Annotated in this window: 32 protein-coding genes and 5 pseudogenes; 28 read left to right on the forward strand and 9 right to left on the reverse strand. The window is 51.4% G+C overall.

Features of this window, described 5'->3' with window-relative positions; genetic code table 11:
* Positions 1-408 (forward strand): IS66 family transposase (locus B1A75_RS11965; RefSeq protein WP_139761730.1); only part of this gene is annotated, 408 nt, incomplete at its 5' end.
* Between the two features lie 683 nt (positions 409-1,091).
* On the opposite strand, the gene B1A75_RS11975 is transcribed toward B1A75_RS11965, so the two are convergent.
* From B1A75_RS11975 to B1A75_RS11990, 4 genes are all read right to left on the reverse strand, one after another.
* Positions 1,092-1,700 (reverse strand): DUF4411 family protein, encoded by a 609-nt coding sequence (locus B1A75_RS11975; protein ID WP_079936255.1) that lies wholly within the window; start codon positions 1,698-1,700, stop codon positions 1,092-1,094.
* Between the two features lie 13 nt (positions 1,701-1,713).
* On the reverse strand, positions 1,714-2,172 hold the full coding sequence (locus tag B1A75_RS11980; RefSeq protein ID WP_079936256.1) for a MerR family transcriptional regulator: 459 nt from the start codon (positions 2,170-2,172) through the stop codon (positions 1,714-1,716).
* Positions 2,173-2,315: 143 nt separating this feature from the next.
* Complete coding sequence (locus tag B1A75_RS11985) at positions 2,316-3,239, reverse strand: RpnC/YadD family protein (RefSeq protein WP_079936257.1); 924 nt, start codon at positions 3,237-3,239, stop codon at positions 2,316-2,318.
* Between the two features lie 171 nt (positions 3,240-3,410).
* The gene (locus B1A75_RS11990; RefSeq protein ID WP_013524776.1) at positions 3,411-3,908 is read right to left on the reverse strand and encodes a L,D-transpeptidase family protein; all 498 of its coding nucleotides are present in this window, start codon (positions 3,906-3,908) and stop codon (positions 3,411-3,413) included.
* A 241-nt stretch (positions 3,909-4,149) separates the two neighbouring features.
* On the opposite strand from B1A75_RS11990, the gene B1A75_RS11995 reads away from it, so the two are divergent.
* Entirely contained in the window at positions 4,150-4,350 is a 201-nt protein-coding gene (locus tag B1A75_RS11995) for a hypothetical protein (protein ID WP_011232749.1), read from the forward strand.
* Between the two features lie 43 nt (positions 4,351-4,393).
* Here the strand turns inward: B1A75_RS11995 and B1A75_RS12000 are convergent, their stop codons facing one another.
* Entirely contained in the window at positions 4,394-4,867 is a 474-nt protein-coding gene (locus B1A75_RS12000) for a hypothetical protein (protein ID WP_013524774.1), read from the reverse strand.
* A gap of 295 nt (positions 4,868-5,162) precedes the next feature.
* Between B1A75_RS12000 and B1A75_RS12005 the strand changes: the two genes are divergently transcribed.
* Positions 5,163-6,098: a DMT family transporter gene (locus B1A75_RS12005; RefSeq protein ID WP_079936258.1), complete on the forward strand. Its 936-nt coding sequence runs from the start codon at positions 5,163-5,165 to the stop codon at positions 6,096-6,098.
* A gap of 198 nt (positions 6,099-6,296) precedes the next feature.
* Positions 6,297-7,190, forward strand: coding sequence for an Rpn family recombination-promoting nuclease/putative transposase (locus B1A75_RS12010; RefSeq protein WP_079936259.1), 894 nt, complete (start codon positions 6,297-6,299; stop codon positions 7,188-7,190).
* A 39-nt stretch (positions 7,191-7,229) separates the two neighbouring features.
* Here the strand turns inward: B1A75_RS12010 and B1A75_RS12015 are convergent, their stop codons facing one another.
* Positions 7,230-8,243 carry a substrate-binding domain-containing protein gene (locus B1A75_RS12015; RefSeq protein ID WP_079936260.1) on the reverse strand — a complete coding sequence of 338 codons (1,014 nt, stop codon included), beginning with the start codon at positions 8,241-8,243 and terminating at the stop codon, positions 7,230-7,232.
* 493 nt (positions 8,244-8,736) lie between these two features.
* Between B1A75_RS12015 and B1A75_RS12020 the strand changes: the two genes are divergently transcribed.
* From B1A75_RS12020 to B1A75_RS12070, 11 genes and pseudogenes are all read left to right on the forward strand, one after another.
* Entirely contained in the window at positions 8,737-10,062 is a 1,326-nt protein-coding gene (locus B1A75_RS12020; protein ID WP_079936261.1) for an extracellular solute-binding protein, read from the forward strand.
* Position 10,063: 1 nt separating this feature from the next.
* Entirely contained in the window at positions 10,064-10,942 is an 879-nt protein-coding gene (locus B1A75_RS12025) for a carbohydrate ABC transporter permease (protein ID WP_079936262.1), read from the forward strand.
* Positions 10,929-11,759, forward strand: coding sequence for a carbohydrate ABC transporter permease (locus tag B1A75_RS12030; protein WP_074043849.1), 831 nt, complete (start codon positions 10,929-10,931; stop codon positions 11,757-11,759). Before B1A75_RS12025 ends, B1A75_RS12030 begins: the two co-directional genes overlap by 14 nt.
* A 41-nt stretch (positions 11,760-11,800) precedes the next feature.
* Positions 11,801-12,748 carry an MTP-1 family protein gene (locus B1A75_RS12035; RefSeq protein ID WP_074043848.1) on the forward strand — a complete coding sequence of 316 codons (948 nt, stop codon included), beginning with the start codon at positions 11,801-11,803 and terminating at the stop codon, positions 12,746-12,748.
* A 2-nt stretch (positions 12,749-12,750) separates the two neighbouring features.
* Positions 12,751-13,809, forward strand: a complete 1,059-nt coding sequence (locus B1A75_RS12040) for a BtaManbiosPhlase (RefSeq protein ID WP_074043847.1) — start codon at positions 12,751-12,753, stop codon at positions 13,807-13,809.
* A gap of 281 nt (positions 13,810-14,090) precedes the next feature.
* Positions 14,091-14,978, forward strand: a complete 888-nt coding sequence (gene galU / locus B1A75_RS12045) for a UTP--glucose-1-phosphate uridylyltransferase GalU (protein WP_074043845.1) — start codon at positions 14,091-14,093, stop codon at positions 14,976-14,978.
* A gap of 85 nt (positions 14,979-15,063) precedes the next feature.
* Positions 15,064-16,377, forward strand: a complete 1,314-nt coding sequence (locus tag B1A75_RS12050; RefSeq protein WP_013524765.1) for an AAA family ATPase — start codon at positions 15,064-15,066, stop codon at positions 16,375-16,377.
* Positions 16,378-16,379: 2 nt separating this feature from the next.
* Positions 16,380-16,811, forward strand: a complete 432-nt coding sequence (locus B1A75_RS12055; protein ID WP_074043844.1) for a hypothetical protein — start codon at positions 16,380-16,382, stop codon at positions 16,809-16,811.
* 21 nt (positions 16,812-16,832) lie between these two features.
* Positions 16,833-17,138: pseudogene (locus B1A75_RS12060) on the forward strand (DUF488 domain-containing protein); the annotation flags it as partial.
* 75 nt (positions 17,139-17,213) lie between these two features.
* On the forward strand, positions 17,214-17,699 hold the full coding sequence (locus B1A75_RS12065; RefSeq protein WP_074043842.1) for a macro domain-containing protein: 486 nt from the start codon (positions 17,214-17,216) through the stop codon (positions 17,697-17,699).
* Between the two features lie 279 nt (positions 17,700-17,978).
* Positions 17,979-18,950, forward strand: coding sequence for an MTP-1 family protein (locus tag B1A75_RS12070; protein ID WP_079936274.1), 972 nt, complete (start codon positions 17,979-17,981; stop codon positions 18,948-18,950).
* A 613-nt stretch (positions 18,951-19,563) separates the two neighbouring features.
* Here B1A75_RS12070 and B1A75_RS12080 read toward each other — a convergent pair.
* Together B1A75_RS12080 and B1A75_RS12085 are read right to left on the reverse strand one after the other, a co-directional pair.
* The gene (locus tag B1A75_RS12080; protein WP_033012648.1) at positions 19,564-22,323 is read right to left on the reverse strand and encodes a DEAD/DEAH box helicase; all 2,760 of its coding nucleotides are present in this window, start codon (positions 22,321-22,323) and stop codon (positions 19,564-19,566) included.
* Positions 22,320-23,963 carry an SWIM zinc finger family protein gene (locus B1A75_RS12085; protein WP_176202413.1) on the reverse strand — a complete coding sequence of 548 codons (1,644 nt, stop codon included), beginning with the start codon at positions 23,961-23,963 and terminating at the stop codon, positions 22,320-22,322. Before B1A75_RS12085 ends, B1A75_RS12080 begins: the two co-directional genes overlap by 4 nt.
* Positions 23,964-24,179: 216 nt before the next feature.
* On the opposite strand from B1A75_RS12085, the gene B1A75_RS12090 reads away from it, so the two are divergent.
* The 4 genes and pseudogenes from B1A75_RS12090 (at position 24,180) to B1A75_RS20305 (ending at position 28,603) form a co-directional block, all read left to right on the forward strand.
* Positions 24,180-25,496: an SEC-C domain-containing protein gene (locus tag B1A75_RS12090; RefSeq protein WP_079936265.1), complete on the forward strand. Its 1,317-nt coding sequence runs from the start codon at positions 24,180-24,182 to the stop codon at positions 25,494-25,496.
* Between the two features lie 362 nt (positions 25,497-25,858).
* Positions 25,859-28,054, forward strand: a complete 2,196-nt coding sequence (locus tag B1A75_RS12095; RefSeq protein WP_079936266.1) for a YecA family protein — start codon at positions 25,859-25,861, stop codon at positions 28,052-28,054.
* A gap of 278 nt (positions 28,055-28,332) precedes the next feature.
* A pseudogene (locus tag B1A75_RS20300) lies at positions 28,333-28,404 on the forward strand (SEC-C metal-binding domain-containing protein); the annotation flags it as partial.
* Positions 28,405-28,432: 28 nt separating this feature from the next.
* A complete protein-coding gene (locus B1A75_RS20305; protein WP_254866631.1) occupies positions 28,433-28,603 on the forward strand; it encodes a hypothetical protein in 171 nt (56 codons plus the stop codon).
* An 86-nt stretch (positions 28,604-28,689) separates the two neighbouring features.
* Here B1A75_RS20305 and B1A75_RS12105 read toward each other — a convergent pair whose 3' ends face one another.
* Positions 28,690-29,406 carry a plasmid pRiA4b ORF-3 family protein gene (locus B1A75_RS12105; RefSeq protein WP_079936268.1) on the reverse strand — a complete coding sequence of 239 codons (717 nt, stop codon included), beginning with the start codon at positions 29,404-29,406 and terminating at the stop codon, positions 28,690-28,692.
* Between the two features lie 113 nt (positions 29,407-29,519).
* Between B1A75_RS12105 and B1A75_RS12110 the strand changes: the two genes are divergently transcribed.
* From B1A75_RS12110 to B1A75_RS12155, 9 genes and pseudogenes are all read left to right on the forward strand, one after another.
* Complete coding sequence (locus B1A75_RS12110; RefSeq protein WP_079936269.1) at positions 29,520-31,640, forward strand: SEC-C metal-binding domain-containing protein; 2,121 nt, start codon at positions 29,520-29,522, stop codon at positions 31,638-31,640.
* A 361-nt stretch (positions 31,641-32,001) separates the two neighbouring features.
* A complete protein-coding gene (locus tag B1A75_RS12115) occupies positions 32,002-33,342 on the forward strand; it encodes an N-acetylmuramoyl-L-alanine amidase family protein (RefSeq protein WP_079936270.1) in 1,341 nt (446 codons plus the stop codon).
* A 237-nt stretch (positions 33,343-33,579) separates the two neighbouring features.
* Positions 33,580-34,923, forward strand: coding sequence for a UDP-glucose dehydrogenase family protein (locus tag B1A75_RS12120; protein ID WP_079936271.1), 1,344 nt, complete (start codon positions 33,580-33,582; stop codon positions 34,921-34,923).
* Positions 34,924-35,295: 372 nt separating this feature from the next.
* Positions 35,296-36,409, forward strand: a pseudogene (tnpB, locus tag B1A75_RS12125) (IS200/IS605 family element RNA-guided endonuclease TnpB).
* A gap of 538 nt (positions 36,410-36,947) precedes the next feature.
* Positions 36,948-37,055: a YjcZ family sporulation protein gene (locus B1A75_RS12130; protein WP_079936272.1), complete on the forward strand. Its 108-nt coding sequence runs from the start codon at positions 36,948-36,950 to the stop codon at positions 37,053-37,055.
* Positions 37,056-37,312: 257 nt separating this feature from the next.
* Positions 37,313-37,465, forward strand: coding sequence for a hypothetical protein (locus B1A75_RS12135; RefSeq protein WP_254866630.1), 153 nt, complete (start codon positions 37,313-37,315; stop codon positions 37,463-37,465).
* A gap of 455 nt (positions 37,466-37,920) precedes the next feature.
* A pseudogene (locus tag B1A75_RS12140) lies at positions 37,921-39,289 on the forward strand (ISLre2 family transposase).
* Between the two features lie 414 nt (positions 39,290-39,703).
* Positions 39,704-41,425, forward strand: coding sequence for a methyl-accepting chemotaxis protein (locus B1A75_RS12145; RefSeq protein ID WP_079936273.1), 1,722 nt, complete (start codon positions 39,704-39,706; stop codon positions 41,423-41,425).
* Between the two features lie 377 nt (positions 41,426-41,802).
* Positions 41,803-42,753, forward strand: a pseudogene (locus B1A75_RS12155) (IS1634 family transposase); the annotation flags it as partial.
* Positions 42,754-42,766: the final 13 nt, after the last annotated feature.

A 42,766-nucleotide genomic window follows, 5' to 3' on the forward strand; every position in this document is an offset into this window, starting at 1 on the left:
GGCTGCGCCTTTCCGGTCGAGAAAGGCCGGTATTTKGAAGCGGTGTACGCCGAGCTTCTTTCGAATGGACGCCGKGAACTCGATGAACGTTGCCGACAAGGCAGCCATCTAGGTGTCCGCAAAGCGGAAAATTTCATCCGGCGCCTAGAAAAGCGCAAGCAAGAAGCGCTTCTCTTCCTGCGMAAGAAAGAAGTGCCGTTTGACAATAACCAAGCCGAACGCGATTTACGGATGGTGAAAGTCAAACAAAAAATCTCTGGAACGTTTCGTCAGGAAGACGATGCCGAGGCTTTCTGTGTCATCCGCAGCGTCGTTTCCACCCTGCAAAAACACGGAAAGCCGGTGTGGGAATCGTTGCAAAGACTTCTAAGCGGAGAGCCTCTTCAAACGATTCTCCATTCCTCCTAGGGCATTTTCGATACTGGGAATGCCCTATTGGTGCTGGATTCTGAAAATCTCGCTAGTACTGGGCTGAATAGATACTATCAAAATGCGGTGCGAAAATATTATTTATTTGTGAACGGAAAGGAGTTTCCAAGATTAAGGCGATATTAACAAGATACAAGTCACAGTTTGCGAGGCTCTTACATAAAGTGACGGAGGGGAGAAGGACACTGTTTGAGTAAAGTGGTTTCACCCGTGGACGGAGAAAGTGGAACGTCATGAGGGTGGAAAGCGCCGTTCGTATTTGTTGTTAACGGGTGAAGCTCGCCAGCAATTGGCAAGTGGCCAGTAGCGGGATGACGTGTGGGATGCGTGTTCGCTTTTACGGCAAATGAAAGGGGCTGTTTCGCTCTTGTTTGCTTTGGGCGCTGAGATCAGTTACGGGGGAAAAGAGCCGCACGGTGGCGGTTCTTTGGCGCTATGGGGACGGCGGCTGATCGTTGTCCATTTCCTTCGCGAGGTCGGCGACTTCGGCGACGGTCAGCCCGGTTCGCTTTGTTGTTTTCGGCATCAGGAACATCATTCTGGGAGGAAGTGATAACAAGGAATGCTTGTTTCGTTTTGATCGGCTCTGCGGTTTGCCATTGGCGACCGGCAAAATAGAGAAATGACTTTGTTGTGCTTTTAGGAAGACGATGCGGTCTAAATCATCTGTTGATTAAGTCATTCAATTCTTGGAGTATGCCCGTGAATATTGGGTCATGATGAACGGTGTCATATATGCTCGGGGAAATGGTGATATAATCATTTGATAAAAGATTAAGCAGTCTATGTTCGTGTCGAGGAAACAGAAGAGGATAAAGCGCAAAATCTTTTATATTGGCTGTGACGAGAATGCAGTCGTATTGCCAAGCGGTTAGCAGGATACGGGCATCAGACACGCTGCCGTATTCCATGTCTCTCATGGCATTGATTTTCCTCTGGTATTCAGAGCGAATATAAGCCGCCATTTTTCTTACTTGGTGTTCCATATCGGGAGTTGTCCAATCGGGAATAGTTATCGTTATATTTTCCAACAATTCCGAGACCCGTTGCCTTTCCTTTTCGCCAAGTGTGTAGGATTGCAATTCAAGCTCTCGGATGACTTCTTTAGGGATATAGAGCACAGCCTCTTCATGGCGAACTTCCTGCAAAACATCTTTCCAAAAACGCTTGGCGGCTTTTTTGTGGTTCATGTGGGCAGATGGGCTTGACTTGTATCGGAATACGTTTGTATCCAGCAAATATGCTTTTGTTTCCGTGCCGTTTCCGCTCATGAAGAACTTTCTCCTATTCTCCAAACTCTTTTTCCATTTTTTCCGCGATACGAATCGACTGGCTTTTCAGCTGTTCTCTCATTTGGAGAAATGAAGGCCAGTTTGGGTGGTGAAAAAACTGTGCGGCCGGGATGATCCATTTTCCACTGTCTCCAAGCCGTTGGTAAGCCTCGATTTTTCCTTCTGCGCAATAACGGCGCACCATTTGCGGCGTGACATCAAGCAGAAGAGCCACATCGCGGACATAGAGATCATCTGGAATTGTTTGTTCCGCCATTTCGGTAAGAATATGCCGTACGCTCTGTTTTTCCTGGTCGCTTAGGTTGGAATAGATTTCTTTTTTTCGCTTCTCAAGTTCAAGCGACTGTTGGACCAATTCTACATAACGTCGAACGTTGTCGCTTAGCACAGTTTCGTGAAGAGGTGGGGGGGCTGTCTTTCGGGTTTCTGTTTTGCGGGACAAAGTGCTCATTTTTCTTTCCCTCCTTGATGTTTATATCCATTATACTATTTTGGCTGGAGAAACAAAAGAAAAAAAGGAAACAAAAGAAATTGAGATCTTGCCAAGCAGCAAAGGGAAGATGAAAAGAGCCGCACGGTTGCGGCTCTTTGGCGCTATTGGATCGGCGGCTGATGGTTGTCCATTTCCTTCGCGAGATCGGCGACTTCGGCGACGGTCAGGCCGGTTCGTTTGGCGATCTCGTGAATGGGAAGAACATCAAGCAAATTTTTGGCGATTTCGATGGCCTTCCGTTTTTCCGTTTGCTTGATCGCCTGTTCTTTTTCCTGCATCACTTTCTTCAACATTTCTTCTCTTTCTTGTTCAAGTTCTTCGACTAACAGGCGAAACACTTTGTTCATTTTGATCCACTCCTTTACTTTTTCGGCGTATGACCGGTCGATGAATTTGTCTGTGGCGGTCAGAACGCCGGCGATGATGTGCAGCTGTTTCGGTTCGTCGCCGATCGTTTTGGCCAGTTCGATCGTTTTTTCGATCATCGTTTGTCGGTCAAAGCGGGTGTGCATGAGCGGCACGAGGATGAGTTTCATCGTTTCTTCCGGAGTAAGCGGTTCGCCGTTGTGGACTTTTTCTTCAATGGCATGGAAAATCGCATCGCCGTTGAATTCGCCAAGCAGCACCGCTTTGGATGAAAGAAACACATCGCCGGCGTCAAGTTGTTCGCGGGCGCTCGTGACATCGCTTGTGTAGATCACAACGATGCGAATCGGGCGTATTCGTTTTTCCTGTTGATAGTATGTGTGAAGGATGCGGCAGGCATAATCAAGATACTTTAAATGGTTGTCGAGAAATCGTTCATTGCTTTCGTACTCCAGAAGCAAAATGGAATCGTCTTCGAGAAGAAACACAGTGTCGGCGCGCCGTTCATCCGCCCGTACAGACGGAAATTCGGTTGGAAGCAGTGCTTTGATCCGCGGGAGTCCGTGAAGTCCGTACACATCGAAGGCTTGGTTTTGGTACAATGCGCTCAGCGACTTGAACAAAATGTCTTTGGCGTGATGCGAGATCCCGCCTGGCATCGTCTCAACTCCATTCGCTTTTTACCTCAATTATACTACTTGCCCGACCGATTGTCAGCTGCCATCGTGAGCGGAAACACGGTGTTCGTTCGGTGGGAGTGAATGACATCTTCTTGAAAGATCAAACGGGTTGCGACCCGGAACAGATGGATGAATGACGCTGTTTTGCCCTCACGGCCGGATGAACACTTCTGTTCCGTTCGGAACGATGGAGGCGAGTTCGAGCACGTCTTTGTTATGCATGCGGATGCAGCCTTTGGATACGTATTTGCCGATCGAGGACGGGTCGTTTGTGCCGTGGATGCCGTAATGGAGTTTGGATAAACTGAGCCACATCGCGCCGAACGGCCCGCCTGGGTTCGGCTGGCGGTTGACGATGACAAAGTCGCCGACGGGTGTGGCGGTGACCATTTTGCCGACGCCGATCGGATACGTGCGGATCGTTCGTCCCCGGTGTTTTAACGTCAGCTGGCGGCGGCTGATCGAGATGTGGATCGTGTAGGGAATCGATCCTTTCGGCGGAAGGTGGGGGATGACGATCTCCTGCCCGGGAAAGATGACGGACGCGGCGGTCAAACCATTGGCGCGAAGGAGCGCCTCAACAGATGTGCGGTAGTCGCGGGCGATGGAGGCGATCGTTTCCCCACGTTTGACGATATGTTTGTACATGGCATTTCGCTCCTTTTTTCGCTGGATGGAGAAAACAGCTCCGATTGATGATACATTAGTGTATGAGAAGATTCGAATAAGGTTGCTCAAATAGGAAGAGAGTCTCATGCGCATGGCATGTGAATACGGTGCGGCCGCCAGTCGCATGAACGCGCTGTGCGTTAGTCTATACTTGACAGGGAGCGTTGCCTAACGGGTGTTTCTTGTCAAAACGTGTAGGGGAAAAAGGAGGATGGCGCGAATGAGAACGTTTGTCCTAAAACCGGAAGGACAGAAGGTTGATTATGAGCTGTATGCCGAGCTCTCCCCTGTCCCGCTTGAGATCATTGACGGCGATCTCTTTTTTACGAAAGAGGAGCGGGAAAACTTGCTTAAGCTGTTGATATACAATGTCGGCATTAATCGGACGCTTGAGATCATCGAGGAATGGAAGGAGCGGTGAAAGCGGCGCCCGTTCGATATCGGGGCCGCATCGATGTTGGGGGTTACGGGCGGTAAGGGAACAAAATGTTCTTTTCCCCTTTTTCTTTGGCGACGAAGACGTCTTGATGGATTTCGAACACGCCAAAAGCGCTATGGAACGTCTGAATGACGCGGACGCGATACACGTCGTGAAGCGGTTTGTCCTCATCAGACATCGACCATGACGACAGTTTTTCCACCTCATCGATGCGGTAGTCGAACGTCTCGACGCCGAAGTCTTGCATAAAGACGTGGGCGCGGCGCTGGATGTAGACGTCTTTTGGGAATTTCTTTTTCATAAGCGGGTGAAACAGCTCCCAAGAGCTGCCAAAATCCCCTGCCTGCTCGTAGCGGTAAAACGTGTCCACGATTTCCTTTGCCTCGTTCCGTTCGTTCGAAAGAAACAGAGACAAGATCGCCACCAACACGGCGACGGCAGTGAGAACCGCCACCCCAGTCCTGGCTCGGATCGTCTTTTGGCGGTAGCGTGGGAACATGGGGTCTCCTCTCCTCTCTGTTATACCATATGCACGATGGGCGGCGGATATGGGCAGGGAGGGGGAGGAAGCGCCGTGGCATGTGTCACAGGATAGACATACGGCCGCATTTTTTAGTCAAAAAATTCATCAGAGTGTAGTAAAATGGATGGCAGAAGTTGTTGGAAATGATGCACTAGTGTGAGCAACGGCGGCTTGTCCTATTTGGAATAGGATGGAGAGACGGAGCGTTTAGGGCTCCGTTTTTCCTTTGGCGTTCCGCTGAAAATCGAACAGGCAGGAGAGGTAGAGTGCGATGAGGAAATCATTCATTTATGCGCTGCTGATCGCCATCATGGTTGCTTGGGGCTTGAACGTGACGGCGTTGAAAATTCTTGTGGAGCATTTTTCGCCCGTCGCGTTGACGGCGTTGCGCATTCTAACGGCCGGGTTGGTCGTGCTTTTGTTTTTATGGGGGATCGGCAAGCTTCAAAAAGTCAGTTGGAATGAGGCGAAACAGATTGGCTTGGCCGCATTGTTCAGCGTGGTGGCCCATCACTTCTTTTTAGCTTTGGGGCTCGCGAGGACGACGGCGGTGAACGCGGGCCTTGTTTTAGGGATGGTGCCGCTTGTGACGGCGCTGTTGGCGATCGTGTTTTTGGGCCAGCGGCCGACGTTGTTTCGTTTGCTTGGCATCGCGCTCGGGTTTTTTGGCGTCGTGTTTGTCGTCGTGAACGGCGACGGCGGCCTCGGCCATCTGTCGGTCGGCGATGTGTACGTGTTTTTGGCAGTGTTGGCGCAAGGGATCAGCTTCATTATGATCAAAAAGGCGACGGTCGAGGCGCGGGTGATGACAGGGTGGATGCTCGTCTTCGGGTCGCTTTGGCTGTTTGTCTTAAGCCTCGTGCTCGAGCCGAGCGGCCTATCGAGTTTGAAAGAGGGCACGTTGCCGCTTTGGCTCATTTTCCTTGCTTCGGCTGTCGTGGCGACGGCGCTTGGCCATATGTTTTACAACCAGGCTGTGCAATATCTCGGTCCCGCAGAGTCAGCGGTGTTCATCAACCTCAATCCACTCTTTTCGTTGCTTGGGGCGCACTGGTTGCTTGGTGAGCCGATTTCATGGATGCAGCTGGCTGGTTTTCTCTTCATCGTCGCGGGCGTGATGCTGGGTAGCGGGGGGATGGATGACGTGATCGCCCGTTTCCGCCGGGCGAAGGCGGTGGAGGGCGGAAGGAAGGCGGGGATGTGGTAGCACGTTCCCCCGCTTTGACGCCATGCGTGCAAGGAGGAAACGTTGGTACTACCAGGAGCGGATAGGGTCTCACAATGCAGGTGGTGTCTTGGCTGTCTCTTCTCGAAAAGGGACGGCCATTTTTTTGTACCATGGGCAGGATTTTGCCTGATGATGTTGAAAAAGAGAATACGAAACCTATTCGTGTGAGGTGAATGTATGGCGATCGATCACGACCGGTTGTTCAAGGAGCTGTTGCAGACGTTTTTTGAGGAGTTTGTGCTTCTCTTTTTCCCGGATATGCACGAGCATATCGATTTCAACCATTTGTCGTTTTTGTCCGAAGAGCTGTTTACGGACGTAACGGCTGGGGAGAAGTATCGGGTAGACTTGCTGGTGGAAACGAAGTTCAAAGGGGAAGATGGGGTGATTATTGTTCACGTGGAAAATCAGTCATATATCCAATCGTCTTTTCCAGAACGGATGTTTCTGTACTTTAGCCGTCTGTTTGAAAAATACCGCGCTCCGATCATTCCGATTGCCGTCTTCAGCTATGATGCCATCCGAGACGAACCCTCCTCGTTCACGCTCTCCTTTCCGTTTGGTGATGTGCTTGACTTTCGCTTTTTCCATGTGGAGTTGCGCAAGCAAAACTGGCGCCAATTTGTCCGCACCGACAACCCGGTGGCGGCTGCGTTGCTTAGCAAAATGGGTTATACTGAAAATGAACGAGTGGAACTGAAAAAGCAATTTTTGCGCATGTTGGTGCGTCTCGAGCTAGACGAGGCAAGACAGCGTTTGTTGATGGGCTTTTTTGAAACGTATGTGAAGCTGTCCGATGAAGAAGAACAACAGCTCCGAAGCGAGGTGGAACAAATGGAGACGAAAGAAAAAGAACGCGTGCTGGAATTGATCATTTCGTACGAGCAAAAGGGAAAAATTCAAGGCCGAAAGGAAGGACGGGAGGAAGGGCGCAAAGAGGGAGCGGAACAAGAAAAACGGCACATTGCGAAACGGATGTTGATGAAAGGGTTTGATGCGCAGACGATTCACGAACTGACCGGATTGCCTGTGACGGAGATTGAGGAAATGAAACAAGGCGGCTCCAAGTGAATGGAAATCAAACAGGCGGGGCAAAAGGCCAGCCCCGCCCTAGCGCTTCTGTTTCGCTGCTGTTGATTCCCGTTTGATCAGTTTCGTAGACAATAGCACTTCCTGAAATGGTTCGTTCGGGTTGTCCCACCGCCATAGCAACAATTCCACCGCTCGTTTGCCGTAGCGCTTCAGGTCGATGTCGACGGTCGTGATTTTCGGCGTCGCGATTTGCGACAGCTGCCCGTTGTCAAAGCTGCAGACGGAAACGTCATCGGGCACTTTTAGCCCGTACTGTTGCAGGCCGGTGCTGACGAAAAAGCCAAGCCCGTCATTGACGCAAAACCAGGCGGTCGGCTGCCGCTTCAGCTCGCGGATGTAGCCTGCGATGACCGTTTCGTCCTCTTGCGCCTGGCAGAACATCCACTCCTCGTTCGGTTTCACTCCATAGTCTTTCAGCGCCAATAAGTACCCTTCATACCGCTCTTGATAGCTCGGCGAATAGTTGACGTCGCCGACAAACGCAATGTCGGTATGGTTGAGCTCCAACAAATGCTGGACGGCCACATACGCCCCGAACCGATTGTTTGTCAGCACCGCATCGGCTGGAATGTTCGGATGGTGATGGTCGACCAGGACGGTCGGGATGCCGGTGGCGACGATTTGTTGGATGTACTCGGTGCTGATGTGGGAAAGGACGATCACGCCGTCGACTTGTTTTTCCTCGATGAACGAAGGCAAAAGAAGCCGTTCCTTTTGTTCTTTGTTCACCGATTGGATGTGCAGCTTCATGCCGTGTGACAGCGCTTCCTGTTCAATGCTTAAGTAGATTTCGCCAAAAAATTTCAGCGAAAACGTGCGGTCGGAGGCGATGAGGGCGATTTGCTTCGGCGGTTTGCCGCGCGACTTCGCGCGGGACGCGGGATATTCATACCCCATTTCTTTGGCTACACGCTTCACAAGCTCCCTCGTTTCTTCGCTGACCCCTTCTTTGCCGCGCAGCGCTTGAGAGACCGAGTTTTTGGAAATGTTCAGTCGATCGGCGATGTCTTGCATGGTGATGCGTTTTTTCATTCGCTACCTCCACTTATTCGCTATTTTTGCCTTTCGGTGATTTGAGGCGCCGACAAGGACGGCCGTTGCGATTTTTCGTTTTCCATCATTCAAGTATACATCGAAATCTTGAAGGTTGGCTCCGCTTTCGCAGCGTTTGCTTGCTTTCTCTAGTTCAAGTATATCCCTTGTGAAAACGAAAGACATTCAATACCTCGGAACAAATATATACGGAATGGTATTGTAACGTTACAGTTGTTATTTGTCAAGTTGATGAATTGCGTCTAAACTCACGGTTTTTTCTTGTCTTTTCCGCAAAAAAGAAGTTGACTATTTCGTTGAATCATGAAATAATGTCATTGTAATGTTATAAAATACCGTTACAAACATTCATTTTCAGTTGACAAGTTTGTCTGTCTCTATGATTTGTCATGGGGAGGAGAGGCGTTGTCTGAAGCGACTGTTTATGTAAGCGTTTTTACATCTGCTCATCAATACAAGGGGGGAATGGACGATGAAAAAGCGCAAGTGGTTCAAACTGGCTTCGTTGTTGCTTGCCGCTGCGGTGATCGGAACAGGCTGTCAAGGACAGACCGGGAATGAACAAGGGCAGAAGAAGGAAGGATCAACCGTGCAAATTGATTTTTGGGCGGCGCCGAATCCGACGCAGCAGGCATTCTGGAAGAAGATGGCGGATCGCTATATGGAAGAGCATCAAAACGTGAAAATCAAAGTATCGCCGATGCCGGAAAGCCCTTCTTCGGAGGCGGGCATTCAGTCGGCGATTGCGGCGGGGAACGCGCCGGTTATTTCCGAAAACATCTCCCGCGGGTTTGCCGCACAGCTGGCGGACAGCCGGGCGATTGTGCCGCTGGATCAATTTGAGGGGTTTGATGATTTAATCGGCAAACGGCAAATGAAAAGCACGATTTCAACATGGAAGTTTGCCGACGGCCATCAATATGTGTTGCCGATTTACTCAAACGCCATGCTGTTCGGTTGGCGAATCGATATTCTGAAAGAGTTGGGGTATAACGCTCCGCCGAAGACGTACAGCGAAGTCATGGAAGTCGGCAAAAAGCTGAAAGAAAAATATCCGAACAAGTTTCTATGGGCGAGAGCCGACTTGGTCAAACCGACGTGGTGGGCGAGATGGTTTGACTTCTTCATGATTTACAATGCGGCGTCGAAAGGGACGCATTTCATCGATGGGAACAAGTTGAGTGCGGATCGTGACGCGGGTGTGAAGACGCTCCAGTTCTTCGCTGATTTAAGCAAAAATCAGCTCGTGTTGACGAAAGAGACGAAAGATCCGTTTGAAAGCGGTACATCCGTGATGTCCGATTTAGGGCCGTGGACGTTCCCATATTGGGCCGAGAAGTTTCCGGAAATGAAGTTTAACGAGAAATACGTGTTGTCGATGCCGCCTGTGCCTGATGGCATGGACCCGTCGCAGGCGAAAACGTTCGCCGATACAAAAGGGCTGGTCATTTACGCTTCGGCGACGAAAGAACAGCAACAAGCCGCGTTCGATTTCGTCAAATGGGTGTATTCCGATCCGCAAAACGATTTGGAATGGCTGAAAGAAACGAACTTGCCGCCGGCGCGGGACGACTTGTCGACGAACGAGGCGTTTGTCTCCTATTTTGAACAAAATCCGCAGCTGAAACTGTATGCGGAAAACATTCCGAACGCCATACCGCCTATGGATAACGCCAAAATGGTTGAGCTTCAAGAGCTGATCGGCAAAGAGGCGTTGAATCCGGTCGTCAAAGGCGAGAAAACCCCAGAAAAAGCGTGGGAGGACATGGAAAAGGCGATCCATGGGGTGTTAAAATAACATGAATAAACATGCGGCAAAAGTGGGTTGGCTGCTCGCCAGCCCATACCTTATCTATTCGGCTATTTTCTTTTTGATCCCCCTGTTTTGGGCGTTATATCTCGCTTTTACGAACTGGAATTTAATTTCTCCCGAATATGAGACGGTGGGAATGCAAAACTTCCTTGACGCTTTCTTCAGCCCGAGCGTGCGGGCAGCGTTTTGGGTGACGTACAAGTTTATGTTGATGTTTGTGCCGATCGTCATCGCCGGCTCGCTGTTTTTGGCGCTGATCATTCACCATCTGCCTCGGTGGAAAGGATTGTTTGCCGTCGGATATTTTCTGCCGTATTTGGCGTCGGGGGTGGCGTCGTCGATTGTCGTCAAAGGCGTCATTTCCTACAACAGCCCGTTGAATCAATTTTTGCGGGACGCGTTGGGCTGGGATATTGACTGGCTCGGCTCGCCCATCTTAGCCCCGCTCGTCATTGCGCTCATGATGGCGTGGAAGTTTGTCGGATATTATGCGCTGCTGTTTTTGTCCGGCTTGGAAAGCATCCCGAAAGAAGTGTATGAAGCGGCCGAAATCGACGGGGCGGTCGGCTGGAAGCGGATTTGGCACGTGACGATTCCGATGCTGTACCCTTCGTTTTATACGGTGACGATTTTGGCGGTCGGTTTGATGTTTGGCATTTTCACCGAACCGTATGTGTTGACAGGCGGTGGGCCGGAGTATGCGACCCATACGTGGCAGCTGGAGATTTACAACCAGGCGTTTGAAAAATTGAATGCGGGTTACGGAACCGCGGTCGCGATCATCAATTCGATCGTCACCTTTGCGTCGATTTTCGTTTTTCGCAAGGTGTTGGAAAAATGGGGTGGCAAACATGGCTGGGAGTAAAACATGGAAGGTCGGATTGCTTTATGTTTTGGCGTTTGCCGTTTTGTTCGTCATGGTGTTTCCGTATTTGTATATGGTGTTAGGCTCTCTTGCCCCATGGAATGAGGTCGACCGAAAGCTCATCCCGTCGTCATTGACGCTTCGCTCGTATGAATGGCTGTTTCAAGGCGGCGAAGATGTCGTGCCGCGGCCGTGGCTTCGGGCGTTTTTCAACAGTTTGCTCGTCACGTCGGCGTCAACGTTGCTCATGCTTGTGACGGCGGTGATGGTTGGATATGCGTTGTCGAAAGTGAAATTTAAAGGGAGACAATGGGTCAACAACGCGATTTTGTTTCAAATGTTTTATCCATCGATCATTTTGCTTATTCCGCTGTTTCTGATCGTCCGGTATTTCGGCTGGTACAACACGTATTGGGCGATGATCTTGCCGAAGGCCGTCAACTTGTGGGCCATCTTTATGTACACGAACTTTTTTCGCAGCATTCCCGATGAATTGATCGAAGCGGCAAAGATGGATGGAGCGGGCCATTTCACCATCATTCGCCGCATTGTCTGGCCGATGTCGCGCTCGATTACGACGATCATTTTCTTGTTCCTTTTCATGGAGCGATGGGTGGAACTGCTTTGGGATATGCTTGTTGTGAATAACGAAAAGATGTTGACGTTAAACGTGTTGTTGGCGCAAATGTTTGGACCGTACGGCGGCTATCCGGGGCCAATGTACGCCGCCTCAGTGCTTCTCACGCTGCCGATTTTGATTTTGTTCCTTTTGTTTAGCAAGAATTTTAAAGAAGGCATGCAGTTCATATTAAAATAATAAAAACATCATGATAGGAAGAGGGAGCAGGGAGAGACGTTATGCAGACAAGGACGCTGACAAGGAAAACATGCCAGACATTGCTTGAGGAATTTCAGCGTGCTCCTCAGCCGCTTCGGGTGGAGAAGCTCGTGTTTGCCGGCGTTGGGGGGCGGGATGTGTACAACATTTCCGCGCCGTTTGAAGACGATGGCGAGTGGGTCATTGCCGGACGGGTGGAGGCAAGAGACAGCGAGCAATCAGAAGTATACTTTTTCGTCGAGCGTGAAGGGACATGGGTGCCGCGGGAAGGGGCGCCGGTGTTTGCTTTGCAGGATCCGTTTGTTTCGCGGGTGCACGGGCATCTCGTGTTTGGCGGCGTGGAGACGTTTCCGCATCCCGTGCTTCACGGGAAGTTGTATTGGCGGACGGTGTTTTACCGCGGAAAAACGATCAATGAATTGGCGCATTTTTTCACCGGTCCCGACGGGATGAAAGACATTCGTCTTGTTGAGCTGCGGGATGGGTCGGTTGGGGTCTTCACCCGTCCGCAAGGGGAAAAAGGCGGACGCGGAAAAATCGGCTTCACCCGCATCGGTGCGCTCGATGAGTTGACGGTGGAGGCGATTGAGAATGCCCCATTGATTGACGGTCAATTTGCCGATGAAGAATGGGGCGGCGCCAACGAAGTGCATTTGCTTGGCAATGGGCTCGTCGGCGTCCTTGGCCATATCGCTTGTTTCGATCAGGAGCGGAACCGTCATTATTATCCGATGGTGTTTGCGTTCAATCCGGATACGGGGGAAGCGTCGGACATGGAGTTGATCGCCACAAGAGCCCATTTCCTCGATGGCCCAGCGAAGCGTCCGGATTTGGCGGATGTCGTGTTTAGCGGCGGACTGATTCGCAAAGGGGACGGCACGGCCGATTTTTACGCTGGAACAAGTGACGCAGAAGCGCAAAAACTAACAATCGTTGATCCATTTACGAAATACGAAAGGCAGGGGTGACGATGCACATTTACCGCTACGAAGAAAACCCGCTCATTACGCCGGAAGATGTGCCGCCGCACCACGACGGGTTTGAAGTCATCGGGGCGTTTAACGCTGGGGTGGCGAGGTTTCAAGGGGAAGTGCTGCTGCTTCTTCGGGTGGCGGAGCGGCCGGTGTCGGATGACCCGAATATCGTGAAAGCACCGGTATGGAATCGAGAGACGGGGAAGGTCGATGTTTACGAATTTCGCAAAGACGATCCGCGCTATGATTTTTCCGATCCTCGGGTGATCAAAGAGGCGGGGGCGGAGCGGTTTTTGTATTTGACGTCGCTCTCCTATTTGCGCCTCGCCCGGAGTCAAGACGGGCGGCGGTTTACGATCGACGACCGCCCGTTCGTCTATCCATCGAATGAGCTCGAGACATTCGGTATTGAAGATCCGCGCATTACGTACATTGACGGCACGTATTACATTTATTTCAGCGCCGTCTCACCAAAAGGAGTTGGCGAGGCGATGGTGTCAACAACGGATTTCCGGACGGTGACGCACCACGGCATGATTTTCGCTCCGGAAAACAAAGATGTGCTCATTTTTCCGGAGAAGATCAACGGCAAATATTACGCTCTCCATCGCCCAGTGCCGCGAAGCAACGGCCGCCCCGAGGTGTGGATCGCTGAGTCGGAGAATCTGCTTCATTGGGGGAATCACCGCTTTTTGTTCGGTCTGCGTGAAGGAAAGTGGGACAGCGCCCGCATCGGCGGCGGGGCGGTGCCGATCAAAACGGAGCACGGCTGGCTCGAGTTGTACCACGGTGCGTCGGATGACCACCGCTATTGCATGGGGGCGGTGCTGCTCGATTTGAACGATCCGGCAAAAGTCATCGCCCGCTCGGAGCGGCCGCTTGTTGAGCCGGAAGCGGACTATGAGGTGAACGGCTTTTTCGGCCGCGTCGTGTTCTCATGCGGGGCGCTTGTTGACGGTGATATTGTGAAAATGTATTACGGCGCCGCCGATACGTCGATGGCGTGCGTCGAGCTGAAGCTGGACGAGATTTTGGATTCGCTTGTGAAAGTATGAAAGCGAAGTTGCCCGCACGTTGCGGTGTAAGAACGGAAACGCCTGGATGGCCGGGCGTTTCTTTTTTGGTTTGCCGCGAACATACCGTGAGCGCAGGTGGGAGAGCGTTCAACGTTCATTGCGTCGTTTCGTTTCTTTTCCGTTCAACAGGATTTGGTATAATAAAAACAACGCCGATTCATCGGTCAGGTCGGCAGAGCGGTTTGCGGCTGGGCAATGAAAGACACTGGCCATGACTCGAAAGAACAGATGATCATCGGATAGAGGAGGAACCATGAGAGATGAAAAAAGTACGCAAAGCGATCATTCCGGCGGCCGGGCTTGGGACGCGGTTTTTGCCGGCGACGAAGGCAATGCCGAAGGAGATGCTTCCGATCGTTGATAAGCCGACGATTCAATATATTGTCGAAGAAGCCATCGCCTCGGGCATTGAAGACATCATCATCGTCACCGGGAAAGGGAAGCGGGCGATTGAGGATCATTTTGACTACGCGTTTGAGCTGGAACAGATGCTCAAGCAAAAAGGGAAGCTGGATCTGCTTGAGAAAGTGAAAGAGCCGTCGAAGGTTGACATCCACTACATTCGCCAAAAAGAGCCGAAAGGGCTGGGGCATGCGGTTTGGTGCGCGCGCAATTTCATTGGAGACGAGCCGTTTGCGGTGTTGTTGGGCGATGATATCGTCCAGTCGGAAAAGCCTTGTTTAAAGCAGCTCATTGAGCAGTATGAACAAACGTTCAGCTCAGTGATCGGTGTCAAGCGCGTGCCGGAGGAAGAAACGCATCGCTACGGGATCATCGACCCGCTCGAGCAGCAAGGCCGGCGCTACCAAGTGCGCCGCTTCGTGGAAAAACCAGCTCCGGGCACAGCGCCGTCGAACTTGGCGATCGTCGGCCGCTACGTGTTGACGCCGGAAATTTTCTTGTTTTTAGAGAAACAGGAAGCCGGCGCGGGCGGGGAGATTCAGCTCACCGATGCGATCGGGCGGTTGAATGAAATTCAGCGCGTGTTTGCCTATGAATTTGAAGGAAAGCGGTACGATGTCGGCGAAAAGCTCGGCTTTATCGAAACGACGATTGAGTTTGCCCTGCAAAACGAGGAGCTGCGGGATGACTTGCTTTCGTTTTTGGAGCGGGTGGTGGCAGAGGCGAAGGGATCGAAGAGCAGCTAATCAAAAATAAGTCGTTCGTGTTGAAATGCTCTTAATGACTGTTAGTCGTTTTTCAGAGGATGGAGACAAAAAAGGAGGGTAGGATGTGGCGCGCATACGGATTGAACATTTTGGTCCTGTGAAGCTGTTTGATGAGGAGATCACGGATGTTACCGTTTTGATTGGCCCCCAAGCGAGCGGAAAAAGTACGATCAGCAAATTGATTTTTTTCTTTCAATCGATTCCTGATGAATGGGTAAACTATTTGCTTTCAGTACGTCAAACGGAAGAAAACAACCCATTTTTTGAGTTCAATAAACGTCTTCGGAGAAAATTTGTTGGGTACTTTGGCACAACCAAACATATGAAACCGTTTCATATTCGTTATGAGTATGATGTTGAAAAGTTTGTCCGTCTTGATTTAAAGGACGGTTATGTACAAATCCATTTCAGCGATCCGCTAAAACGGGAGATTCAGGAAAATTTTAAACATGTTGTGCAGATGAAAAAGGAAATGCAATACGAAGAACAACAGTTGGATGATTTTTGGAATGTCTCCTCGTGGAAAGTGCGTCAACAAAATGTGTTGGAAAAGGTCAAAGCAGCGATCGCTGAGGTATTCGGCGATTCCAAAACACCCATTTTTATCCCTGCAGGGAGGAGTTTAGTTGCCACATTGTCGGATCAGCTTCAGGATATTAACCCGCAGCAACTCGATGTGTTGACAGAACAGTTTATCGAGCGAATTAATCTGCTAAAGAAGATGTTTTCGCATTCGTTTGAGGAAATCATCGAAGATCGAAAAAAATTCTCGACAGAAAAAATTGACTTTGAGGCAATCCGACTGGCCATCAAGATGATCGAAGGCGTGATGAAAGGGAAATACATGTTCTCTGATTATGGGGAAAGGATTTTTTTTAATGAAAGAGAGTATACAAAACTGAAATTTTCATCTTCTGGACAACAGGAAGTCGTTTGGATTTTGCTGCTGATATTTACAATCATTCTGGAACGGCAGCGAGTGTTTATGGTGATTGAAGAACCCGAGGCACACTTATATCCGAACGCACAAAAAGAAATGGTTGCCTTATTTGCGTTGTTGCTAAATGTGACGAATAGTACGCTAGTGATTACGACTCATAGCCCGTACATTTTGTCTGCTTTTAATATTTATTTGTACGCTGCCAAAATCGGAAACAAACTGGATCAACGTGCGCATCCAATTGTGGACCGAAAGCTGCGCCTTTCTCCAGAGCGGGTAAAGGCCTACATGCTGGAGAGTGAAGGAGGGAGATTCCGCTATCGAAGCATTATTGATAATGAATTACAGTTCATACAGGCCGAAGCGATCGATGAAGCATCATCTGCGATCAACCGCGTACTTGATGAACTCATGGAGGCGGAGGAAGCGGGGGAGTAAACATGGCGGTTGTAGGTTGGGAAAGTTGTTTACACTATTGCGACTGTCGAAAATTAGCAGTTGTTGAGGAAAACGGGAGAGGGGTTCGTTTCGTCAATAAGAGGGAAAAGAGGGTGGCTTTATACCGTGTAGACGGTTGTTTGATTAAAGAGGGGGTAAAATGCGACTTTTTATTTTTAGTGATCGAAGGGGGGCGGGCATTTTTCATCGAACTAAAAGGGTCTGACCTTGAGGAAGCTGTACACCAGATCGCCCGAACAATCGAACAGTTAGGGAAATGGTTGCCTGGATATCGATTCGAAGGGAGAATCGTGACTACCCGTGTGAGAACGCCTGCTTTGAAATCGACTTATTTGATGAAGCTGGAAAAAATGTTGAGGAGAACGGGTGGGACATTAGTGGTAAAAGCCAAGTGGGACGAGGTAAACGTATAGGGCAGGAAAGAGGCGACCGGTATGGGTCATTACAGGCTAAAACGGATTCATACCCCAATCGGACAGGATGACGGCACCCGCATTCTCGTCGACCGCCTTTGGCCGCGCGGGGTGTCAAAGGCCGAGGCGCGCATCGACCGCTGGATGAAAGAGATTGCCCCGAGTCCAGCGCTGCGGCAATGGTTTGGCCATCGGCCAGAGCGGTTTGCCGAGTTTGCGCGGGCGTATGAGCGGGAGTTGGAAACAGAGGAAACGAAGCGGGAGCTTGTGGATGAGCTGTTGTCGCTTTCCGGAATGGTGACGCTGTTGTATGCGGCAAAAGACGAATGACATAACCATGTCGTTGTCCTTTGTGATTTTTTGCGCAAAATAGCCGAGAGGCGAAGCAAGGAGGGATGAACGATGATTTCTGCGATGGTCGGCGATTTGACGAAGGTTGAAGGGGTCGAGTACATTTGCAATGCCGCCAACGGCATTGGACCGATGGGCGGCGGGGTGGCAGCGGCGATCCGTCGGGCAGGCGGGCGCGTGATTGAAGAGGAAGCGATCCGCGTCTGTCAAGCGCAAGATCCACAGCCGGGCGATTTGTACGTGACAGGGGCAGGCTCGTTGCCGTTTCGGGGTGTGATTCATCTTGTGACGATGAAGCAGCCAGCAGGGGCGACGTCGTATGAGATCGTCCGGTCGTGTCTTGAGCGGCTTGTCGCGCACTGTCGGGAACACGGGATCAAGAAGGTGGCGCTGCCGGCCTTGGGGACCGGAGTCGGCCGGCTTGACAAAGCGAGAGTGGCTAGGTTATTTCGCGAGGTGCTCGCGCCGGTTGAGGATGTGGAATTTGTGGTCGTTGATATCGACGAGTCATTTATCCGAATGGTTGATTCATATTAAATAAAAATAAGAAAAAAAGGGCCTTGACAGACGCTTGGCCTTTCTTTTTTTGGCAAAGAATAACGTGTTTCACAATCCCTCATATCATATTATAATATAACATACAAACCAGTTTCATTGACTTCCTTGCCTAGCCTAGGAGGTGGCGCAGCCATCCATGTCCGATTGATTGGACTGGCATGAAAGGAAGTTGGAGATCGTTTCCTGTTCGAACCTGTTCAGGGAAAATGGCCAAAAGCGATGCATACGGCGTTTTTGGCAACGCCTGGAGGGATGATCATGTTATTCCAATTGCCAACATTAAAGACATGTCAAGTATTAGTCGATGAATTCCGCCTGGCCCCACAGCCGTTTGAGCCGGAAAAACTCCGCTTTGCGGGTGTCGGGGATCGAGACGTTTATAATATTTCCGCACCGTTTTTGGATGAAGGAGAATGGGTGATCGCTGGGCGCGTCGAGTCGCGCGACAGCGAGCAGTCGGAAGTGTACTTTTTCATCGAGCGCGACGGCGTTTGGATTCCTCGTGAAGGGGCGCCAGTGTTCGCCTTGCAAGACCCGTTCGTGTCGCGCATTCACGGTCAGCTTGTGTTTGGCGGCGTGGAGACGTTTCCGCATCCGGTGTTTGTTGGCGAGCATAGCTGGCGGACGGTCTTTTACCGCGGACCGAACATTCGCCGCTTGGAAAAGTTCGCCGAAGGGCCGGATGGGATGAAAGACATTCGCCTCGTCGAGTTGAAAGATGGCTCGATCGGCGTGTTTACCCGACCACAAGGGGAAAAAGGCGGCCGCGGGAAAATCGGTTTCACCCGCATTTTCTCGCTCGATGAGTTGACGCCGGACGTGATCGAGGCTGCGCCGATTCTTGATGCCCAATTTACGGATGAAGAATGGGGCGGCGTGAACGAGGCGCATTTGCTTGCAAACGGGCTTGTTGGGGCGCTCGGCCATATCGCTTGCTTTGACGAGCAAGGCAACCGCCATTACTACCCGATGGTGTTCGTGTTGAACCCCGAGACGATGGAGCGTTCGGAGCTGGAATTGCTTGCGCTTCGCTCCCACTTTTTAGACGGGCCGGCGAAACGGCCGGATTTGGCGAACGTTGTCTTCAGCGGCGGGCTCATCCGCAAAGGCGACGGCACCGCCGAGCTGTACGCCGGCGTCGGCGATGCGGAAGCGCAAAAAATTTCGCTCATCGACCCGTTTGCGAAATACGAAGCGCAAGAGCTCGATCGGATGTATGCTTCCGTTTAGCGAAAGGATCGGTGCGACAGACCTTCTCTTGATGAGGAAGGTTGGCGGCCGGTCCTTTTTTGCATTTGGCCGGTTTCTTGCCTTGTGCGAAGGACTTCGGTTTGACATAAACGTGACTTGTTCGGTGACGGTGTATGTGCTCAATGAGGAACGGCTATATGAGCAGGCGGATGTTCAACCTTGTTTGTTTGCATTATCGTGATGAAAGAGGAAATGTTGCTTCCTCACAGCGTTTCTTCAGTTCAAAACTTTGCAACACCGTCGCGTGACCCCTTTCGGCTTCTCCCAAATCGAACAAATCCGTCGTTTTTCAACGGTCTTCGAAAGGACTGCTTAAAAGCGAACAGCGTGGGATTCTTCCCACGCTGTTTCCGTGAAAATGCACGCGTCTTGATGGGGCATTTTCATGCCCAGGTGAAGGGCAAAGGTTGCTCATGGATCTTTTCTGTGTCCAACGGGATCGGGGCGACGTTCATCGCCCGCGTGATGCTCCTTTACGGTTGTTTTTGCCGCTTTTCCCGCTCCTTCATTTTCTCTTCCATCCGCTTCAGCAGCTTTTCCCACGGGTTTTCCGCCGTTTTTTTCTTGCGCTTTCGTTTTTCTTCCGCCATGCTCAAGCGCCTCCTTTCGCTGCGGCCGATAAGGCGAGCAAGTCGCGCAGTTCGTCATCGGACAGTTCGGTGATCCATGCCTCGCCTTCGGTGATGATGTCGGCGAGCGCTTGTTTTTGTTCGAGCATCTCGTCGATTTTTTCTTCGATTGTCCCGACGGTGATCAATTTATGGACGTGGACGAATTTCGTCTGTCCGATGCGGTAGGCGCGGTCGGTCGCCTGGTTTTCCACCGCCGGGTTCCACCAACGGTCGAAATGGATGACGTGGTTGGCAGCTGTTAAGTTGAGCCCGGTGCCGCCTGCTTTGAGCGACAAAAGGAAAATCGGCGCTTTTTTCGCTTGGAACTCATCCACCATCCGGTCGCGCGTTTGTTTTGGGACGCCTCCGTGCAAAAACAACACCGGCTCATCAAACAAGTCGGAAAGCAGCTGTTGGATCATCTCGCCCATTCGCACGTATTGCGTGAAGATGAGGCACGATTCGTCGTTGGCGCGGATTTGCTCGATCAGTTCGATGAGCTTTTCGAGCTTGTGCGACCGTTCAACGAGCTGGCGGGGGCGGCGTTCTTTCAAATACAGCGCCGGATGGTCGCAAATTTGCTTCACACCGTTTAGCATTTGCAAAATCAAGCCGCGCCGCGCAAACGGACTGGCTTCCTTTGCCCGTTCGAGTGTGTCGTTGACGAGCTGCTCGTACAAGGCAGCCTGTTCGGCCGTGAGCGGGCAATATTCTTTTTGTTCAAGCTTATCCGGCAAGTTGAGCGCAACCGCTTCATCCGTTTTCGTCCGCCGCAAGAGAAATGGGCGGATGAGCGCCTGCAGCGCCGCTTTTTTGCGGGCATCTCCTTCTTTTTCAATCGGCCCGGCAAAGCGCCGCTCAAACTCCGCACGGCTGCCGAGATAGCCGGGGTTGAGGAAATGGAAGATGCTCCAAAGTTCGCCGAGACGGTTTTCAACCGGCGTGCCGGATAAGGCGATTTTATGTTTTCCGCTCAAGCGGCGGATGGCGCGCGCTTGTTTTGTTTGCGCGTTTTTAATGTTTTGCGCTTCATCAAGGCAAATCGCATGCCAATGAATCTGTTTTAAATCGTCTTGGTCCAAATGAGCAAGGTTGTAAGACGTAATGACGAGATCGGCCTCGCCTGCCGTTTGCACGAACGCATCGTTTTTCGCCCGGTTCGGTCCATGGTGCACGTAGACGCGCAAGTCTGGGGTGAAGCGGGCGCATTCCTTTTGCCAGTTGCCGATCACGCTTGTCGGGCAGATGAGCAACGCCGGCGTGTCCGGGCGTTCGATTTCTTTGACGTGCGCCAAATAAGCAAGCAGCTGCACCGTTTTGCCTAGCCCCATGTCATCGGCCAAGCAGGCGCCAAAGCCGAATCGGCGCAAAAAGACGAGCCAGTCGACGCCGCGCTGCTGGTACGGGCGGAGCGTGCCGCGAAACGACGGCGGCACATTCGCTTTCGGCAATCCATCCAGCTGCTGGAGCTGGCGGATGAACGCGCGGAACTGATCATGGACGTCAATGTGGATCGGGATCGATTCGTCCGTTGCCTCTTCGCGCTCCTCTGCTTCTGAAAGCAGCGTTTGCGCCACGATATCGTGGATCGGCACGCCTTCTTTTTTCGCCTTTTCCATGAGCGCCTGGGCGCGGCGGACAAGGGCGGGGTCAAGGATGAGCCATTGGCCGCGCAGGCGAATGAGGCGCCGCTTTTGTTCCGCCAAAGCGGCAAACTCCTCTTCCGTCAGCTCAATCCCGTTGGTCGCGACGCGCCAATCGAAATCAGCGAGCCGCTCAAGGCCGAACAGTGATTCGGCGTTGACGGAAGGCGACAGTTTCGCTTTGATCGACAGCTGCGCCTGGCGGATGTCGTGCCACCAGTCGGGAAGCAAGAGGCGTACGCCCGCTTCGGTGAGCTTTAAGCTGTCTTCGGACAAAAAACGCCACGCTTCTTCATTAGACAGTTCCGTCCGCAGACCCTCCCCGGCGTCAAGCCACGGCACGATCGCGCAAATGCGGCGAATGGCGCGCTGGATCGATGATTCATATGGGCGCCAGGCGCGCGGAATATCACGGGCAGAGGCGATGACGCTGTCGTCGATGGCGATGAACACCGCTTCCAGCGTCCATGCGTCGCCGTCCTCAGGCGGCTCGACGAGGCGAAGCCCGACCGTAAACGGCGGCCGGTCGCCGAGCCAGCCGATTTGTTCCAGCCAATCGTCTTCCGTTCCGGTCCATTGGCCGCTGGGGGAGGCGATCAATGGATAAGTGCGAACGATTTCGCCCCAAATGCCGCGAAGTTCCGGGTCGCGTGAGAGCCAGTCGGCGACCGCAAGCGACCGCCATGTGGCGACGAACGGATCGGGATCGTCATCCGCGCCGCGCCAGCGGGTGCGTCCTGCTTCGCTCCATGCGCCGCCTGTGCTTTTCCACAAGGAAGCATCTGGAAGGAAGCGGCGTTCCCCCAACCCATTCCAAATGTGTCTCGCCCACTCTTCCAATCGGGCGGTGAATTCATCCGCCCATTCGATGACGGAAAAGCGCGAGTGCGGACGCAACGCGAACAGAGTGAGCGCTTGCCACGGCGACAGCCGCACGATGTCGTCTTCGATATCAATCATGGTCCCGTAAAAGGTTTCTTCGTGCCAAGCCAATAAAGGCGAAACCCATGATGAGGGATGGGTGGAACCAGAGAGCTCGAAACATCGAATCTCTTCATTCCATCTGCAGGAAATCTGAATCGTCTCCAATGCCTTCATGGAAGCAGTTTTCCTTTCTTTAATTCTTCATGAAACGCGCGCAGGCGCGCCGTTTTGGCGAGCAGCTGTTCAAGATACGCTTCCCATTGATCGAATCGCTTCATCGAGCGGTAATGAGCCCGCATCGTTTTCAAGTGGCGGACCGCCCTTTGGTAGCTTGACCGGTTTTTCTCGTTGAGCAGCTTGATCACGGTCCGATGATATAACGGCATGACAAGATCCGTCCCGCGCGCTTGCAATGTTTTGAGCAGCTGCGGATGCAGCTCATCAGCGGTGATGTTCGCCCATAAGAATAGGTCCACGACTTCCCGGTAGCGTCCTTGCCGATACAAAAAGTTGGTGTACTCGTTGACGCTGTACGGAAGGCTTCGCTGCAAAAAATCTTCCCATGCGTCCGAGCGGTTTCGTTGCCGGGCGTACATTTCAAACCAGTGCGCCGCTTCGTCCAAAAAACGGCTTCGGATGGGAGCGGGTATATGCGAAAGATAAAGCGGCCAATCGTCCTTCGCTTTTTCCCAAACGGATTCAAACCGCTTGACGAGGCCGTTGGTGATGAATCGCCCGATCCATTCAATCAAAAACAAGCCTGCCTGATCGGGGAACGCGCGGTAAAGCGCCATCGCTTCGTCGTCTTCGCCAAGCAAAAAGGAAAGATGAGCCGCCGCCATAGCGGCGCGGATGTCGTCTCGGTCTTTGGCGAGCCGAAGGAGTTCGGCTCGTTCCTCTTGCCGCCATGTGGGCTTGGTGAACAGCGATTCCCACGCGGTTGTGTAAAAGTCATAGCCGAATGATGACAGCCCTCCGTCCAAAAACAGTACATCACGAACATACGGAATCGTCTGTTCAATCAACGCGTTGAGCGACCGCGGCAGCGATTGATCAGACAATTTTTCCAAGGCGTCAAAGGCGCGGTCGGCGACATAGTTGACGTCCTGCTGCCAGGAAAAGTGCCCGTAAGAGGCGAATACGACGTCATTCCACCCTTGCGCCTCTCCGTACTGCCGAAGCTTTTCCAACAAAAAGAGGGCGGCATGAAGCTCCCGCAGCGGACGGGCGCCGGCTTGCTTTCCTTCGTTTTTGCCAAGTTTCGGGAGCAGCTGGAAGGCTAAACGGTACGGCCAGTTTTGGCCATTTTGATGGCGGGAGAAAAAGTCTTCATACTGTTTCTCGAACTGGCCCCGCCAATCTTCAACCGTTTCATTGGCTGTGATCGAAAGGCCCGCCGTTTTCCCCGCACGTTTTGGAGCAGGCGTTTTTGGTTCATGGACAGCGGATTCTTTCCGCAACGCGCCGATTTGCCCTTTTTTCCAAAGACGGAACAGCTCCCCAACGTCGAACACGTTGCCGTATACATAAAAGAACAGCGCCAAAACGTGTGGACACAGCCCTTCCGTCCCGCACGGGCAGCGATGGCGGCGGGTGATGTTGGCCAAATCAAGCATGACATCATGGGGGGTGATGTCGGAAACGATCCCTTCTACTTCATGGCTGTTCACCACCATGACGTTATAGACCAACCCGTTTCTTGACAAGTCGCGCCCTTTTTGAATGAGATTGTGGAAAATGGGAAACGGCAATTCTTTCAGCAATTCCCCAGCCGCCTGCTGCAAAAGCGGCTTGGAAACGGTAGTTTGCAACATGTCGGTCCGTCCTTTCCGATCCATTCCTTATCATCCTATTATAGCATGTGATAGCGTGTCGAAAAAAGAGGGGCAATGTGACAAAACGCGTCTGTTCTCGAGCCGGCATGAAAGGACATTGCGAGCTTTTGAACGTGTACGCGTTTTGATAGAAAGAAAGCTGGTGATGGTTGAACGTCTATCGATGATGGTATAATAGTAATAGGAAAAGTCCAAATGGAAAAGAAAGCAGGTGCATCGAATATGGCGGAAACGCCGCGGAACGCGTTATGCCCGTGCGGAAGCGGGAAAAAGTACAAGCATTGTTGCGGAAAAAAAGAGGCGGTTTCGATTTCGTCATTGATTGACCGCGAGTTGATCGAATGCATGAATGATATGCGTCAGTTTGTTTTGCAACGGTATGAGAGGGAGGCGGAGGAGCTTTTAGACCAGTTCCCGCTTGATGAGATGCCGGAGGAACTCGAGCTTGGCGTGCAGATCATGGCGGTGAACTGGATGTTGTTTTGTTGGCCGCTTGATGAAACAGGACAAACGATCTTTTCCGCTTACCGGAAAAGCCGTCATTGGGAGCGGTGGCGCTCGTCCGTTCAAGCGCACATCGAGAGGTGGGAAGGAGCCGTTCCGTCGCTTGGCGAGTTCATCGGCTATGATGACGAAAATCGCCCCGTTGTCCGGGATTTGTTGACGGGAGAGGAAAAGATCGTTCATTTATTGGCTTCCGATCAATGGCCGAGCGTGATCGAAAAAGGAGATGTGGTGTTCGGCTTCCTTGTGCCGTACCAAGACGTGTTCACGTGTTTCACAGCGGTGTTTCCGCTCCCGGCGTCAGGGAAAGATCGATTGCTTCGGGCGATTCAACAAGAAGGGGAGTGGAGCGGTCAGCCATCGGCTTTATGGATGCGCGATCGGTTCGTCGCTGTGCTTTCCGATGTGCTCTTGGAGTGGCTTTGGCAGTTCGCCAAACAGTTCAAATGGGATGATCCGAAACAAGCGGCCGTCATTCGCGAGCTCGATGAAAACGAGCCGGAGGCGCCAGCGGCGCTGCTCAATCAAGCGTTCGCCATATGGGCGATCTATTGCGGAAAAACATCCCGCCTCCCTTATTCGGTTCCCGTCTACGCGGCGGCGCTCCGCTATGTGGCTGGGCATTTGATGAAGGCGGAAGGATCGGAGGTGGAAGACATCGCCGATCGGTATGACGTGATGCCAGAAGATGTGCGATCGGCGGCGTTGGATTTTTTCCTGATGGCTGTTGATGATGAAGACGACGAGGAATGGCTCGATGACTGGGAGGAAGACTGGTTCGAAGAGGAAGGGGATGAGCTTGATGCGCGCATCAATGAATGGATCGATGACATCGATCTGATGTTGATGCGTGAAGGATGGGACGAGAAGCGAGTCAACCGTCATATTGACCGCGCCATCCGTTCGTGGAGGAATGAAGGCCTGCTTGAGGAAGTGAATGAAAAAGAATTGCGTAAAGAACTCCGCGATGTAGCGTGGGAGATCTTCACCGATCGGGGGTTCATCTAAAAGCTGGCGGAAAAACGGCAACATCTTCCTTGGCCGATCTCAGTACGTCACGCGATTCATCTAGAAGCTGGCAGAAAAACGGGCGCTGCGCGCAAGTCAGCGGCATTTCGTCAGAAAGGAAAGCCGGTTCCACAAGGGCTCTGTCATTCAAACATCATTGGGCTCAACCCAAGCCCTCTATAAGCAAAAACAGGGAATGGGATGCGCTCCATTGGTGAAACTCCGAAAAAGGCGGCGGAGAACGATCGTTTTGGCCGAATCCATGAAGGCTTGGGAAAAAACGGCTTTGTGCGCGATTCCGCCAGTTTTTTAACATCTTGGTCGACGTTTTGAAAAGGAAAGATTAGAAGGGAGGATCTTGCATGGCAATCGGCCGGAATGACCCGTGCCCGTGCGGAAGCGGGAAAAAGTATAAGAAGTGTTGCATGAACAAACAGCAGGAGCATGAAATCAAGCGGGTGCGGCAGCGCCGCTTTTTTGACCAAAAATATGAGCTGTCGCAAATGGTGCAGCGGTTTTTGGATGAAGCGCTGTCTTATGATGAACGCGAAGCGGTCAACCGTATATTTCGCCAAATGATCGAACAAAAGGATCATCGTGAAGAGTTGAAGGTGTTTGAGACGCTTTGGCGTTTTTTCCTCCATCGTTATCCGAATGGATTGCGCGGCGTTGAATGGTTTCAACAGGAAAAAGGGCGCCGTCTGTCTCCGGAGCTCAAAGAAATGTTGGACCGCTGGGTTCGGCTTGTGCCGCGCCTTGTGCAATTTGTCGATTTGCATGATGAAGGAGGAGTGGCGGTCGACCGGCTGACGGGTGAGAAACTTCTCATGCCGTATTGCGAGACATTGGAGGTTGTGCGCCCATGGGGCGGCATGTTTGCCTTTTTGGAGCCATTTGACGGCGGCTATTATGTTTGCGGTGTATCATCGATTGTTGATCCGAAGGGCGTGGAACGGGCGGAAGAGAACATTCACGCCTTGTTGACGCAAACCGATTGGCCGTATGACAAGGTAGCCGTTGAACATTTTCTCGATATCGTCGATGCAGGCTATCCTCCGAGAGCGGACGATGTGCAAGAGGAGCGAACGCGGTGGACGTATGAATACGAATGTAAGGAAGCCGCTGAGGCAATGAGGAAGCTCGCTTCGATCGGACGGGCTCAGATTGATCATGACGATGGGGAGAAAGTGGAAGGTTCATGGTGCACCAATGTGTACCATTATGTCGGAGTGATTTCCCCCAAGCCGATTCATGTGTTTGAATTAGGCGGGTCATTATCCGCTCATCGGTCGCGTCTAGTGTTGTCTACCGAGGAGGAAGGGACGGCCGAACAGCTCGTGTCGCTGCTGCAGGCGTTTGGGTATTCCCCAAAAGAACGAAAACGGCGGACAGAAGCCATTTTGCGCCGCAAAGGGATAGAAAACGTTTCGTTTCATATTGATTCAGATCCAGACTCTCCCCCTTGGATGGGGACGCTGGCCGGATTGGATGTTCAAATGGAAAAAGCCCTTCACACTCCGCTTGAGAAATGGAATGGAAAAACCCCTCACGAAATGGCGCGCGAGGGGCGTGTGCAGGAAGTGGATGAGTGGCTGAAAGAGTATGAATTCCATTTGTTTAACATGCAAGAACGGGCAAATTTGCCGGTGCTCATCGGAGTGAATCACATTCGCTCCCGTTATGGATTGCCCCCATCTCCGTTTGGCACATCACATCGTCTTTCGGACTTATGGAAAATGAAGTGGATTGGTCCGGAAAGAACCGAGACATTGTTGATCCGCACGGAATGGGACGGGATGTTTTTCACCGATGACGTATTGGCGTTTTATAACGAAGTGGTCGTGAGCGGAGAAAAAGAAGTCAAAGAGGCGTGTTTGGTCGTTGTTTTGCTCATGTGTGAATATATGGCCGGGCGGCTGTTTTCATCGTGGGAGGACGTAGGAGAAGAAGACTGGAAGCAATGCATCGTCGAGCAAATCCCTGCAAGATGGAGTTCGCTTCCATGGGAAGCGGTGAGCCAAGCGCTCGATATGCTGCTTGAGTTGGCCGATTGGCTGGACCGCCGTTATAGAACGAAGCATCGAACCGTCGTTTGCACCGTGTTGGAAGATGTTAGAAGCGAATTGGAACATTGCTTCGCTTTGCTGGATGAATGGGGGGGCGAGAGAGGAAAGGCGAATGAGGAACTGATGGCTTGGCAGCTTGCTCATTTGTTTGGCTTGCCTATTCCCCTTTCTGTCGATTTCTCCTTTTTCCGCGTCAAGCGTGTGGAACGGGGGAAGGCGGTGCTTGATTGGCTTGTCCATAACCGAACGGTGACATGGGACGTTCCGGAGCGAGCAGAGCCGCATCTTTTGCAGGGGATGTATATCGTCGCCGTGGTGGATCGCAACGGCAAGATGAGCGATCTTGCCCGCGTGTACCCGCCCTCTTTCTCTCCGTACTTGGAGCCGTGGCTTCAGGCGCTGAAAGAGTGGCCGGACAAGGTGGAGAAAGAACGGGCTGCGCTTCAAGAGCGCATGCTTGCCTCGTTGTCCCGTTTGATTCGCCGTCCGTAGGCGTCCCGACGAATGACGGGGCGCTTTTTTTCTTTCGGCATTCTCCATTACGTAGGCAAGAGCCGGTCATATTCTTAAGATTTTGGTTGGGCGCGAAAAAGGAATGCGAATGTTCTTGAAACGAGCGGCGGAAGTCCCAAAGTGCTTGCGATATGTATTGCTGAAAGCAGTTCCATCACGCGTTGATCGTTAAGCCTCCCCAAAGTGTTTGGCTGGCCCGAGCGTTAGCATAGATGGGAAGAACGTTCAATGACTACGATCCAAAGAAGGGTGGCTATATGGCGACGGCATCGCGAAACAATCTTTGCCCATGCGGCAGTGGGAAAACGTACAAGCGTTGTTGTGGGAAGAAAGAAGCCGTGTCGATAGAGTCTTTGATTGACCGTGAAGTGGCCAAATGTATGCAAGAATCAAGTCCATCGCTTGATCGACAAAGCGATCCGAACATGGAAAAAGGACGGTTTGCTTGAAGGAGTCGATGCAGCTGAGTTGCGCAAGGAGCTCGAGGAGCTCGTCTGGGAGATGTTTGCCGAACGGGGATTTTTGTAAGGCGGCGGACAAAGCAGGCAACGAAGTGCAGATGGGTGCGAAAGAAGGTGCCCTTGAGAGATGCCGGATACCTTCTTTCGCATGCGTTACAATCGGATATAGGCCAGCCGCTCGTTCGCTTCCTCGACGTCAAAGGCATCAGGGTCAAAATCTTCGCCTTTCATGTCGTACATCCAGTCCACCAGCTCGCGCAATTCGGGGTCGGCAAGAGAGTCTTTTTGCGCCGCCGCTTCCAGCAGCTCCAGGTAGCCATAGACGCCGCCGCAATCCTCGGGAGGGCACGCCCGTTTTCCTTTCAGGCAAGCGGCGCGTTCCAACGGTTTTGGGAGCGTTTCGATCTTTTCGACGGTGATGGTATGGCGCCAGTAGTCGCCAAAATCGTAAATGTACAGAAACTTTTGTTTTTCTTCCGTCAGCCATTGCTGTAATTTGATGCGGCGGGCGTCCATCAGTTCTTTTTCCAGCTGAAACGAATCCCAGCCGTCAGGGATGCCTACGAGAACGCTTCCGAAATCGAATTCGTATAAATGGGCTTGTTCCCATCCCATCGCTTCTTGGACGATGAGATGAAGCTCGTGAAATGTCGCATGTCCGGGAACAAGGACGCGCCGCCAAATCGGCGGGCGGATGCCGTTTAAGGATATTTTTAACTGATAGGCGGTTTTGGAGCGGCGTGGTTTCTTTGATGTCGTACTTTTGTTTTTTGGTGTTTCCGTCCATCGACCGTGCTGACGGGAAGTTTCCGTTGAATTAAGCCTCGTCATCAATTCGTCGATCAAATCAATGAGTCTTTTCTCTTCCATGAACATCGCCTCCTTTTTAGCTTGTTTTTGTATACTTATAGTTTAACCTGTTTCTAAAAGAATCAAAATAATAATGGTGATAGAAAACGAAATTGATTCGAGGAGGGAGCCATATGTCGGTCGGTCGAAATGACCCATGTCCGTGCGGCAGCGGGAAAAAGTATAAAAAATGTTGCATGAACAAGGCGATGGAGGAGGAGACGAAGCGGGCGCGGCAACATCGGTTTTTTGAACAGAAGTATGAACTGTCGCAACAAGTGCACCGCTTTTTGGACGAGGCGCTTTCCTACGCTGAACAACGGGCGGCAAAGCACGCGTTCCGCCAGGCCATTCGACAAAAGAAACATAGTGAGATGCTGGAACCGCTCGAAACGCTCTGGTATTTGTTCGTCCACCGATTTCCAAACGGGATGCGCGGCGTTGAATGGTTTCAACGCGAGAAGGGGCGCCGTTTATCGTTGGAGCTGCAAAACATGCTTGACCGATGGGTTCAGCTTGTGCCGCGCCTCGTTCAGTTTATCGACCGCCGGGAAGACGGGGGAGTGGTGGTCGATCGATTGACGGGGGAAACGTTGTTTCTGCCCTTTAGCGAGACGATGCCGGACGTAGTGCCGTGGGGCGGCATGTTTGCGTTTCTCGAGCCGTTTGACGGCGGTTACTATATTCAAGGCGCTGCCTCCATCGCCGGGCCGGACGGAGTGACGGAGGCCGAAGAACAAGTGCGCTTTCTCCTTCAAGAGACGAACATGCCGTACGAAAAGTTGGCATTTTCTCATTTTCTTGATATCGTCGATGCATGCCATAGCGCTTCTTCATTATCCGGGCGTCGGACGAAAACGGTTGAACAATGGACGGTTGTCTACGACACGCCCGATGCGCGGAACGTTCTCCGCCAGCTGGAACGACATGGAATCGTGATCGTTGATGAAGAAACTACCGAAGCCATCAAAGGTTCGCTGCGCAGTGTGACGTATGAATATCGCGATGATCTTGCCTCCGGCCCCATTTATATGAACGAACTGGCAGGCTTTTTAGAAGGGCGGGGGCGGACGATGACACTTTCCACCTTTGATGCGGACGCCGAACAAGTGCTGACAGAGGCGCTTAAGGCCATTGGGATGAGGGCCAAGGCTGTGTCGCGGTCTGTAGAGACGCACCTTGTTCCCGAAGGGGTGAAGCTGCTGTCATATCATGTCGAGTTGCCACCGGGTGAGCCGTCATATATGGCGCTCGTTGCCAACAGCGCGGTTACGTTAGAGCAGATACTGCATGTGCCGCATGAGGAGTGGGGAGGACAGTCCGTTCATGAATTGGCCTTGAACGGGGAGCAGGAAAAGGTCGAGCAATGGTTGCGAACGTATGAATACCATACGTTCGGGTTTCTCCGCCAGGAAGGCAGTCCAGTGATGGTTGATACCAACAGCATCCGTCCCCGCTACGGTTTGCCGCTCTCGCCATTTGTGACGCCTAAGGTCAAGCGGACAACGTCTGTTCAAGTGTTTCAACGGCTCGATAAGGGCGAGTATTTTGCCATGCCGGCGGAATGGACGGCGCGCTTTTTCGGCCGTGATTTGATCGATTTTTACCGGGAAAAAACGGAAGGAAAATCAGAAGCGACTGAATACAAATACCGCCTTGGCATCACAGCCGTCGCCCATTATTTGCAGACGACGGCGCTGTCATCATGGGACGAGCTGGAAGAGCGCCATTGGCGCCAATGTTTGGCGTTTCATTATGTCATGTTTTCGCCGGATATTAGCATTAACCAGGCGAAGCAAGTGATGAGCGCTGTGCACGCCTTGGCGAAATGGCTGGACGCCCGATTCCAGACAAACCACGCCCCCGTTGTGGGTCGGCTCGTGGCGGAATTGAGCGAACCGCTGTTGAACGCCGTCCGTCTTCTCCGGATGTATCAACGGTCTGATGTGCCGCCGGAGATGGCGGATGCCTCCTGGAACGCCATGAAAAAGGCAAAAGACCAATATCAGGTTGGGACGTTCCGGGTAGACGATGTTCGTGACGGAGAAGCGATGCTCGAGTGGCTGGAGACGGGCGGGTCGCTTCGCTGGCGTTTCCCACGGTCGGCCAAGCCGTACGTCAAGCGAGGCATGTGCTTGGAAGCAGCGTTCACGTCAGCTGGGGCGTTGGCGGCTGTGCAACGCGTGTATCCGCCGCAGGCGGCTCCTTATGTGGACGCGTTCGCTCGCTTCAGCCAGCAGCCTGTCGGTTTATAGAGAAGCTAAAGAGGATGCCTGCGGACGAGGCAGGCATCTTTTTCCTATACATAGAAAAGGAGCGCGCCTTGCGCTTATATTATGTTTCTTCATGGGGGGCGGCTTATCCATTCGGACATCGAGCAGGGAGGAGCGGCGGATGGTATGTCGGTCGTTGCTGGGTTGTTCGACTGGGTTGCGCGTTGTTGCTGCCGCTGTCGTGTGAAGAGGCATCATGCAGAAAAAGGAGAGCTGTTGTCGGTTGATGGATGCCGCCCCGCTAGTTTTGTCGAGCGGTTTTCCTGAGTGACAGACAGGAAATTCCCCGTTGTGCGCGAACGATATAGTAGACAAATTGGGGACAACGGGGGAGGGAATGCGCATGAGGCGAGGGACATGGCTCGCCCTGTTGTTTTGTTTGCTATGGCTGGCTGCGGCTGCTTGGCCGGTGGGGGCGAAAGGGGAGAGTGGGAAAACCGCTCAGTTGGCGGTGGTGACGGCGGATCGGGTGAATATCCGCCAAGGGCCGGGAGTGCCGTACCGTCCATTGGCGAACGTTCACCGCGGCGAGGCGTATCGGTTGATGAAAGTCAAGGATGGATGGGCGAACATCGAGTGGAAACCGAATCGAACCGGGTGGATCGCCGCGCGGTACGTCGCGTTGGCAAAAGAGATGGCCGTCGTGCAAGAAAACCGACTCCGCCTTCGACAAGAGCCGAGCCGAGATGGACGCATCATCGGGCATTTGGCGTGGGGAGAAACGGTATGGGTCATCAAGGAAGATGGAGAATGGACGGAAGTGATCGCAGACGGTACGATCGGCTGGGTGTCTTCAGCATACCTCACTGCGGCTCGGGAGTCATCGATTTCGCATCAAACCGGAATCGTCACCGCAAGCTCGCTCAACGTGCGGGCTGAGCCGTCATTGAAGGCAGCGCGCGTCGGCCGTCTTGTCCTTGGCGATGAGGTCGAAATTGTTGAAACGAACCCGGGATGGTACAAAATTGCCGCCCGAACAGGGCTTGATGGCTGGGTGGCGTCCGCGTACGTGCAAGTAAAAAGCGGACAAGCCAATGAAAAGAAAGCGGAAGCGCCCCAGTCGGCTGACCGTTCACTGCTTTCAGCCTTCGGACAAAGCGGCTCGCGCCGGTATGTAGACAGCTGGACTCGAGGGCCGGTGCAAGTGCTGACCGGAAAAACGATCGTCCTTGACGCTGGCCATGGAGGCAAAGACGGAGGAACGCAAAGCGTCGGAGGGGCGATGGAAAAAACGTTGACGATGGAAACGGCTGGGCGGTTGAAGGAAAAACTGGAGGCTTACGGCGCCCGTGTGGTGTTGACGCGCGAAGGGGATGCGTACGTATCATTGCCGGAGCGCGTTGACATAGCTCGGCTGCACCGCGCTGATGCGTTCATCAGCCTTCATTATGACAGCGTAGCTGACCGACAGGTGAGCGGCGTCACCGTTTATTACTACGACCGTTTTGCCGATTACGGCTTAGCGCAATCATTCGAAGATCCGCTTTCCCGATTGGCCGCACTGCCTTTCCGCGGCGTTGCGTTTGGCGACTATTACGTGCTGCGGGAAAACGACAGACCGTCTGTATTGCTTGAGCTCGGCTATTTAAGCAACCGCTCGGATGCGGCGACGGTGGCGACAGACGACTATCAGGAAGCGGTGACGACAGCGATTGCGGATGCTGTACGGCATTATTTTGAATAAACAACGAGAGAAATCGTTGCTCGGCGGTCTGTTCGTTTTTGTGATCGATCGGCCGTCATCAAGCAAACGGAAACACGCCGCGTAACCGGGGGTTTAGCTCCTCCCGGTTTTCTTTTGGCCGCAGAGCACAACCGGTGGACTCAGCGGCTAGGTGAAAACAATGAAAATCCCCAGGCGATTCGATATAATGAGAACAAGCGACGATAGCCGCAATGGATCGAAAAGGTGTGATGAACCGTGAAGATCGCGATTGCAGGGGCGGGATATGTCGGGCTCGTGACCGCCGCCTGCTTGGCTGATAAAGGTCATGATGTCATATGCGTCGATGTCAGTGAGGAAAAAATCCACCGGTTGAATGAAGGGATCGTTCCGATTTACGAGCCGGGGCTGGAGCCGCTCATCCAGCGAAACAGCGCCCGCCTTCGCTTTACCACAGACGATGCGGAAGCGTATCGGTGGGCGGAAGTCATCATGGTCGCGGTCGGCACCCCGCCGCTGCCGGACGGCTCGGTCAAGCTCGATGACGTATGGGAAACGCTGCGCCGCATCGCCGCGTCGGCCGAACGCGACTGCCTTGTGGCCATCAAATCGACCGTGCCAGTCGGTACGGGAGACGAAGCGGCTCGCTTTTTGGCTGAGCATGGGCGCCGAGGGGTGCGTATCGATGTCGTTTCCAATCCGGAGTTTTTGTCACAAGGAACGGCGGTGCGCGATACGTTGCAGGCGCCGCGCATTGTGTTAGGCGTCGAATCGGAGAGAGCTGAGCGGATGATGAAGGACCTCTACGCCCCGTTTGCGCTCCCGTACGTCGTCACCGACCGCAAAAGCGCAGAGATGATCAAATACGCCGCCAATGTGTTTTTGGCGCTGAAAATTTCGTACATCAACGAGATCGCCAACGTATGCGAGTTGGTAGGCGCCAACATCGAGGCGGTGGCGGAAGGAATCGGCATGGATCCGCGCATTGGCCGCCGCTTTTTGCGCGCCGGCGTCGGCTACGGCGGCTCTTGCCTGCCGAAAGATACGAAGGCGCTTTATGCGTTGGCTGCCTCCCATGGCTATTCGCTCAAAACGGTGGAAGCGGCGATCGCCGTCAATGAAAAACAGAAATGGAAACTGCTCGAGAAAGCGCGCGCCCACCTTGGTGTGTTCAGCGGTCGAACAGCGGCCGTGCTTGGCGCCGCATTCAAGCCCGGCACGGACGATGTGCGCGAATCGCCGGCATTCGCGAACATCGAACGGCTCATTGCCGAAGGAGCCGCCGTGCGCGTCTGGGACCCAGCCGCCCTCGGTCATGTCTCGCGCCGTTTTGGCGATGCGGTTGTTTGTTGCGAGACAATGGAGGAAGCCATTCGCGGCGCGGATGTTTGTTTCATTTTTACCGAATGGCCGGCCGTCTTGCAGTTTGATCTTCACCGCTACAAGACGCTGATGAAAACGCCGATTGTGTTGGATGGGCGCAACTGCTACGACCCGAAACAAGCCGACGCCGCCGGCCTCATCTACGAGTCGATCGGTCGGCCGGTGGGGCATAGGCAGCTGAAAGTGGATGAGGCTGTTGACATTCAGCGGCATTTATAAAGACCTTCAACGCTGAGCAATTCCCCATCTTCGAGCAAGTTTTTATCGTACCTATGAGGCATTGAAATTGCTGCGCAACGCACATTTTGGCTTTAAACCAATTGGGAGGCTTAAGGTTTTGCTAAAATGACTGAGGAGATGAATCGGTATTCACATAGGCGTCTGTGCAATACTGGCCATCCACTTCTGCCTTTGATTTTAGGCAGGAGTTTTTTATCATCTTGAGCCGAGAAGACCCCCACTTCCACGCGTGAGCGTAAGTGGGGGATGAATCGGTGTCTTTCCTCATTCATCTTCCTCTTGCATCAAAAGAACAAAAGGTGTAAATGATTATGAATAGAACGTGTGTTCCCTATTGTAGGAGGGAAGGTCATGCATAAAGCCTACCGCTTTCGGTTGGATCCCACCCGAAAACAAGCGGAGCTCATCAACCAAACGATCGGGTGCTGCCGGTTTGTGTACAATCACTTTTTGGCCGAGTGGAATCAGGCGTATGAAACAACAGGGTCGGGGCTTGGCTGCAAAGAGTGTTCAAAGCGGTTGACCGCGTTGAAGCAAACGCTCCCGTGGCTGCGGACGCCCGATTCGACCGCCTTGCAAAACGCGCTGCAGCAGCTGGCCGAGGCCTTTGACCGGTTCTTCGATGGAACTGCGAACCCTCCTCGCTTCAAAAGCAAAAAACACTCGAAACCATCGTACACCGCACAGTGCAACTATCCAAAGAAAGGACGCCCATCGATTGAGGTAAACGGCCATCGCATCAAACTCCCGAAGCTCGGATGGGTGAAATTTGCCAAAAGCCGCGAGGTTCAAGGCCGCATTCGATCTACCACCATTCGTCGAAATCCAACGGGGAAGTATTTTGTCTCCATCCTCGTGGAAACGGAAATTCCCCCATTGCCAGCAACAGACAAGCAAGTGGGCGTGGATTTGGGGTTGAAGCATGTGGCCGTTCTTTCAACAGGCGAGAAAATTGAGCATTCCCAAGTATTTGCGCCGATATGAAGAGAAGCTGGCGTACTGGCAGCGGATTTTGTCGCGAAGAAAGACAGGTGGATCGAATTGGAACAAAGCTCGTCGAAAAGTTGCTCAGCTTCATGAGAAAATCGCCAACTGTCGGAACGATTTCCTGTACAAACTGTCCACCCGCCTCATCCGCGAAAACCAAGTGGTGTGCGTGGAGGACTTGCGCGTGCGGAACATGCAGAAGAATCGCAAGCTGGCCAAAAGCATTTCCGATTCCGCGTGGGGGCGATTGCTCAACATGCTCGAGTATAAAGCGAAATGGTACGGGCGGACGGTGGTCCGTGTCGGCCGCACGTTTCCATCGAGCCAATTGTGCTCGTGCTGCGGGCACCGGCAGGCCGACGTGAAATCGCTCGACATCCGTCAGTGGGTGTGCCCAAACTGCGGAGCCGAACATGACCGGGACGAGAATGCCGCTCGAAATATTTTGAAGGAAGGGCTTCGTTTGCTGTCTTTGTAGGGCAGCTCAACCGTGGGACGCACGGGGATGGCTTGGTTGACAGCCTGCCGCAGGGCGGGTGTTCCCAAGAATCTCCCACCTTGAAGCGTGAGCGTAGGTGGGAGAGCGTTCAAGACCCATTTTAGGTCTCTGCTTATACTACTCCGAGCCCGTCTTGAATCATCTGATGTGTTTCATCGATGCGATGATCACAAAAGGATTCACAGGAACGCTTACCGATGTTCGTCAACTCAGCTGTCACTCCAAACATTGAACAACGATGATCCATTTTCTTAAAAAAAGCCGAATCGTCTCTTCAACGTTTTTAGGCAAGGATAAAACCTTGAATCGCTGTCTAGCTCCAAGCGTTATTGGTGTGATACGCCTTGCGCTTTTCTTATGTAAATATACCATTCTACATAAATTGGAATTTAGATAGATAAAAATGGAATTTTTTATCAGTTGATGAGTTTGTCCAATCCAACTTTTTCTTCGAACATATCTTAAAAATAGGGATGGCAATTTAGCTACTCCCAATACTCAATAGGAGGTGTTATATATGAGTGATGGGATTCGCAGTGCTTTTGCCTTAGTTGTTGTCTTATTCGTCTTACTTATCATTGTAGGATGTTCTTGTACAGGTCCAAGCGGTTATGGCGGTTATTAATTCCCCATAAGGTGACATTAGACACCCTCTTAAATTCCTCATTTAATCGAAATAGGTGGTTTCGTTGATTATTAATGATCTGTCCTTTTTCAAAATATCTACTGGGACAAACATTATGGGAAGTAAAGTATTATCGCCTAAGAAGTATACCGATTAACGTAAAATCACAGTATTTTGTAGCTCGTATAGGGTACCTTATTCACAAAAAATGGATGAGAATTGTTCATGAATCTCTTATGTCAGAAAGGAGGGATAAAATGGAACATTTAAGAAGATATCAAGGAGAGCCTGTTGAAGTTATCGATCGTAACGGATGGGTTCATAGAGGAGTAATAGAATGGGTCGATCCAGTACGAGGAGGAATGTTTCTTCGCACCGGCTTTGGAAGAAGATTTATCCCATTTTTTTAATCGTTGCCCTTTTTCTTTTAAGATTTGGAAGACGGCGTGTTTTTTAAAAAATGAAAATGAAAACTAAAAATCTTTGGTTCAACATTTGGATCCATTTCCTCGATTCGCAAACTGAATAAATGATCAATTGATGGTTTAAGCAACACCATCTTTTAAAGAGCCTGTAGGTTCTTTTCAGTTTGTCAATTTTGTCGACAAGCTACAACCCTGCCGTTTGGCGGGTTTTTTATTTTACATAATTCGACAATATTTTTGTTTAGTGTGTGAGTAAAATATTTGTGGGTGGAATTCAGGAACGATCCCCGACGAGGGTTGCGAACCTTTGTTCGCATCTCTCGTCGGGGCCACCAAGCGAAGCGCGGTAGGGTGGAAAAGCAAATTTCATGCAAAAAGGACTCTCTCCCTGCTATGATGGTGATTGGCGAAAACAACCAAGAATAGGAGGGAGAAAGTCCATGAACATTCAACAACATCTTACCATAAATGTGCCGACGTTAAAAGAGTTGGAGGAGCAGTTATGGCGATCCTTGCAAGCCGTGTTTGCCATTCCTGTTTTCCGCCCTCTTAGAGGAGATGGACGAGCAGCTGGCGGAAACCCGGGACAAGCGCCGGTACCAGCTGAAAGACAAACGGAAAACAACGATCCAAACACTGTTTGGTGAAGTGACGTTCCGACGCAACTATTACTTGGACCGGAAAACCGGCACCTACACGTATTTGTTGGACGCGATGCTACAGTTTGACGGAGCGCAATCGATCAGTCCTTGCTTGGAGGAAACCGCCATCAGTTTGGCAGTGGAGTGTTCCTCTTACCGCAAAGCCGCCCGCACTCTCGAAAAGATGGTGGGGTACGCGGTGATGAGCCATGAAGCCATTCGCCAGTTGGTATTGGAGGCTCAGGTCTCGCTGCATCGGCCGATTCATGAACGGCAAGGACGGGTGCTGTTTGTGGAGGCGGACGGCCTCTTCATTTCCCGTCAGGGGAAAGGAAAGCGGGCGAAAGAAGAGAAAATCCTTGCGGTTCACGAAGGATGGAAGCGAAATGACTCGCACATCGAGCTTGTGAATCAGCGCCACTACCTCCATGAAGGTCCGGGGGACGTGTGGGAGAGCTTCGAAGAATGGCTGCTCGACGAATATGCGTATGATCCGTGCCGGGATTTGTTAGTCATCAACGGCGACGCGGCGCCGCGGATCACGGCCTGCCGGGAACACTTTGGAAAGCGGGCCTGCTTCCAGCTGGATCGGTTTCATGTGGCGCGGGAGCTGCGTCAGTGTCTGGCGGGCCATCCGCGTTGGCGGGAGGTGCGGAAGAAGTTGGCGAAACAAGACGAACAAGGGCTTTTGATGGAGCTCGACAGCGCGGTCGGCACGTTGGAGGACGAAGCGAAAGACGAGTAGCTTTTGGCCTTGATTCGTCGGATCGAGTCGATGCCGGGATGTATCCGGGACTACCGGCAGTGGCTGGCGGAGCAAGGGGTGGACACGGCCGGAATGCGTCCGATGGGCCACGCAGAGAGCGTGATGAGCCGGTTTGAGCACCGGGTGAAATCCCGCCGCAGCTGGAAAGACCAAGGGCTTCGGGCGTTTCTCCATGTGATGATCGCCGAGATCGATGGGATGTCTCTGATGAACCGGCCGTCCGCGGAGAAAGGGAAGCCGGCGGCCGATCGCCCGGCTTCGGCTTCGACCAAGGCGGCGTGGATCAAAACCGCCAAACGGCGGGTGCGCCGGTTGTGGCCGGAGATGGTGCGGGACAACGTGCCGTATCTCCAGCACTCATCCGGAACGCCAATTCACCAAGCCTTATCGGAACTTCGTTGATGGTAAAAAAGGAATACATATCATTGGCTTACAGGTAGGGATGAGAGTCAGAAAGCGCTTACTAAATATATTCCTGAAAATGGTTCATTATACTGTTATTTACATACGCCCGAAGTGAACCAAAAAAAGTTCCCACAAAGTCTTGACTGACTCTGTTTTAGTTGCGGTATGGTGTAAACGTAATAAATTATATATAATTGAACTTAAGAGGCAGGAGTGAGTGAATATTTTATGACTATCGCTTTAACGATAAAAGTTAATGATGGAAGCGCTTTAACGGCCGATAGCGAAACAACGTTTTGAGGTGGTGCTGGTCTTTCTTCAACGATGTACATGATGTAAAATATCGCAACTTGTTAAGACAACAATTTTTGATCTGTAGAAAAAAGAAAATCACATAGGAGAGGTGAATATATGCTATTTCAACGGCTTCTTCCAAAGCCCCACGAGCTTCTTGAGCAAGGAACAGACTATTCATTTGAAGGACGTTTTGTTGACACGCTTTCATTTAACCATTTTACTAAAGAAGACTTCAGCAAATTACAACAAATTCACAACTTAATTGCTCCATATAAAGAGGAAATGGTTAAATTATTGCATGATGGACTTAAGAAAATCAACCCAAAAGCAGCACAGGTTATTACAACTCAGCATATATCCCATTACATTCAATCATTTTTTTATATGGAACGAGATCGAGCGTATGTTAATGAAATCTTACGTTTTTTTCACTTGTTAAGAAAAGAAAAGGTGAATATTGGAAAATTAATTGTTGCATTTAATCATTTTAATTTTTTTGTATTAACAACGTTATTATCCAAAATCACACTGTCTCCTAGGCGGTGTTTATCATTGATGGCCGTTTTGCAACGCGCTATTAATATTGAACAGCAACTGCTTATTGAAGTGTATACCGAATCTATGCTTGAACAAATTGCAAACGGCACTGCCAAATTAATGGAACAAAATACAGAAGTTATGTTTATTAAAGATTTACTACGGTTGCTAGACGAACAAAATGATAATGTTCAAATGGTAACAGCAGCAACAGAAGAAATGAATGCATCTATTTTCGAAGTAGCAAATGCAGCGACAGTGATTGCAGAGAAAACGACGATGGCAGTAGAACAAGCGGAAAAAGGGCAACAAATTATTACTGAGGCGTTTAATGAAATTATTGAAACCGATCAGACGTTTACAAATATGGTACGGCAATTTGAACATTTACAACAATATTTAACTGCCATTGAAAAAGTTATGCAATTAGTGAACGGTATTGCCGATCAAACGAATTTGTTGGCTCTTAACGCTTCTATTGAAGCTGCACGGGCCGGGGAATATGGCAGGGGATTTTCGATTGTTGCTGAAGAAATTAGAAAATTAGCTGATCATACAGTTCAATCGCTTGAAGAAATTCAAAAAAATATAGAAGAATTAAGAGGCATTTCTAATGAAGTTTCCTCAGCCATCCATTCCACTTCCTCCGTTATTCGTCAAGCGGTAAAGCAAGCGCAGGAAGCGATGCCGATTTTAAAAGAAATTACGCAAGCTATGGGAGATATTCAAGATAACACGAATACACACGCAGCAGTTGCGCAAGAACAAGCCGCAACTGTAGATGAAATTTCCAACCGCATGTCTGCGATAGCAGCGTTGACCGAGCAAGTGAAACAGTTAGGGGAAAAGACAGGAAAAACGATTTACAAATTAAGTCAAGCGATTGACTCTTTCCGATTGCAAATGGTAGAAGGAAATGGTGTGAAGCTATCTTCAAAAGCGCTTCTTCATTTAGCTAAAACTGACCATCTCCTTTGGAAATGGCGTATTTATAACATGATTATTGGTTTTGAACATATTCGTCCAGAAGACGTTGCTTCCCATCATCATTGCCGTCTTGGGAAATGGTATTTTGACGAAGAAACACAAAAGAGGCTGAAAGGGACATCGGCATTTGAACGTCTAGATCAACCGCATCAAGCTGTCCATGTAGCCGCAAAAAAAGCAGTAGAAGCATATGAAAAAGGGGATATCATTCGGGCTGAAACTCATTTACAAGAATTAGAAATTGCTTCAGCGGAAGTCGTGAACTATATTAATGAACTTATTTTAAAAATTGAACAAGAACAGAAGTTTTGATTTTCATATTGCATGATAAGATCAAGCGTGTTGATTAACCATTAAAAACCAGTTGACATCGCTCTATTCCTAGCTTTTCTGCCGTAGTCGGCTAAGCTAGCTTGCCGACTGGGATTATTACCATGCCCTCCTCGAACAATGAACGCTTTGCGGGCAAATGTAATTTGCCCGCCGGCGTTCTTGTTCGAGGGAAGAGACAGAAAAGCTTGTGTTCAGCCATATGATTCTGTGTTTTTTAGTAAAATAATGGATAATCAACACTCGTGTCAATTTATATCTCACATTTCGCACCCTCTCGACGAAAATCGGGAGGATTTTTTCGTTCCGATGTCGAATGAATCCTTGACACACAAGGAAAGTGAAGGAGTTTTTCTCTCATGGATGTTCAAGTCGAAGCGGTCTATCGCAATTCTTATTTGAATATAATAAGTGCCCTATTCAAGAAACTGGGTCTGCCTCAATTGATTGACCATCTCGTGCCCGTCGATCCGCAGTGCCAAACGCGAGTCAGCGATGCCGTTCAGGCCATCCTCTACAATGTGTTTGACGGCCGGCAAGCCCTCGTTCACTTGGAACATTGGGCTCAGGAGGTCGATTGTGAGAAACTCATCCGTTCCGGGCTCCATCCTTCCCAGTTGAATGACGATGCGTTGGCCCGTCATCTCGATCGCCTGTATGAGGCTGGCATTCACAACGTCATCAGCACTTGCTTGATTCATATTTATCGCAAAGAAGGCCTTTCCCTCCGAGCCTTCCACGCCGATACGACGGACAAGACCGTTTACGGCGCGTATGAATCGGCCTCGTTAGAGGCCTTACARATCACACATGGCTACAACYGCCATCATCGTTGGCAAAAACAGATCGGTTTCGGACTGGTCGGCAACGAGGACGGCATCCCGTTTTACGGCGATGTGCACGAYGGCARCCTGCCCGATAAAACATGGAATCCCGAGGTGCTGTCTCGTGTCCATGAACAGCTGAAGCAGGCCAAAATCGAAGACGAATGGATTTACGTGGCCGATTCCGCCGCGATGACGAAAGAGACCCTGGCGCAAACCAAAGCGGCCAACGCCTTTTTGATCACCAGAGGCCCTTCGTCGCTCCGGATCGTGAAAACCGCGCTGGCCGAAGCGGATGCTGAGGACACGACGTGGAGCGATCCCTTTACGTTGGCGGAGAGAAACGGCGCCACGTACCGGGTATGGGAAACGGCCTCGACGTATGAAGGCCACCCCGTTCGGCTGATCGTTGTTGAATCGAGCGCGCTMGACCAGCGAAAAGGAAMGATGCTTGACAAAGTACGAAAAAAAGAAGCGGAGATTATTAGCTAGGAACAAG

This window comes from Geobacillus sp. LEMMY01, assembly GCF_002042905.1.
In the GTDB taxonomy this organism is placed as follows: Bacteria; Bacillota; Bacilli; order Bacillales; family Anoxybacillaceae; genus Geobacillus; species Geobacillus proteiniphilus.

Bases quoted from the DNA above. Each gene is read 5' to 3' on its own strand.
- B1A75_RS11975 (WP_079936255.1), bottom strand. From the start codon at position 1,700: ATGAGCGGAAACGGCACGGAAACAAAAGCATATTTGCTGGATACAAAC.
- B1A75_RS11980 (WP_079936256.1), bottom strand. From the start codon at position 2,172: ATGAGCACTTTGTCCCGCAAAACAGAAACCCGAAAGACAGCCCCCCCA.
- B1A75_RS11985 (WP_079936257.1), bottom strand. From the start codon at position 3,239: ATGCCAGGCGGGATCTCGCATCACGCCAAAGACATTTTGTTCAAGTCG.
- B1A75_RS11990 (WP_013524776.1), bottom strand. From the start codon at position 3,908: ATGTACAAACATATCGTCAAACGTGGGGAAACGATCGCCTCCATCGCC.
- B1A75_RS11995 (WP_011232749.1), top strand. From the start codon at position 4,150: ATGAGAACGTTTGTCCTAAAACCGGAAGGACAGAAGGTTGATTATGAG.
- B1A75_RS12000 (WP_013524774.1), bottom strand. From the start codon at position 4,867: ATGTTCCCACGCTACCGCCAAAAGACGATCCGAGCCAGGACTGGGGTG.
- B1A75_RS12005 (WP_079936258.1), top strand. From the start codon at position 5,163: ATGAGGAAATCATTCATTTATGCGCTGCTGATCGCCATCATGGTTGCT.
- B1A75_RS12010 (WP_079936259.1), top strand. From the start codon at position 6,297: ATGGCGATCGATCACGACCGGTTGTTCAAGGAGCTGTTGCAGACGTTT.
- B1A75_RS12015 (WP_079936260.1), bottom strand. From the start codon at position 8,243: ATGAAAAAACGCATCACCATGCAAGACATCGCCGATCGACTGAACATT.
- B1A75_RS12020 (WP_079936261.1), top strand. From the start codon at position 8,737: ATGAAAAAGCGCAAGTGGTTCAAACTGGCTTCGTTGTTGCTTGCCGCT.
- B1A75_RS12025 (WP_079936262.1), top strand. From the start codon at position 10,064: ATGAATAAACATGCGGCAAAAGTGGGTTGGCTGCTCGCCAGCCCATAC.
- B1A75_RS12030 (WP_074043849.1), top strand. From the start codon at position 10,929: ATGGCTGGGAGTAAAACATGGAAGGTCGGATTGCTTTATGTTTTGGCG.
- B1A75_RS12035 (WP_074043848.1), top strand. From the start codon at position 11,801: ATGCAGACAAGGACGCTGACAAGGAAAACATGCCAGACATTGCTTGAG.
- B1A75_RS12040 (WP_074043847.1), top strand. From the start codon at position 12,751: ATGCACATTTACCGCTACGAAGAAAACCCGCTCATTACGCCGGAAGAT.
- galU (WP_074043845.1), top strand. From the start codon at position 14,091: ATGAAAAAAGTACGCAAAGCGATCATTCCGGCGGCCGGGCTTGGGACG.
- B1A75_RS12055 (WP_074043844.1), top strand. From the start codon at position 16,380: ATGGCGGTTGTAGGTTGGGAAAGTTGTTTACACTATTGCGACTGTCGA.
- B1A75_RS12065 (WP_074043842.1), top strand. From the start codon at position 17,214: ATGATTTCTGCGATGGTCGGCGATTTGACGAAGGTTGAAGGGGTCGAG.
- B1A75_RS12070 (WP_079936274.1), top strand. From the start codon at position 17,979: ATGTTATTCCAATTGCCAACATTAAAGACATGTCAAGTATTAGTCGAT.
- B1A75_RS12080 (WP_033012648.1), bottom strand. From the start codon at position 22,323: ATGAAGGCATTGGAGACGATTCAGATTTCCTGCAGATGGAATGAAGAG.
- B1A75_RS12085 (WP_176202413.1), bottom strand. From the start codon at position 23,963: ATGTTGCAAACTACCGTTTCCAAGCCGCTTTTGCAGCAGGCGGCTGGG.
- B1A75_RS12090 (WP_079936265.1), top strand. From the start codon at position 24,180: ATGGAAAAGAAAGCAGGTGCATCGAATATGGCGGAAACGCCGCGGAAC.
- B1A75_RS12095 (WP_079936266.1), top strand. From the start codon at position 25,859: ATGGCAATCGGCCGGAATGACCCGTGCCCGTGCGGAAGCGGGAAAAAG.
- B1A75_RS12105 (WP_079936268.1), bottom strand. From the start codon at position 29,406: ATGGAAGAGAAAAGACTCATTGATTTGATCGACGAATTGATGACGAGG.
- B1A75_RS12110 (WP_079936269.1), top strand. From the start codon at position 29,520: ATGTCGGTCGGTCGAAATGACCCATGTCCGTGCGGCAGCGGGAAAAAG.
- B1A75_RS12115 (WP_079936270.1), top strand. From the start codon at position 32,002: ATGAGGCGAGGGACATGGCTCGCCCTGTTGTTTTGTTTGCTATGGCTG.
- B1A75_RS12130 (WP_079936272.1), top strand. From the start codon at position 36,948: ATGAGTGATGGGATTCGCAGTGCTTTTGCCTTAGTTGTTGTCTTATTC.
- B1A75_RS12135 (WP_254866630.1), top strand. From the start codon at position 37,313: ATGGAACATTTAAGAAGATATCAAGGAGAGCCTGTTGAAGTTATCGAT.
- B1A75_RS12145 (WP_079936273.1), top strand. From the start codon at position 39,704: ATGCTATTTCAACGGCTTCTTCCAAAGCCCCACGAGCTTCTTGAGCAA.